The sequence below is a fragment of the Oxalicibacterium faecigallinarum genome, assembly GCF_014635705.1.
Lineage (GTDB): Bacteria > Pseudomonadota > Gammaproteobacteria > Burkholderiales > Burkholderiaceae_D > Oxalicibacterium > Oxalicibacterium faecigallinarum.
The window spans coordinates 1,254,577-1,312,247 of record NZ_BMDI01000001.1 but is presented as its reverse complement, the minus strand read 5'-3'; the positions used below and the strand labels follow the sequence as shown (position 1 = coordinate 1,312,247).

The 57,671-nt window shown below is 54.4% G+C and carries 44 protein-coding genes, 2 tRNA genes, 1 other RNA gene and 2 riboswitches (2 of these 49 only partly in view); of the genes, 40 read left to right on the top strand and 7 right to left on the bottom strand.

All coding sequences use genetic code 11. From position 1 onward, the window contains the following. Positions 1-263, top strand: the final stretch of a protein-coding gene (locus IEV29_RS06300; protein ID WP_188380366.1) for a histidine phosphatase family protein. The gene continues 292 nt to the left of window position 1, outside the view; the window shows 263 of its 555 coding nt (coding positions 293-555); its start codon lies off the left edge, out of view; the stop codon is at positions 261-263. 31 nt (positions 264-294) lie between these two features. Here the strand turns inward: IEV29_RS06300 and IEV29_RS06295 are convergent, their stop codons facing one another. Further along, a complete protein-coding gene (locus tag IEV29_RS06295) occupies positions 295-1,092 on the bottom strand; it encodes a BUD32 family EKC/KEOPS complex subunit (protein ID WP_188380365.1) in 798 nt (265 codons plus the stop codon). A 153-nt stretch (positions 1,093-1,245) separates the two neighbouring features. Continuing rightward, a riboswitch (cobalamin riboswitch) is annotated at positions 1,246-1,463 on the top strand. A gap of 122 nt (positions 1,464-1,585) precedes the next feature. Here IEV29_RS06295 and IEV29_RS06290 point away from each other — a divergent pair. The 12 genes from IEV29_RS06290 to IEV29_RS06235 all read left to right on the top strand — a co-directional run bounded on the left by IEV29_RS06290 (position 1,586) and on the right by IEV29_RS06235 (position 15,506). After that, on the top strand, positions 1,586-3,604 hold the full coding sequence (locus IEV29_RS06290; protein WP_188380364.1) for a TonB-dependent receptor: 2,019 nt from the start codon (positions 1,586-1,588) through the stop codon (positions 3,602-3,604). A 128-nt stretch (positions 3,605-3,732) separates the two neighbouring features. Beyond that, positions 3,733-3,948, top strand: a riboswitch (cobalamin riboswitch). A 146-nt stretch (positions 3,949-4,094) separates the two neighbouring features. Beyond that, positions 4,095-6,011, top strand: a complete 1,917-nt coding sequence (locus IEV29_RS06285) for a TonB-dependent receptor plug domain-containing protein (RefSeq protein ID WP_188380363.1) — start codon at positions 4,095-4,097, stop codon at positions 6,009-6,011. A 109-nt stretch (positions 6,012-6,120) separates the two neighbouring features. Beyond that, positions 6,121-7,170 carry a FecCD family ABC transporter permease gene (locus IEV29_RS06280; protein ID WP_188380362.1) on the top strand — a complete coding sequence of 350 codons (1,050 nt, stop codon included), beginning with the start codon at positions 6,121-6,123 and terminating at the stop codon, positions 7,168-7,170. Next, entirely contained in the window at positions 7,167-7,934 is a 768-nt protein-coding gene (locus IEV29_RS06275; RefSeq protein WP_188380361.1) for an ABC transporter ATP-binding protein, read from the top strand. Before IEV29_RS06280 ends, IEV29_RS06275 begins: the two co-directional genes overlap by 4 nt. Then, positions 7,931-8,563 carry a cob(I)yrinic acid a,c-diamide adenosyltransferase gene (gene cobO, locus IEV29_RS06270; RefSeq protein WP_188380360.1) on the top strand — a complete coding sequence of 211 codons (633 nt, stop codon included), beginning with the start codon at positions 7,931-7,933 and terminating at the stop codon, positions 8,561-8,563. Before IEV29_RS06275 ends, cobO begins: the two co-directional genes overlap by 4 nt. Before the next feature lie 25 nt (positions 8,564-8,588). After that, positions 8,589-9,908, top strand: a complete 1,320-nt coding sequence (locus IEV29_RS06265) for a cobyrinic acid a,c-diamide synthase CobB (protein ID WP_188380359.1) — start codon at positions 8,589-8,591, stop codon at positions 9,906-9,908. Next, positions 9,905-10,456 carry a bifunctional adenosylcobinamide kinase/adenosylcobinamide-phosphate guanylyltransferase gene (gene cobU, locus IEV29_RS06260; RefSeq protein ID WP_188381100.1) on the top strand — a complete coding sequence of 184 codons (552 nt, stop codon included), beginning with the start codon at positions 9,905-9,907 and terminating at the stop codon, positions 10,454-10,456. Before IEV29_RS06265 ends, cobU begins: the two co-directional genes overlap by 4 nt. Further along, on the top strand, positions 10,457-11,398 hold the full coding sequence (cbiB, locus tag IEV29_RS06255) for an adenosylcobinamide-phosphate synthase CbiB (protein ID WP_188380358.1): 942 nt from the start codon (positions 10,457-10,459) through the stop codon (positions 11,396-11,398). Beyond that, positions 11,391-12,401, top strand: a complete 1,011-nt coding sequence (cobD, locus tag IEV29_RS06250; protein ID WP_188380357.1) for a threonine-phosphate decarboxylase CobD — start codon at positions 11,391-11,393, stop codon at positions 12,399-12,401. The genes cbiB and cobD overlap by 8 nt, the downstream gene beginning before the upstream one ends. A 2-nt stretch (positions 12,402-12,403) precedes the next feature. Then, positions 12,404-13,303, top strand: a complete 900-nt coding sequence (locus tag IEV29_RS06245; protein ID WP_188380356.1) for a cobalamin-binding protein — start codon at positions 12,404-12,406, stop codon at positions 13,301-13,303. Next, on the top strand, positions 13,300-14,745 hold the full coding sequence (locus tag IEV29_RS06240; protein WP_188380355.1) for a cobyric acid synthase: 1,446 nt from the start codon (positions 13,300-13,302) through the stop codon (positions 14,743-14,745). Before IEV29_RS06245 ends, IEV29_RS06240 begins: the two co-directional genes overlap by 4 nt. Positions 14,746-14,885: 140 nt before the next feature. After that, positions 14,886-15,506, top strand: coding sequence for a nucleotide-binding protein (locus IEV29_RS06235; RefSeq protein WP_188380354.1), 621 nt, complete (start codon positions 14,886-14,888; stop codon positions 15,504-15,506). Between the two features lie 88 nt (positions 15,507-15,594). Here IEV29_RS06235 and panC read toward each other — a convergent pair whose 3' ends face one another. Genes panC through IEV29_RS06220 form a run of 3 tightly spaced genes read right to left on the bottom strand, consistent with a single transcriptional unit; the run spans position 15,595 to position 17,588 of the window. After that, a complete protein-coding gene (gene panC / locus IEV29_RS06230; protein WP_188380353.1) occupies positions 15,595-16,434 on the bottom strand; it encodes a pantoate--beta-alanine ligase in 840 nt (279 codons plus the stop codon). Positions 16,435-16,494: 60 nt separating this feature from the next. Next, positions 16,495-17,340 carry a segregation and condensation protein A gene (locus tag IEV29_RS06225; protein WP_188381099.1) on the bottom strand — a complete coding sequence of 282 codons (846 nt, stop codon included), beginning with the start codon at positions 17,338-17,340 and terminating at the stop codon, positions 16,495-16,497. A gap of 35 nt (positions 17,341-17,375) precedes the next feature. Beyond that, positions 17,376-17,588: a DUF3460 family protein gene (locus IEV29_RS06220; RefSeq protein WP_188380352.1), complete on the bottom strand. Its 213-nt coding sequence runs from the start codon at positions 17,586-17,588 to the stop codon at positions 17,376-17,378. A gap of 114 nt (positions 17,589-17,702) precedes the next feature. Between IEV29_RS06220 and IEV29_RS06215 the strand changes: the two genes are divergently transcribed. Then, on the top strand, positions 17,703-18,209 hold the full coding sequence (locus IEV29_RS06215; RefSeq protein ID WP_188380351.1) for an outer membrane protein assembly factor BamE: 507 nt from the start codon (positions 17,703-17,705) through the stop codon (positions 18,207-18,209). Between the two features lie 82 nt (positions 18,210-18,291). Here the strand turns inward: IEV29_RS06215 and metG are convergent, their stop codons facing one another. Beyond that, positions 18,292-20,424: a methionine--tRNA ligase gene (metG, locus tag IEV29_RS06210; protein ID WP_188380350.1), complete on the bottom strand. Its 2,133-nt coding sequence runs from the start codon at positions 20,422-20,424 to the stop codon at positions 18,292-18,294. A gap of 219 nt (positions 20,425-20,643) precedes the next feature. Here metG and gltX point away from each other — a divergent pair, with 219 nt between their 5' ends. From gltX to IEV29_RS06145, 13 genes are all read left to right on the top strand, one after another. After that, positions 20,644-22,047 (top strand): glutamate--tRNA ligase, encoded by a 1,404-nt coding sequence (gene gltX, locus IEV29_RS06205; RefSeq protein ID WP_188380349.1) that lies wholly within the window; start codon positions 20,644-20,646, stop codon positions 22,045-22,047. 65 nt (positions 22,048-22,112) lie between these two features. Continuing rightward, positions 22,113-22,188, top strand: a tRNA-Ala gene (locus IEV29_RS06200). Between the two features lie 55 nt (positions 22,189-22,243). Then, positions 22,244-22,319: transfer RNA gene (locus tag IEV29_RS06195), tRNA-Glu, on the top strand. 196 nt (positions 22,320-22,515) lie between these two features. After that, the gene (locus tag IEV29_RS06190) at positions 22,516-23,232 is read left to right on the top strand and encodes a zinc ribbon domain-containing protein (RefSeq protein ID WP_188380348.1); all 717 of its coding nucleotides are present in this window, start codon (positions 22,516-22,518) and stop codon (positions 23,230-23,232) included. A 205-nt stretch (positions 23,233-23,437) separates the two neighbouring features. Then, the gene (gene pilV, locus IEV29_RS06185; protein WP_188380347.1) at positions 23,438-23,962 is read left to right on the top strand and encodes a type IV pilus modification protein PilV; all 525 of its coding nucleotides are present in this window, start codon (positions 23,438-23,440) and stop codon (positions 23,960-23,962) included. After that, positions 23,959-24,879: a PilW family protein gene (locus tag IEV29_RS06180; RefSeq protein WP_229726258.1), complete on the top strand. Its 921-nt coding sequence runs from the start codon at positions 23,959-23,961 to the stop codon at positions 24,877-24,879. The genes pilV and IEV29_RS06180 overlap by 4 nt, the downstream gene beginning before the upstream one ends. Then, complete coding sequence (locus IEV29_RS06175; RefSeq protein WP_188380346.1) at positions 24,876-25,511, top strand: pilus assembly PilX family protein; 636 nt, start codon at positions 24,876-24,878, stop codon at positions 25,509-25,511. Before IEV29_RS06180 ends, IEV29_RS06175 begins: the two co-directional genes overlap by 4 nt. Before the next feature lie 152 nt (positions 25,512-25,663). Next, positions 25,664-27,568, top strand: a complete 1,905-nt coding sequence (locus IEV29_RS06170) for a pilus assembly protein (RefSeq protein ID WP_188380345.1) — start codon at positions 25,664-25,666, stop codon at positions 27,566-27,568. Continuing rightward, positions 27,565-28,041 (top strand): type IV pilin protein, encoded by a 477-nt coding sequence (locus IEV29_RS06165; RefSeq protein ID WP_229726257.1) that lies wholly within the window; start codon positions 27,565-27,567, stop codon positions 28,039-28,041. The genes IEV29_RS06170 and IEV29_RS06165 overlap by 4 nt, the downstream gene beginning before the upstream one ends. Positions 28,042-28,058: 17 nt before the next feature. Next, positions 28,059-28,586, top strand: a complete 528-nt coding sequence (locus tag IEV29_RS06160; RefSeq protein WP_229726256.1) for a GspH/FimT family pseudopilin — start codon at positions 28,059-28,061, stop codon at positions 28,584-28,586. 26 nt (positions 28,587-28,612) lie between these two features. Then, positions 28,613-29,704: a bifunctional diaminohydroxyphosphoribosylaminopyrimidine deaminase/5-amino-6-(5-phosphoribosylamino)uracil reductase RibD gene (ribD, locus tag IEV29_RS06155; protein ID WP_229726255.1), complete on the top strand. Its 1,092-nt coding sequence runs from the start codon at positions 28,613-28,615 to the stop codon at positions 29,702-29,704. A gap of 17 nt (positions 29,705-29,721) precedes the next feature. Next, positions 29,722-30,348 (top strand): riboflavin synthase, encoded by a 627-nt coding sequence (locus tag IEV29_RS06150; RefSeq protein ID WP_188380344.1) that lies wholly within the window; start codon positions 29,722-29,724, stop codon positions 30,346-30,348. Between the two features lie 260 nt (positions 30,349-30,608). Further along, entirely contained in the window at positions 30,609-32,624 is a 2,016-nt protein-coding gene (locus IEV29_RS06145; protein ID WP_229726254.1) for a TonB-dependent receptor family protein, read from the top strand. Here the strand turns inward: IEV29_RS06145 and IEV29_RS06140 are convergent, their stop codons facing one another. After that, complete coding sequence (locus IEV29_RS06140; RefSeq protein ID WP_188380342.1) at positions 32,625-32,921, bottom strand: hypothetical protein; 297 nt, start codon at positions 32,919-32,921, stop codon at positions 32,625-32,627. It lies immediately after the preceding gene. 274 nt (positions 32,922-33,195) lie between these two features. On the opposite strand from IEV29_RS06140, the gene IEV29_RS06135 reads away from it, so the two are divergent. The 9 genes from IEV29_RS06135 (at position 33,196) to IEV29_RS06095 (ending at position 51,407) form a co-directional block, all read left to right on the top strand. Continuing rightward, positions 33,196-40,323: an SdrD B-like domain-containing protein gene (locus tag IEV29_RS06135; RefSeq protein WP_188380341.1), complete on the top strand. Its 7,128-nt coding sequence runs from the start codon at positions 33,196-33,198 to the stop codon at positions 40,321-40,323. Positions 40,324-40,348: 25 nt separating this feature from the next. Further along, positions 40,349-43,828, top strand: a complete 3,480-nt coding sequence (locus IEV29_RS06130) for an Ig-like domain-containing protein (RefSeq protein WP_188380340.1) — start codon at positions 40,349-40,351, stop codon at positions 43,826-43,828. Between the two features lie 23 nt (positions 43,829-43,851). After that, positions 43,852-44,883 (top strand): OmpA family protein, encoded by a 1,032-nt coding sequence (locus IEV29_RS06125; RefSeq protein WP_188380339.1) that lies wholly within the window; start codon positions 43,852-43,854, stop codon positions 44,881-44,883. 123 nt (positions 44,884-45,006) lie between these two features. After that, entirely contained in the window at positions 45,007-45,666 is a 660-nt protein-coding gene (locus tag IEV29_RS06120) for a response regulator transcription factor (protein ID WP_188380338.1), read from the top strand. Positions 45,667-45,751: 85 nt separating this feature from the next. After that, positions 45,752-47,767: a sensor histidine kinase gene (locus IEV29_RS06115; RefSeq protein WP_188380337.1), complete on the top strand. Its 2,016-nt coding sequence runs from the start codon at positions 45,752-45,754 to the stop codon at positions 47,765-47,767. Positions 47,768-47,877: 110 nt separating this feature from the next. Then, on the top strand, positions 47,878-48,990 hold the full coding sequence (gene ribBA, locus IEV29_RS06110; protein WP_188380336.1) for a bifunctional 3,4-dihydroxy-2-butanone-4-phosphate synthase/GTP cyclohydrolase II: 1,113 nt from the start codon (positions 47,878-47,880) through the stop codon (positions 48,988-48,990). A 97-nt stretch (positions 48,991-49,087) separates the two neighbouring features. Beyond that, entirely contained in the window at positions 49,088-49,582 is a 495-nt protein-coding gene (gene ribH / locus IEV29_RS06105) for a 6,7-dimethyl-8-ribityllumazine synthase (protein WP_188380335.1), read from the top strand. Positions 49,583-49,654: 72 nt separating this feature from the next. Next, a complete protein-coding gene (gene nusB / locus IEV29_RS06100; RefSeq protein ID WP_188380334.1) occupies positions 49,655-50,125 on the top strand; it encodes a transcription antitermination factor NusB in 471 nt (156 codons plus the stop codon). 109 nt (positions 50,126-50,234) lie between these two features. Continuing rightward, entirely contained in the window at positions 50,235-51,407 is a 1,173-nt protein-coding gene (locus IEV29_RS06095) for a pyridoxal phosphate-dependent aminotransferase (RefSeq protein WP_188380333.1), read from the top strand. 66 nt (positions 51,408-51,473) lie between these two features. Here IEV29_RS06095 and IEV29_RS06090 read toward each other — a convergent pair whose 3' ends face one another. Continuing rightward, complete coding sequence (locus tag IEV29_RS06090) at positions 51,474-52,448, bottom strand: transglycosylase SLT domain-containing protein (RefSeq protein ID WP_188380332.1); 975 nt, start codon at positions 52,446-52,448, stop codon at positions 51,474-51,476. A 469-nt stretch (positions 52,449-52,917) separates the two neighbouring features. Here IEV29_RS06090 and ubiD point away from each other — a divergent pair, with 469 nt between their 5' ends. The 4 genes from ubiD to IEV29_RS06070 form a co-directional block, all read left to right on the top strand. Then, entirely contained in the window at positions 52,918-54,402 is a 1,485-nt protein-coding gene (gene ubiD / locus IEV29_RS06085) for a 4-hydroxy-3-polyprenylbenzoate decarboxylase (RefSeq protein ID WP_188380331.1), read from the top strand. 109 nt (positions 54,403-54,511) lie between these two features. Further along, positions 54,512-54,610: signal recognition particle sRNA small type (gene ffs / locus IEV29_RS06080), an RNA gene on the top strand. Positions 54,611-54,841: 231 nt separating this feature from the next. Continuing rightward, complete coding sequence (locus IEV29_RS06075) at positions 54,842-55,984, top strand: efflux RND transporter periplasmic adaptor subunit (protein ID WP_188380330.1); 1,143 nt, start codon at positions 54,842-54,844, stop codon at positions 55,982-55,984. Between the two features lie 21 nt (positions 55,985-56,005). Then, on the top strand, positions 56,006-57,671 hold the 5' portion of the coding sequence (locus IEV29_RS06070; RefSeq protein WP_188380329.1) for an efflux RND transporter permease subunit. It continues 1,427 nt past the right edge of the window; 1,666 of the gene's 3,093 nt are visible here — the first part of the coding sequence; its start codon is at positions 56,006-56,008; its stop codon lies off the right edge, out of view.

The following is a 57,671-nucleotide window of genomic DNA, read 5'->3' as shown; positions in this document are numbered from 1 at the left end:
ATATTGACGCCTGGACCAGCGATATGACTGGCTACCGGCCAGGTGGTGGCGAGAGCGTACTGGAAGTCGCGCAACGCGTTCGGGATTTTCGTGATGACTTATCCGGCATGGAGATCGAGCATGCCATCGTGATTTGCCATGCCGGCACGATTCGTCTGCTGGCAGCATGTGAGCACGGACTATCTGTGCCAGAGATGGCTTTGTATGCGGCACAGAAGCCGCACCAAATACGATATGGTGAATTACTGATTGTCGATTGCTGACAGTCTTCGTTGATCCCGTGATCAGCAACAATCAGAACATTGCGCGTTCGCGCTTGTCTTCCTCAACGATCAGGTGCAGGACATTGGCCGCCGCTTGCGCCGCCACTACGTCGCGTCCCCAAGGCTTGCGTTTGTGGGGCAAGATACGCAACCAGCCAAAAGTGCGCGCAGCACGCAAGACCTGATGCTGCACACTCAGGTCATCCTTGCGCAGATAACGCAGCAGAACCGACGCTATGTGCTCATGCGGCATATTCAGGATGAAAGCAGTCGAATGCAGAAAGAGTACCCAGTCGCGTGCCTGTGCCGATGCCAGCGGCATGCTTTTGGTCGGATCATCCTCAAAATCGATGAAGCTTACCTTGCCGTCATGCCAGATCATGTTGCGGGCAAAGCACTGGCTGGCGGTTTGTCCCAGACGGTGCAGCGCAAGGATCGCGTTCAGACCGTTTTCCCAATAGCGTTGACCGACATCCGCATGCTCGCGCAGCATGTGGTCCAGCGAATGCGCGCCGAGAAAAGACATGGCAAACCAGTCCGGCGTGACATGTAAAACATCGGGAACGGAAACGCCTGCCGTCTTCAGATTCTGCAGGCGCATGACTTCGATTTTCTGCGCATCGGTGCCTCCCGGCGCAGGTACGGCACGCAACATGGGTTGTCGTAATACTGCTGCCAATGTGTCGAGTACCGGATAACCCCAGTGTTTCAATGCAGGTTCGAGTTGCTTGATGATGACGGGTATGCCGTCGATGTCCAGCTTTTGCGTACGGCTGGCGTGACCGGCTAACTTTGCTTCGACAATTCGCTGCTGTTCGGGAGTAAACATGGGGACATTGATGGCAGGCAAGCACGAATTATAGAACAGAGGCGTCTGCTGGACGTGGCAATGTCGCTATTCCATTAGCCGGCACGATGTCGCTCAATGAGAACAAAACAGCAGCGGTTGCGATAAATCATTGCCGATGATTTGGCCGCGCACGTAAAATGGCGCCGTTCTGGTGCCCGCGACCTGTTCATGGTCGCAGTTAAACGGGAAACACGATACCGCAAGGCCAACGTGTGCTGCCCCCGCAACGGTAAGCAAGCGTCGCATCCATTGCGACAAATCATCTTCTCAAGCCACTGTGCAGTCTTGCATGGGAAGGCAGGGTGATTATGCTTGTCAGCCCGGATACCGGCCAGAAAGGTGGAAGCAATGCGACGGGGATGCGCAACGTTTTGAGCTTGCTGTGCTCATCGTTTGCCATTTCCGTTTGCAGTCTTCCGTTGACACGACCCGCGGGGAGGCAGGTCGCGTACTCCTTTTTGAAGACATCAACATGACATCCGTACTATCCCATCGCAGCATCGCTGCGTTCAAACCGCTCGCACTGGTTTCTGCACTCGCAACCGTGAGCTTTCCTGTTGCAGCACAGGTTGAAACAGGGCAGCAACTTATACCTGTGACGGTTTCCGGTTCAAGATTTGAAAGCAGTATTGCTCCAATTGGTGCGATTGTAATTACTGCTGAGCAGATCCGAGAATCAGGTTCTAGCAATGTGAATGAAGCGATACGAAAAATTGCCGGTGTTTTTGGTCGACAAAATTTAAGTGGGACTTCGGATTCCTCGTTGGACTTGCGAGGTTTCGGTGCAAATAGTGATCAGAATGTCGCAGTGTTTGTCGACGGGATTCGCATATCGGAAAACGAATTGCAGCCAGCAATGATGTCCGCAATTGCAATTGAAACAGTGGAACGAATTGAGATTGTACGTGGTGGAAGCAGCGTGTTGTACGGAGAAGGTTCAACTGGTGGGACGATCCAAATTATCACGAAACGTGGATTAGCTAATACTACAAGCGGTTCTGTCGTTGCTGAGGTTGGAAATTTTGGATATCAAGATATGCGGGCATCTTTGTCGAAAGGATGGGACAGCTTTGCTCTTAATGCAAATCTAGGAAGCTTGCGTACCGATAATTACAGAAAAAATAGCGAGTTGAAACAAGACAATTTTAGTGGCGGCTTGCAATGGGCCTCAAAAATAAGTCGAATCGGCCTCAGAGTTGACTCATTACGTCAAGATGCTCGTTTCCCAGGTTCATTGACAGAGGCTCAATATCTTCAAAATCCAAGACAAACAATGAATCCGTTTGATTATGGCTCAACGGATTCAGATCGGTACACTTTGTTTGGAGAGATAAATTTAAAAGATATTCAATTGGCGGCGGAGTTATCACGCCGAGATAAGAAAGGAAACTCTTTTGGCATTGACTCTTTTGATGGGAAAACTCTGTCGGATTTCAAAAGCAATGTGACTCAGTTTTCACCAAGGGTAAGATACATATCTAAGTCTGCTCAGTACAGCAACGAGTTTGTCGTAGGGGTGGATTTTGCTGAATCCAAAAATATGAGGGATGGCGTTTATCAGTCCAATGGCTTTGGTGACTTTCCTTCTGCTTCTGAAACTTCACAACAATCAAAAGCTATCTATGCACGTAATGATTTGAGGTTTGAAAAAACTCAAATCTCGTTTGGTTTTCGACATGAGAAATTTGATCAAGATTTTAGAAACAAGATAGATGCTACGAAAAATTATGATGAGTCATTTTCGCTAAATGCGTTTGACTTGCAAGGTTCTTACCAAATATCTAATTTGATTAAAGTATTTTCGAAGATCGGTAGAAGTTATCGCGTTGCAAATGCGGATGAAAACTCATACTCCTTCAACAACGAACGTCTTCGTCCTCAACGTTCTAACGATTTTGAATTCGGCTCGTCAATAGAACTGAATAAAACAAAGTTGGTAGCTAAAGTATTTCGTCATAATCTAAAGGACGAAATTTTCTTTAATCCGACTTTGCCGGGATCTCTTGGTACAGGTGTTAACGTAAATTTGGATAAAACTCGTCGTCAAGGTGTAGAGATTGATGCTACTACTGGTCTAAGTGAGACGTTTTCTTTATCAGCGTTCTTGCAACATGTCTCGGCGAAGTTGGTTTCTGGCCCAAACGATGGGAATGACATGGTTCTCGTGCCAAAAAATACTGCTACGTTGCGATTAAATTGGTTGCCAGGAAATGGTCAAACAGCGTATGTCGGTGCTCAATGGGTTGATTCTCAACTTTATGGTGGGGATTTTACGAATACCTGTGGTGTCCGCATACCAGCGTATGCGACGTTGGATGCTCGTTATTCCATAAAGTTGGGTACTTGGGAATTTGCGTTATCGGGCTCCAATTTGACTGACAAAAATTATTTTGGTCAGGCGTTTGGAGATACCAATGGCGGTAGCTGCAAAGATGGAATTTATCCAAATGCTGGTCGGGCTTTAAAGTTTACTGCTCGCATAAATTTTTGAGTGAATGTAATTTAAAAAGGGGCTTGTTAGCCCCTTTTTAAATATTAAAAAACTGGTTGAGTTGTTGTGTTGATGAAACAAGGTTGATACAGAAATGTAGAGTGATTGCTACCGATAGATATGGTCATTAGAATTACGCTAGTTTTGGTGCCCGCAGCCTGTTCATGGCTGCAGTTAAACGGGAAACACGTAGCTTGACAGCGAGCGTGTGCTGCCCCCGCAACGGTCAACAAGTGTCATCGGTCGATGACAAATCATCTTTTCAAGCCACTGTGCATTTTGTATGGGAAGGCAAGGTGATCTGCTTGTTCAGCCCGGATACCGGCCAGAACAGGTGGAGATGCTGCGAACGGGGATGTTCGTGACGCGATTCTTGCACGTTCTGGTTTGGCCATTGCTGCTGTTTGCGTTCGTTTGATCTGTTTGCGCATCTCTTTTAAATTCAGCCTGCGGGGAAGTGGGCTGAAGATGCGTTATTCAGAAAATTATCATGTCTTTTTCCGTTTCACGGCCCGCCGGTTCGGCGTTGGCGCCGCTCGCCATTGCATTGGCAGTTTCTTCCGTTTTTTCTTCATCCTCTTTTGCCCAAACGATGCAATCAGAGTCTCTTGATGCAGTGGTGGTTACTGCCTCTCGCTCGGCACAAAAGGCGGGCGATGTTCTTGCGGATCACCTCGTGATCACAGAAGAAGAGATTCAAGAGTCGGGGCAAACTTCCTTGGCCGATCTTATGCAAACCAAGCGCAGCATCGAAATCAAACGTAACGGTGGCGCTGGAAACGATACCGAGGTCTATATCCGTGGCGGCAATGGAAAGCAGACGCTGCTTCTGATTGACGGTGTACGTAGTGTGTCATCTACGTCGGGAACGGCTATGTGGTCGGCGATTCCTCTGTCTCAGATCGAGCGAGTTGAAATCGTGATGGGGCCACTGAGTAGCTTATATGGTGCTGATGCAGTGGGTGGTGTGATTCAGATTTTTACCAAAAAAGGAAGCGGCGAACCACGTTTGACTTTCTCTGCAGGGGCAGGTACTGATCGGGAGCGAGTTTACACCGCTGGCATTTCTGGTTCGATCGAAGGTGAGCATCGTATTCGTTACGCATTAAATGCATCACAAGAAGAGTCGGAGGGTTTTTCGGCTCGTCCTGCCCGTGCTCGTAATCCTTCAACCGGTACCGTAAGTAACTACGATCCTGACAAGGATGGCTATTCCAAGCGAAGCCTAAGTGGACAGTTCTCTTGGGAGATCGCGAAGGGACATGAGCTTGGCGCCACTTTTATGAATAGTTACAACAATGCAGATACGGATGAAGGTTCTGGTGTGCAGGTCTTTAAACCGTATATTGTTAGTGAAGTGGATGTCTACTCCGTGCATAGCCGTAATCAGATTACGACTAATTGGAGCAGCTTGTTGCAGGTGTCACGTTCTTACACGAGACAGCAAAATTTCCGCTCCCTTACGCCATCCGTCAATAATTCGACGCAAGACCAGCTTAGCTGGCAAAACGACATTGTGATTGGGCGTGATCTATTGCAGGTATTGCTGGAAAGACGTGAGGAAAGCGTCTTCAACACTGCTCAGACATTACAGAATCGCAGTCGCGACAACAATTCATTTGCGCTCGCTTATCAGGCTAACCGTGGTGACCATCAAATCAGTAGTAGCGTACGTAATGATGATAGCTCTGTTTATGGGTCGAATTTGACTGGTGGTTTGGGATATGGCTATCGACTGACCAAAGAATGGCGTGTGAACGGTAGTGTAGCAACCAGTTTCAGGGCGCCAACATACAACGATCTTTACTACGCTTATGCAGGTAACCCAACTTATGGGAATCCTGATGCGAAGCCAGAAAAGGGCAAAAATGCCGAGATCGGTGTTCATTATGATGATGGCCGATCAAACTTCAGCGCTGTTTATTATCACAACGAAATAACGGACATGTTGAGTGCAAAGCCTTGTACGGGCGGCGCTCCAGGTAGTTGTACTTATAACGTCGATAAAGCGTTGTTGACAGGCGTTTCGATGGAGGCAGGCAGCAAATTCGGCAACTATCGGTTATATGGATCTCTCGATCTTCAGGACCCTCGTGACAAGACGACGAATACGCTTATTCAGCGACGTGCAAAGTATCACGGCACAATCGGCCTAAAACACACTGCCGGCGCATTGAAATCAGGTTTCGATGTGGTGTTTTCTGGGTATCGTTATGACGAACCGGAGCATGTCAACCGTTTGGGAGGGTATGCTTTGCTGAACCTGCATGCATCTTATGATCTGAATAGTGATTGGCAAATATTTGGACGATGGAATAATGCTTTGGATAAGCAATATGAGTTTGCCCGTGCATTCCAGACACAAGGTTCTAATGTGTTCGTCGGTGTTCGTTATGGTTTTAAATGAAGCCGTAAAAATTTAGAATAGTGCTTGTTGTATTAGCGCGCATGCATTGTGAAGACCAAGGTCGACAATCCATGCGCGATTTTTCTTGAATAAATCTTTTACCTGATTCATGCCCGCTGACATCTACGCTATCCAATCTGCGCCAGCACGACATGCCAACCGCGCTGGCTTGGTGTTGTGTGCGTTGTCGGTGGCGGCCGTGATGAGCATGGTGATCACCTGTATGTTCGGCTCGGTGACGTTGTCCCTGTCCGAAATTGCAGATGCCTTGAGTGAGTTGATACAGGGCTCGTCGTCAACGATGGCGTCGACGCTGGTTGAATTGCGTTTTAGTCGCGGTCTTTCGGCTTTTGTCACTGGTGCCACGCTGGCACTGGCTGGCGTGATGATGCAGGCATTGCTGCGTAATCCGCTGGCCGATCCTTATGTACTGGGCGTCTCTGGCGGTGCGGCGGTAGGTGCGCTGGGCGCGATGTTGCTGTTCTCTTTGTCTTGGATGATCGATGTGGCGGCCTTTTGCGGCGCCATGGCGATTTCTTTTTTATTGTATGCACTCGCAAGACGCGATTTACGGGGTGCCGTACAGGCGGAAGGCAGTGCGCCGCTATTGTTGCTGACGGGTGTCATTCTGGCGGCAGGATGTAGCGCCGTGGTGAGCCTGATCTTGTCAATTGCGCCGGATAACCGTTTGCGTGGCATGGTGTTCTGGCTCATCGGTGATCTGTCCGGGACGCAATTCCGCTGGTTGCCCTGGATTGTATTGATTGCTGCGCTTCTTTTCTCTACGCGTGCCGCGCGTGCGATTAACGTCATTGCCATGCACGCAGAAGCCGCTGTGACACTGGGTATCGATGTTGCGCGGTTTCGTCTCGGATTGTTTGTGTTTGCAGCGTTGTTGACCGCCAGCGCGGTGAGCAATGCCGGCAGCATCAGCTTTGTTGGTCTGATCATTCCGCATGCCTGCCGTTTCATGCTTGGCCCGGATCACAGGCTGTTGTTACCGGCTGTGACCTTGGTGGGCGGTTCGTTCCTTGTTCTGGCAGACACACTGGCACGCACGGTCGTCGCGCCGCTGCAATTGCCCGTTGGCGTGATTACCGCAATGATTGGCGTACCGGTCTTTCTGTTGCAGTTGCATCAAATCAGGAGGCGTGGATGAAGACGAGCGCCTTGCAGATTCGGATCGGCGAGCGCTTGTTGATCGATGCGCTTGATTGGGAAGTTGGTGCTGGTGAATGCTGGTGTGTCATTGGTCGCAATGGCGCTGGCAAAAGCACTTTGTTGCGTACACTGGTTGGCTTGCGCCCGGTTGATGCCGGTAACGTTTTTCTGCAGGAAAAGACACTGGCCGATTGGCCTTTGCAGGCCCTTGCACGTGAACGCGCCTTTTTGCCTCAAGGGCGTAACGATGCATTTGGTTATCGCGTGATCGAAACGGTGCTGACTGCACGTCATCCTTATCACAATGCCTATTGGGAATCCGAGGACGATCATGCTGCTGCATATAGGGCATTGGAGACACTGGATGTCGCCGCGTTTGCCGAGCGTGATATCCGCAGTCTGTCCGGTGGGGAACGCCAACGCGTGGCGATTGCCGCTGCCGTGGCCCAGGATACGCCGCTGCTTTTTCTGGACGAGCCGACTAGCGCGCTGGACATGGCACATCAGGTCAGTGTGATGAAGTTGCTGGCGCGATTGTGCAAGGAAAGGAGCAAGAGCATCGTCATGGTAAGTCATGACCTGAATCTGGCACATGGTGTTGCCACGCATGCCTTGTTGCTGATGGGGGATGGTCGCTGGCATGCGGGAAAAATGGAGGATGTCATGCAGGCTCCGCTGTTAAGTGAATGCCTTGGTCACCCGATCGAGATCGTGCGACATGGCAGTCGTGCCATTTATATGGCTGTTGAGGAAGAAAAATGACGCATGAAGTAAAGAGCGCCAAAGACGATGCGGGTGTGACAGCGCGTCACAACGCACGTATGGCACGCAAGAAGGAAGTCGTCGATCAAAAGATCGCAGCCGCCAAGCGGGATGCGGGTGTCTTGGTGATTACCTGCGGTAACGGCAAAGGCAAGAGTTCCAGTGCCTTTGGCATGGTTGCCCGTGCGCTCGGACATGGCATGAAGGTTGGCATTGTGCAATTCATCAAGGGAGCGATTCCTACTGGTGAAGAAAAATTCTTTCGCCGCTTTCCCAGCGAAGTCAGCTTCCATGTCATGGGCGAAGGCTACACATGGGAAACCCAGAACCGTGAGCGTGATGTAGAAAAAGCACAGATCGCCTGGGAGCGGGCAAAAGAACTGCTGACAGATGCATCCATCAAGATGGTCGTGCTGGATGAGCTCAATATTGCGTTGAAATACAAGTATCTGGATGTTCAGAAGGTCATTGCCGATCTGCAGGCAAGACCTGCCATGCAGCACGTGATTGTGACGGGACGCGGCGCGCCGCCGGAATTGATCGACGTTGCCGATACCGTGACCGAGATGCAACTGACCAAACATGCATTTGCTGCGGGTATCGCCGCGCAACCGGGTGTGGAATGGTAAAGCCGCAACGGATTCGGGAGAGCGAATGAGTCATCGCGAAAGGGAAACTTCGACTGCACGCATCGTTCTGCTGGCAGGGATCGCTTCAGGGCAGGGCAAGACCACCGTGACGGCAGCAATTGCACGCAAGTTACAGCAGCAGGGAAAACGTGTGCGTGTCTTCAAGACTGGCCCCGATTATCTGGATCCGATGATTCTGCAGCGCGCATGCGGCAGTGAGGTCTACGCGCTGGATCTGTGGATGGTTGGTCTGGATGCCTGCAAACGTCTGTTGGCAGAAGCTGCGGCCGAAGCCGACGTCGTGCTGATCGAAGGCGTCATGGGTTTGTACGATGGCGATCCATCCTCGGCCGATCTGGCGCAGGCATTTGGTGTGCCGGTCATTGCCGTGCTGGATGCCGGCAAGATGGCACGTACCGCAGGCGCAATTGTCATGGGCTTGCAGCAGTATGGGCCGGTCAATCTGGCTGGCGTCGTCCTCAACCGGATCGCCAGCGACAATCACAAGAATCAGATCGTGCAAGGTTTGCGTGACGTACCGGTACTGGCGACCTTGCCAAAATTAAGTACCTCATTGCCGGAGCGGCATCTCGGCCTGGTTCAACCAGACGAGATCGCGCAAGTGGATGCCTTGCTTGATCAACTGGCCGAATCGATTGTGCTGGATGAGGTTGCATGGGAAGCGATGCAACCCGTTGAACTCCCGCTGGATGGATCAATGACGCAAGTGCAGCCGCTGCTGGCGGGCCGCAAGATTGCGGTGGCGCGCGATGCCGCATTCGCATTTGCTTATCACGCCAATCTCGCCTGTTTGCGTGCACTGGGCGCAGAGCTGGCTTTCTTTGCGCCACTACAGGATGAGCCCATTCCTGCCGATGCAGATGGTGTCTACATTCCCGGTGGCTATCCGGAACTCCATTGTGCGACGCTATCGTCTGCCCAGCGCTGGCAAACATCGTTACGCGAAGCGCATGCGCGTCATGTGCCGATTCTGGCGGAATGCGGCGGCATGATGGCTGTGACCGAATCGATTACCGATGCAGAGGGCAAGGTCTGGCCAATGGCAGGTCTGTTACCCGGTCAGGTTGCCATGCAGCCCAGGATCGCGGGGTTGGGCATGCAGTCGCTGGCGACGGCGCAAGGCGAGTTGCGTGGGCATGCATTTCACTACTCGACTTTGGAAACGCCATTGGCATCCGTTGGCGAAACGATTCGTCGCTCCAATGGTGCTGTTGGTGAATATGTCTATCGGCACGGTTCGCTGACAGCGACCTATTTCCATGCCTACTTTGCTTCATGCCCTGCAGCGACGGCGCGTCTGTTTTCGTATGGAGAGCAATCCTGATGCGCACGATGGTGATTGGCGGTACGCGATCGGGAAAAAGCACGTATGCGGAAAGCTTGGCCAAGGCATCCGGCAAGCAGTTGATATATGTCGCAACATCGGAAGCTGGCGATGATGAAATGATGCATCGTATTGTGCATCATCGCGCACGTCGTGATGCAGCGTGGGTGACATTGGAAGAGCCGATCGCACTGGCTGCCATCATCGAGCAGCACAGTACGCCTGACAGCGTGTTGCTGATCGATTGCCTGACGGTTTGGCTGTCCAATCTGCTGTTTTCGGAGGCGATGGCTTTCCCGGAAATTGGCATCATTGAGCCGCCAGCTATCTTTCACACGCAGTCAAATGCTTTTTTCCAGGCGCTGGCCAGTGCGCGGGGCGACATCGTGTTGGTAACCAACGAGGTCGGGCAAGGCGTTGTGCCGACAGGCGCCATCTCGCGCTGGTTTGTCGACGAGTCCGGCCGAATGAATCAGGCAGTCGCCGCGCTGTGCGACCGTGTCGTGCTGGTGACAGCCGGATTGCCGCTGACTCTGAAAGGCGGATAAATGCTGCTGGGCTTGTCGTGGATGGTGATGGCATGTCTGATCATGTCGGGCATCGTGCTCGACTGTCTGTTCGGCGAAGTACGACGCTGGCATCCCTTGTCGGGCTTTGGCAATCTTGCTGGCTGCGCAGAGAAGCGCCTGAATCGCAATCATGTGGGCCGTGTACGTGGCATCGCAGCATGGCTGCTCGTTGTGCTGCCTATTGTTGCCGTGAGCTGGCTGGTGACCGCCTGGCTGGCTCAGTTGCATATTCTGCTGGCGCTGATGACGCACGTCATCCTGCTCTATTTTTGTGTGGGTCTGCGCAGCCTGCGTGATCATCTTTTGCCGATTGCACAGGCTTTGCAGGAAGGCGATTTGCCGTTGGCGCGCCACTTGACGGGGCGTATTGTCAGTCGCGATACCACGTCACTTTCGGAAATGGAGATTGCCAAGGCAGGAGTCGAATCACTGCTGGAAAATGGCAACGATGCCGTGTTTGGCACCTTGTTCTGGTTTCTCGTTGCCGGTGGTCCGGGCGCCGTGCTGTTTCGTCTTGCCAATACGCTCGATGCCATGTGGGGCTACCGCAATCAACGATTTCTGCATTTCGGATGGGCTGCGGCGCGTATCGATGATGGTTTGAATCTGATACCGGCCCGCCTGACCGCCTTTTCTTATGCGGTGTTAGGCAATACGCGTCTGGCCGGCCGTTGCTGGCATCAGCAGGCACGGCACTGGTCGAGTCCGAATGCCGGACCGGTGATGGCAGCTGGTGCAGGCGCTTTGAATATTTCGCTTGGTGGTGATGCAATCTATGACGGCGAGATTGAACATCGTCCTGCACTTGGCAGCGGGCCGCTTGCAGTCGGAACGGATATCGCACGCGCATGGAAACTGGTTTCGCGTACGACGGCTTTATGGATGCTGGTGATTGCCTTGATCGGAATGACGCATGCTTGATCATGGCGGCAATCTGCACAGCGCGATCGAGCGGTTTGGCATACCCAAGCAGCAGTGGATCGATCTGTCCACCGGGATCAATCCGCATCCTTATCCTGTTTCTGCCTTGTTGCCCGATGTCTGGCATCGCTTGCCTGAGCCGGATAAAGACTTGATACAGGCTGCGCATGCCTACTACGGCGTTGCCCGGAGCGCCGCGTCTGCAGTATTGCCCGTAGCCGGTTCGCAAGCAGCGATTCAGGGGTTGCCGCAGTTGCGTGTTCGTCAGCATGGCACTTCTCGCGTGGTGGTAGCGAACACAACCTATGCCGAGCATGCGTATCAATGGCAGCGCGCTGGTCATATGATTACTGCCGTGCCCTATGGGGATCTGCCTGCCGCCATTGATGCATGCGATGTGATGGTGGTTTGCAATCCGAACAACCCGACCGGCGAAAGTACGTCGCCGGATCAATTGCTGCAATGGGCAGAAAGGCTCGCGCAGCGTGGTGGCTGGCTGATTGTGGACGAGGCGTTTGGTGACGTATTGCCCAAATTGAGCGTGGCGGGATATGTCGGCGCACCGGGCCTCATTGTCCTAAGATCGATTGGAAAATTTTTTGGTCTGGCGGGTTTGCGTCTTGGTTTTGTATTGGGACAAACTGCAATGATCGACGCCTTGGCGGAAGAGATCGGGCCATGGAGTGTGAGTGGTCCGGCGCAGCAGATTGGTACGCAGGTGTTGACGGATCGAACATGGCAGCGTGCCATGCAGGTGACCTTGCAAGATGAAGGCCAGCGCTTGACGCAACTGCTTGCGCAGCATGGTTTTCCGTCGCAGGGTTGTGCCTTGTTCCGTTACTGGCCGGAACCGCAAGCGGCAGTGCTGGCAGATTTTCTTGCACGTCAGGGCATCTGGATCAGGCTGTTTTCCCACGGAGTAAGGCTGGGCTTGCCGTCAGATGAAAAAGGCTGGCAGCGCCTGGAATCGGCATTGGCCTCATGGAAAAAAGAACAGAGATGAAAATGAACCGTTTGTTGATTGTGCTGGGATGCCTGGTCGCCATACAGGCACATGCTGTGGTGACCTTGCAGGATGATGCAGGCAATACCGTTACCTTGCAGAAGCCGGCAGAGCGCATCGTTTCGCTGGCTCCCCATGCGACCGAGATGTTGTTTGCAGCAGGTGCAGGCGATCGCATTGTCGGGACGGTGGAATACAGCGATTATCCTGCGGCCGCTTTGCAGATTCCGCGTGTGGGCAATCACCAGCAAATCGATGTCGAACGCGTGATTGCGGCACGCCCCGATGTGCTTGTCGTGTGGCTGCATGGCAGTTCGGAAAGACAGATTGAGCATTTGCGCAAGCTTGGTATTCCATTCTTCTATAGTGAGCCGAAGAGGCTGTCCGATATTCCGGAAGGCATTGCACGCATGGCGAAGCTGGCAGGCACCGAAAAGGCTGCAGCACCAGAAATCATGCGCCAGCGTGAGTTGCTGGGCAATCTGACGGCACGTTACGCACAACGTCCGCCCGTGCGTACGTTTTATCAGGTCTGGGGCAAGCCGATCTATACCCTGAACGGCAAGCACATCATGAGTGATGTACTGCGCGTGTGTGGCGGGCAAAACATCTTTGCCGAACTGAATACGACAGCGCCCACCGTTTCTACGGAGGCCGTCCTGCTGGCGGATCCGGAGGCGATGATTGTGGGTGCGCGCAAGGAAAAGAAAACCTCCGAGCTGGAAATATGGGAACCCTACAAGAATCTGACAGCGGTGCGTCGGGGCAATCTGTTTGCCATCGACGGCGATTTGCTCAATCGTGCCGGCCCGCGTCTGATTCAGGGCACGCAGGCAATCTGCGAAAAGCTGGAACTGGCACGTAGTCGCCGTCCGGTAAGCGATTTGCCATCTGTAAAATGACCTTTCCCTTTTCAACCCTGATGGTGCAGGGCACGACGTCTGATGCCGGCAAGACCACGCTGGTTGCAGCCTTATGCCGTCTGTTGATGCGTGAGCAGCATCGTGTGGTGCCATTCAAGCCGCAGAATATGGCGCTCAACAGTGCGGTGACGTCGGATGGTGGTGAGATCGGGCGTGCGCAGGCGTTGCAGGCAGTCGCTGCAGGTATTTCTCCCCATACCGACATGAATCCGATTCTGCTCAAGCCATCGAGCGATACCGGCGCGCAAGTCATTATTCACGGCAAGGTGCGTAGCGATATGAACGCTCGCGACTACCATGCATATAAACCGCTGGCGATGCAGGCCGTGCTGGAGTCGTATCGTCGTCTGTCGGCACAGTACGACGTGGTGCTGGTGGAAGGCGCGGGCAGTCCCGCCGAAGTCAATCTGCGTGATCGCGACATTGCGAACATGGGATTTGCAGAAGCCGTCGATTGTCCGGTTATTCTGGTGGCCGACATCGATCGTGGTGGCGTGTTTGCACATCTGATCGGAACGCTGGCATGTCTTTCCGAGAGTGAGCGGAATCGTATCGTTGGCTTTGTCATCAATCGCTTCCGTGGTGACATCCGTTTGCTGGAGCCGGGATTGCGCTGGCTGGAGGAACAGACGGGCAAACCGGTGCTGGCCGTTTTGCCTTATCTGCACGGCCTGTTTCTGGATGCGGAAGATGCCGTGGCATCGGTGCAGAGCGAGCGTGGTGCCTTTAAGGTCATAGTGCCCGTGCCACCGCGTATCAGTAATCACACGGATTTCGATGCTCTACGTGCGCATCCGGATATCGATCTGCAATTGATCGGACCGGGTCAACCAATTCCTTCGGCGGACCTGATTATTCTTCCCGGTAGCAAAAATACGCGCGCCGATCTGGAGTGGTTGATTGCCAATGGCTGGCGTGATGCGCTGATACGCCATGCGCGTTATGGCGGCAAAATCATCGGCATCTGCGGTGGTTATCAGATGCTGGGAAAAACGATCGCCGATCCGGATGGCATCGAGGGCGCAGGTGGTACTTCCGTGGGGCTTGGTCTGCTGGAGATCGATACCGAACTGACGTCGGAAAAGCGGCTGAAGCAGGTGGCGGGCAATTGCCTGTTTGATGAAGGGACGGTTGTCGGTTACGAGATTCACATGGGTGTGTCGGAGGGGGCGGCGCGTCAGCGACCGGTTTTCTCGATCGATGGACGTCCCGAGGGAGCACGTTCGCAAGACGATCAGATCATGGGCACGTATTTGCACGGCCTGTTCGATGCGCCATCGGCGTGTACCGCGTTACTGCGCTGGGCCGGTTTAAACAGTGCGCATGTAGTGGACACCAATCTGTTACGCGAGCAAAGTCTGGATCGTCTGGCCGATGCGGCACAGCCGTTACTGCATGCCTTGCGCACATTGAGGAACTGATCTGGCAACCTGATTCTTAGCCAGTCTTTTCCCTGCAGCTCAGGGCATGGTGACGGGTTGTCTGCCATGTTATTCTTGCCAGAAAGTTACATTTCCGTTTCTGATCTTCGATCCGATCACTGCATACGAAGGGGAAAATCATGCCTGTAATCGTCGTTGCCAATCCGAAAGGCGGTGTTGGCAAGAGTACCTTGGCGACCAATATCGCCGGTTACTTTGCCGCGCAAGGACACAAGGTCATGCTGGGCGATATCGATGTGCAGCAATCGTCACGTGCCTGGCTGGCGTTGCGCCCCGGATCGCTGCCCGAGATCAAACCCTGGGAAATCGAAGATGGCCACGTTGCCAAGCCACCCAAAGGCACGACCCATATCGTCCTCGACACGCCCGCTGGCTTCAGCGGCAAGCGTTTTGACAAGGTCATGCAGATCGCGACCAGGATTGTTGTACCGCTACAGCCTTCCATGTTCGATATTCTCGCCACGCAGGAATTTCTGGAAAAGCTGGCCGAACGCCAAAAGAAGGAGCAGGTCGAGGTTGGTGTGCTGGGTATGCGCGTCAATGTGCGTACACGTGCTGCCGACCAGTTGCAAAAGTATGTGGAAAGTTTGGGTTTGCCGGTGCTGGGTTTCTTGCGCGATACACAGAACTATGTGCAGCTTGCCGCCAATGGCGCGACCTTGTGGGATGTTGCCGCTTCACGGGTCGAGAAGGATCTTGCGCAGTGGGAGGATCTCGTGAAATGGCTGGAGCAGAAGTAAGTGGCAAAAGTCTGTCTGAATTGTTTGCCCGTGCAGACGAAAAAAATGCCGCAAGGAGGAATGCGGCATTTTTTTATGAGGTCCTTGATCAGATTTCCAGATTGTCGATCAGCCGTGTGGTGCCGAGTTTGGCTGCAGCGAGTACCACGAGCTTTTCGCCTGTCGCCATGTCGCCAGCAGACGGCGGTTGCAGATTGCTCTGCTTGCGGATAGAGATGTAATCAGGCTTCCAGCCACGCTTGCTTAAATCAGACATGGCCTGCCGTTCGAGTTCAAACACATCCAGATGACCACCGCGGACCTCATCCGCGACAGCATTCAGGCTGCGATACAGCGCCGGTGCTTCGGCTCGTTCTTCAGCCGACAGATACATATTGCGTGACGACAGCGCCAAGCCATCCTCAGCACGATAAGTTTCTGCCGCGATGATCTCGGTCGGCAGTGCAAACTGCTTGGCCATATTGCGCACGATCATGAGTTGCTGATAATCCTTCTTGCCGAACACCGCCACACGCGGCTGCACACAGGAAAACAGTTTAAGCACAACGGTGGTCACGCCGGTGAAGAAGCCGGGACGGAATTCGCCTTCCAGTGTATTGCCCAGATCATCCGGTGGGCGCACGCGATATTCCTGTGGCTCCGGATACAGATCCTTCTCGGTTGGTGCAAACAGGATGTAGACACCTTCCTTCTCGAGTTTTTCAACATCGGCCTGAAAGGTGCGCGGATATTTGTCGAAATCTTCGTTGGGACCAAATTGCAGACGATTGACGAAAATCGATGCCACGACCGGATCGCCGTGCTTGCGCGCCAGCCGCATCAGTGACAGGTGACCATCGTGCAGATTGCCCATGGTCGGAACGAAGGCAGTGCGCAGCTGGCCTTGCAAATGGTCGCGCAGTTCTTCGATGCAGGAAATGATTTTCATGAATACAGCCTTGGGTGGTCGGTGCGGCGCAAAGGCCGTTGGCAATGCCGGATCGGACGATCAGCTTGGCGCGTAAGCCAGCCTGACGTAGATCGGTGCAAACGGTTCGGCCTGCGTGATCTCGATCAGGGTTTCCTTGCCGAGTTCGAGCAGCGCGACAAAGTTGACGACGATGACGGGCACACCGCGTGACGGATCGAACAGATCGGTAAATTCGACAAACTTGCTGCTTTGCAGACGACGCAAAATAGCGGTCATGTGCTCGCGTACAGACAATTCTTCGCGACTGATGGTGTGATGCGCCGTCAGCTTGGCGCGACGCAGCAGATCGGCCCATGCTGATTGCAGATCGGCGACGTTGACGTCCGGCCAGTGCACGACGGTGTTTTGTTCGATATAGACCTGCGTCCGCACATAGTCGCGACCTAGTTGCGGCAACTCGTCAATCTGGCGTGACGCCAGTTTCATCTGCTCATACTCCAGCAGACGACGAACCAGTTCCGCACGTGGATCAGCCGCTTCTTCCCCGGTATCGGCCTTGCGCACCGGCAGCAGCATGCGTGACTTGATTTCGATCAGCATGGCCGCCATCAGCAGATACTCGGCAGCCAGTTCCAGATTGTGGACGCGGATCTGGTCGACATACTGCAGATACTGTTGCGTCACCTGCGCCATCGGAATATCGAGGATATTGAAGTTCTGCTTGCGGATCAGATACAGCAACAGATCCAGCGGACCTTCAAATGCTTCGAGAAAAATCTCCAGTGCATCCGGCGGGATGTAGAGATCGTTGGGCAGACGGAAAAGCGGTTCCCCGTACAGGCGTGCGAATGCAACGCCATCAATGACATCCGGCGTCGAATCTGGTCGGCCTTCGACGACAAGATCCGGCGCGCTGGATGGCATTTGCGCCAGCATCGGGTTGGAACCGCTCATGCGTGTCAGCGGACTTTGTTCTGGTAGACGTAGGCTTGTTGCTTGACGCGCGATTCCTTGGTGCGCTCGAGCTGGTCCAGATCGATAGGCGATTTGTCCCATAGCAAGGCGCGGCCTTGAATCTGGCCTGCATCGATATGCGGATTCTTGGCTTTCAGTTCTTCGATGAACTTGGTCGCTTCCGACTGGTAGTGATAATGGTTTTTGCTGAATACCATGGTCTGTCTGATAATGAGGTGAAAACAGGCATTATTCTACCTTGTCTTTTGCAACACTCCTGACTGTCTTGTACAAATGTGACAGTCCACGCGTTTTCTTCTGAAAATACTGATATGAAACGTTTTCTTGCAGGTTTATCCGGCTTTTTATGCAGCTTGCTCATGTTCGGTTGCAATCAGCATGGCCGTCCCATCGAGGATTTCGGTATCGAGAAGCTGACAAAAGGTGTGTCGACCGAGGCCGATGTCCGTCAGGCGATGGGCGAGCCGGAGATGGTATGGAACGAGCCGAGCGGTGCACGCACGTTTGAATATCCGAAAGGGCCCGAAGGGCATCGTACGTGGATGGTTGAACTGGATGTCAGCGGCATCATGCGCGACTATCGCCAGACGCTGACAGATGAGAATTTCGCCCGGGTGCAAGCCGGCATGACCCGCGATGACGTACGGCGCCTGCTCGGCAAGCCAGGCAGTACCGCAACGTTTCCATTGAAAAATGAGGAAGTCTGGGATTGGCGATATTTTTCAGGCCCGGTAACCGAACGTTTCTTTCATGTGCATTTCGATCGCGACAGCGGCAAGGTTGTTCGCATGTCGAGCAGTGATCCGGTGAAAGGGTAGCCAGGCATCGGATTCATCATTGACAAAAAAAAGCCGCCTGAACATTGCTTGTACAGGCGGCTTTTTTTGATAAGGGGCGTATCTATCGCACACGCATGCCCGGCTCGGCACCAGGCCAGGGATTGAGGATGTAGATGCCCGGATTGGCCTTTTCATCCGCTGCCGAAGCGGCCAATACCATGCCTTCCGACATGCCGAACTTCATCTTGCGTGGCGCGAGATTCGCCACCATCACGGTCAGCTTGCCGATCAGGTCTTCCGGTTTGTAGGCTGACTTGATACCCGAGAACACATTGCGTGTACGACCTTCGCCAACATCCAGAGTCAGACGCAGCAATTTGTCGGAACCTTCGACGTGTTCGCAATTGACGATCTTGGCGATGCGCAGATCGATCCTGGCAAAGTCGTCGATCTTGATCTCTGGTGCAAGTGCTTCGATATTGCTGTCTTCTACCGAAGTTTCGCCCGAAGATGGATTGGTCGGCGCAGACACAGTTGCATCAACGGTTGGCACCATTTCGAACAAGGATTCCAGCATTTTCGGATCGACGCGCTGCATCAAATGCGCATACGCATTGACCTGGTGCTGATCCGGCAATGGGCGCGTCACATCGGCCCATTGCAGCGGCGCGATGTTGAGCTGTGCTTCAACCTGTTGCGCGACGTGCGGCAAGACCGGTTTCAGGTAAATGGTCAGGATGCGGAAGGCTTCCAGCAGGCGACTGCAGACTTCCTGCAAACGTGCATCGTTGGCTGCATCCTTTGCCAGTTCCCAAGGCTTGTTGGCGTCAACGTAAGCATTGATGATGTCGGCTTGCTCCATGATCGCGCGCAGCGCTTTGCCATATTCGCGCTGGTCGTAGAACGACTGGATTTCCGGTGCGACAGCACGCAAGCCGGACAGGAAGCTATCGCTATCGGTAGCCCATGCCGTCGTTACGCGACCGTCGAAACGCTTGGTAATGAAGCCGGCAGCGCGGCTGGCGATATTGACGTACTTGCCGATCAGATCGCTGTTGACGCGCGCGAGGAAGTCTTCGCGATTGAAATCGATGTCTTCGTTGCGCGCATTGAGTTTGTTGGCCAGATAGTAGCGCAGCCATTCCGGATTCATGCCGAGTTTCAGATACTTGAGTGGATCAAGGCCGGTGCCGCGACTCTTGCTCATCTTCTCGCCGTTGTTCACCGTCAGGAAGCCGTGTACGAATACCTTGTTCGGCGTCTTGCGGCCGCTGAAATGCAGCATGGCCGGCCAGAACAGTGTGTGGAAATTGACGATGTCTTTGCCGATAAAGTGAATCTGCTCCAGCTTGTCGTCAGCAATATAAGCGTCGAAATTCTCGCCACGTTTGTCGAGCAAGTTCTTGAGTGATGCCAGGTAACCGACTGGCGCATCCAGCCAGACATAAAAGTACTTGCCCGGCATGTCAGGGATTTCGATGCCGAAGTAGGGCGCGTCGCGCGAGATGTCCCAGTCGCTTAGGCCTTCGCTTTTGGTGCCATCCGGATTATCGCGGACGGAGAACCATTCCTTGACCTTGTTGGCGACTTCCGGCTGCAGATGCGGTTTGCCATCGACATCGTTACCGCCGATCCATTCCTCAAGGAAGGTAACACTGCGTGGATCGGACAAGGCAAAGAACAGATGTTCGGAATTCTTCAGTACCGGCGTCGCACCGGTCAGTGCGGAATACGGATTGACCAGATCGGTGGGCGCATAGACGGCGCTACAGACTTCGCAGTTGTCGCCATACTGATCCTGCGCACCGCATTTCGGACATTGGCCCTTGATGTAGCGGTCCGGCAAGAACATGTTCTTCTCCGGATCGAAAAACTGCTCGATCGTGCGCGCTTTGATCAGGCCGGCTTTTTTCAGATCCAGATAGATCTGTTGTGCCATTTCATGGTTCTCCGGCGCATCAGTCGAATGCCAGTTATCGAAAACGATATGAAAGCCATCCAGATATTGTTTGCGGCCTGCCGCAATGTTGGCGACGAATTGCTGCGGCGACAGACCAGCTTTTTCAGCCGCAATCATGATCGGTGCGCCGTGCGCATCGTCTGCGCCGACAAAATTGACGTCATTGCCCTGCATGCGCTGAAAGCGCACCCAGATATCAGCCTGGATGTATTCCATGATGTGGCCGATATGGAAGGCGCCATTGGCGTAGGGGAGAGCAGTGGTGACGAACAGTTTGCGCGGCGTGGTAGTCATGAAGTAATGCTTGGCGGGAAATAAACCAGTATTTTAGCAGTGCAAGGGAGGTCGATGATGGTGGCAAGGCGATTCCCTATGTGCCTTTGCACGCACTTTTCAGATGCTTGAGATGGATTTTCCAAACTTATGCATGGAAAATCTAGCGAAACGCTAAAATAGCGACCTTCCAATGTATTCAATCACGGCTTTGGTGACCAAGGCCGTTTTTAATTTGCCATGACCGTTCCTACCCAGATTCGTACCCGCTTCGCTCCAAGCCCCACCGGCTATCTCCATGTTGGTGGTGCACGTACCGCCTTGTTCTCGTGGGCCTATGCCCGCCATTTTGGTGGCACCTTTGTCTTGCGTATTGAGGATACCGACCTGGAGCGCTCCACACCGGAAGCGGTGCAGGCCATCATTGAAGGGATGCAGTGGCTGGGTTTGCATCACGATGAAGGTCCGTTCTATCAGATGCAGCGCATGGACCGCTATCGCGAAGTGATCGGCAAGATGCTGGCCGATGGCTCGGCCTACCATTGCTATTCGTCGCCGGAAGAAGTGGAAGCGATGCGCGAGCGTCAACGCGCTGCTGGTGAAAAGCCACGCTACGACGGTACCTGGCGTCCGGAGGCTGGCAAAACCTTGCCGGCCATTCCAGAAGGCCGCAAGCCGGTCGTGCGCTTCCGTAATCCTACTGAAGGCGAGGTGACGTGGAATGATGTGGTCAAGGGTTCGATCACGATTTCGAATCGCGAACTCGATGATCTGGTCATCGCGCGTCCGGATGGCACGCCGACGTATAACTTCTGCGTGGCGGTCGATGACTGGGATATGAAGATTACGCACGTCATCCGTGGTGATGATCACGTCAACAACACACCGCGGCAGATCAACATTCTGCATGCGTTGGGGGCAGAGCTGCCGCTGTATGGCCACTTGCCGATGATTCTCGGTTCCGATGGTGAAAAACTGTCCAAGCGCCACGGTGCAGTCAGCGTGATGGACTATCCGGCACAAGGTTATCTGCCTGAAGCCATGCTCAATTATCTGGCGCGCTTGGGCTGGAGCCACGGCGATGATGAAGTGTTTTCGATGGAGCAGTTCACGCAGTGGTTCGATCTTGATCACCTGACCAAATCACCAGCGCAGTTTAATCACGAAAAGCTCGACTGGATCAACAACCACTACATCAAGCAGGCAGACAATGCACGTCTGGCTGAATTGGTACGTCCGCAAATGATCAAGAATGGCGCGCAGTTTGATGGCGCTCCGGATTTGCAGAATGTGATCGCGCTGATGAAGGATCGTATCAATACGCTAAATGAATTGTCGGTTGCCGCGATGCTGTTCTACCGCCAGCCCGCGCCGGATGCTGCCTTGCTGGAGCAGCACCTGACGGATGCGATCAAACCTGTGCTCGCGCAATTTGCCGAACAGCTTTCAAGCGTTGAGTGGAAAAAGGAAACGGTTTCGGCAGCGCTGAAAGAAATACTGGCTGCGCACAAGCTGAAGATGCCGCAATTGGCCATGCCTTTGCGCTTGTTGATTACCGGTCAATTGCAGACGCCATCGATTGATGCCGTGATTGTTTTATTTGATCGTGCAGTGGTTTTGGATCGCCTGAAAAAATATCTTTAAGAAAAATGCAGAAAGGTATTTACACAGCGAAAAAGACGTTGCTATAATCTTGCTTCTGCACTCGAGGGGGTATAGCTCAGCTGGGAGAGCGCTTGCATGGCATGCAAGAGGTCAGCGGTTCGATCCCGCTTATCTCCACCATTCAAAGTGTGGAGTGGCAGTAAAGTAGTAAGGCCAGTATCACGGGCAGATTTCTGTCCCCATCGTCTAGAGGCCTAGGACATCACCCTTTCACGGTGAGTACAGGGGTTCGAATCCCCTTGGGGACGCCAAGTTAAAAAAACCACGCAATTGCGTGGTTTTTTTTCGTCCGTAACGTCGATGTATCTGGAAATGTAGGCAAACAAGCTTGTATGGCGGAACGCATCGAGAAAGTTCCAGTCCAAATCCATTCTACGGTTTGTCTTCATTTCACATTGCGTCAAAATAGAGCGCAAGGATGCGCAAGTGATGATCAGGGGAGTTGGGATGAAATGTGCTGAATGCGGTGCTGACAATCGCAACGGTGCCAGATTTTGTGAGCAATGCGGAACACGAATTGCGCTTGCTTCCAGTTCTGTTGCGGCCGCGACGACAGGCACGACAATCTCTCCTGCCATTTCTCCCGATCCGGTACATGAATCCCTTCTTGATGATGTTGTGGAATCCATGGCGAAAGAGCCGGGAACAAGCAAAGGTCCAGGTTTTAAACTCGCTTTAATCATTCTTTTATTGATCCTGATGGCCGGGGTACTGTGGTCAGTGATTGGCAATCGGACAACCGCACCGGATGACAAGGATGTTCCTGCCGCAGCCGATTCGATACAAACAGGGCCGCTAAAAGCACCTTCACTTGCCGAGCAGATGGGGACGTCGGTGACTCCCGTTCCACCTGCGGTTTCGGATAATCCGCTGGAACCTGCTCCTGCAGTGAATACATCCAACGAGGTCAAGCGCACGAATGACGCAAAAGTGAAAGCGAAAGCCGCTCGTGATAGCGAACAACGCAAGAAAAATGAAGAAGCCAGATTGGCCCAGGAAGAGCGCGAGAATGCGGCAAGAAAGGCTGCGATGCCTGTACGCGGTTTGACGACAGCGCAGGAGGTCGCGCAATGCGAAAAAATGTCGGTATTTGCTCGCCAGCCTTGCTTGTGGCGTGCTTGTAACGGCAAATGGGGTAAGGACGGTTGTCCTTCTTATGACTAGATAAAACCGACATGTCACTGATGAAAGCCACGCAAATGCGTGGCTTTTTTGTTTTGAACGCTTGAAAAATCAAGGTTATTGCCATTTCTACCATGTTGATGGGATTTGGCAGGTGAGACCTTCTTGCAATAATCGCCCTCGTAAAAATGTTGTTGATGCTTTGCGTAAGTGGATCCGGATTCAACTGTGCTGGGGAAGTCGCTACATGATCACATTGTCGAGCAAAGGTTTTTCACTCATTGAAGTATTGGTCTCCGTGTTTGTCTTGATGCTTGGCGTCATGACCTCCATGAGCCTCCATCTCACGGCTTTGCATAGTACGCAGCAATCCTCGATGCAAACAAAAGCCATGCATCTGGCTGTCGAGCTGGCCGAGAGCATGCGTGCCAATCTGATTACGATCAGCGAACAAGCCACCACCGCACAGAACAATGAGGATTGCGAGCGCGTCACAACGCCTTGTGTCGAACAAAGGTTGTCATCGGATGAGATGAGTCATTGGTTGCAGCGCGTGTCACTGGAATTGCCAGAAGGCCAGGCACGCATCTGTCAAGATGCCGCGCCATGGGATGCCGGCAGCGGGCAACTGAGCTGGGAGTGCGCCCCAGCGGAAAGCACCACGCAAGGCCCATGGGTCATCAAAATCGGATGGCATGACAAGATGGACAAGCATGCCAGTGCTCATGCAACCCCAAAGCTGGCACTCACGGTTCAGCCGTCGCAACCATGAAGTACTGCAGACAGGCCGGACTGACGCTGATCGAGCTCATGCTGGGCATGATGCTCAGTCTGATCGTGTTACTGAGCCTCACATTTTTTCTGTTGGGCAGTAAGGCAAATTACCGTTTGCAGGACCAAAGTGCACAAATTCAGGAAACCGGGCGTTACGCCATCGATGTGCTTTCCAAATCCATACGGCAAGCCGGTTATGTGAACTGGAATGAGTGGCATGCGCCGGTCGTGCTTGCCGATGATGCTGAGCCGTCTATCCTCGGCATGGACGCCAGAACCTTGCGAAAGACGACGCCAGCGCTGGAAGCTGTCAGTGCAGGCGTCGTCAACGGTAGTGATGTTCTGGCTCTAAGATTTTTCGGAACAAATGCTCAACCCGATGGTGCCATGCTGAATTGCGCCGGTTTTGCCGCTGCCGCTCCGGTAGCAGGTAACGAGGCAGATCAACGCAGCTGGAGTATTTTCTTCGTTGCCCGTGATGCGTCCGGCGAACCGGAATTGCGGTGCAAATACCGTACACAGAATGGCTGGAATGCGGATGCCATTGCGCGCGGTATCGAGTCCTTTCAGGTGTTGTACGGGCTGGATATAAAGGGCACCGGTACGAATCAGTTCATGAATGCCGACGTGATCAATCAACTGGATGCCGGGAGTCAAGGGCAGGCCAGCCATTGGAAAAAAGTGCGCGTGGTGCGTGTCAGCCTGTTGGTGAGTGGTGCACAAAAAATGCGTGAGGATGCGCTGATACAACAGCATGATTTGTTTGGTGCGGCCTATTCGGACCAGCATGGTGCCCATGATCCCGGCGTACGCATTGTCGATAGTGGCTTGCCTGCCGCATCGCGCAATCGGGTGCGGATCGTATTTACGCAAACCATTCAACTGCGCAATGCATCAGCATGGTCTGCAATATGAGTTTGACTGCTTGCTTTCCGAGCGCAAGGCCGGCGCAACAGGCTGGTACCACGCTCATCACGACCTTGCTGATGCTGACGGTCATTCTGCTGCTCGGTACGGCTTCCGCACAACTCGCCTTGCAAGGTGAGAAATCATCCCGTAATGATCGGGATCATCAGATCGCCTTTCAGGCAGCAGAAGCGGCACTGATCGATGCCGAGATGGATATTCAGCAGTCTCCCGATCCATTGCGCTCACGCAGCCATTTGTTTGTTGCAGAGATTCTGCAGGACGAAGCCGTACTGGCGGAAGGTGAGTGTGGAGCGGGAATGCAGAACGCCTGGCTTGGTGTATGTCGCCAACTCCGCATGGAGAGTGAGGCAGCCTGGAAACGCATTGATTTTCTTGCCGCAGGCAATGCCACGACGGCGATACCGTACGGACATTTCACAGGTCGTTCGTTTCAAACCGGGATCGGTACGCTTCCTGCCGCTTTGCCACGGTACATCATTGAATACATGCCTTATCGCGGGCCTGGGCAATCTGCAGAACAGGTTGAATATCTTTACCGTATCACCGCAGTGGGTTTTGGCGTGCGCGAAACGACGAGAGTGGCGCTGCAATCGTTTTACAGAAAGATGCCGTTATGAACAGGGCGCATCTTCATTTCTGTTTTCTCTTGTGGTCGTTAGGTGCGGGTATTTGCATCGCGCATGGCGCGCGGGCATCAATAGACATTCCGTTTGAAGAAGACGTTCTCCACTTGGCAGGTTGCCCTGCGCCGCCCGCATCTGTTCGCGAAATGAGCACTGTCGCCTCGCATGATCTGGCCTCTGCCATCTATCAGGGGAGCGTGTATCGCGCCAGTTTGAGTGGCAGTCTGATCAAGCGGGAATCTGCAGGAGCAGGGGCGGCCACCGTATGGGATGCGGGAACGTTGCTGTCCCAAAGAGTAGAGCCTCGGCAGATATTTACCGCAAATGCACAGGGAAACCTGGTGCCTTTCTTGTGGAGCGATCTCGACGCGATGCAACGCGCCTTACTGGATCGCTCGTCATCGACTTTACCGCCGGATGGACTGGGGGAGCGACGCGTACATTATCTGCACGGTGCGCGGGTTGACGAATCAGGACAGCCTGGCGGCATCTTTCCGCGACGCGACAGCATCATGGGTGCCGTCATCCATGGCCTCGCGCTACGCGTTGGTCCACCCACGGGTGGGGTACAGACCGAAGCATATCGGTCGTTTTCTCAAGTGCATCGTGATCGTCGCGCCGTTGTGTATGTCGGTACCGCAGGTGGCATGTTGCATGCGTTTGATGATGCATCCGGTAAGGAGCTGTTTGCCTACATTCCGCATGCCGTGGTGGATAGCTTGCCCGCCCTGACGCAGGGGCCACGTTTTGGTGTCGTCGCCGTGGATGGTGGGATGGCTGCTGCGGATGTTGTGGCAAACGGCGAATGGCGAACTGTTCTGGTGGCTGGATTGGGGCGTAGTGCACGAGGCGCGGCAGTATTGGATATCACGGATCCGGTACAGTTTGGCAACCCATTCAAGCTGTTATGGGAATTCACTGATCGTGACGATCCGGATATGGGGCATATGATCGGCATGCCGGTTATCGCACGATTTCGTACAGGTAGTGACAGGGGCGTGACGCAGTACGCCTACTTTGCGATGTTGGCAAGCGGCGTGAATAATAAACGTGGCAGCGGTTCGAATGCCTTGTTTCTCCTTTCGCTGGACAAAAAGCCATCGGAGGCGTGGAAGGGTGGCGTCAATTATTTCAAGTTCGTGACACCTGCCGGGGAACAATCACGTGCCAACGGCATGCTTGAACTGACGAGTGTTGCAGGTGCAGATGGGGCAGTGGAGTATGCATACGCAGGTGACCTGCAAGGCAATCTCTGGCGATTCGATTTTTCTGCCGGCCTTCCCTGGGGCAAGGCGAAGGGCGAGACCCCTGATTTGCTGCTTGTGGCGCAGGATGCGTTAGGGCAGCGTCAGCCGATTATGCAAAAGCCGGCGATTGCCTTCGCACCGGGAGGCGGCATGATTGTGCTGTTTGGCACGGGGCGTTATCTGTCCCGGCAGGATCTGGATCTAGCCAGTTTTTCCACACAATCGTTTTATGCCGTGCTTGATCGTGCGGGCGCGTCTACGGTGCAACGTGACGCGCTTGTTCCGCGCAAGCTCATCAAGAAAAACGCAGGTAACAGCTTTGCGCTTGAGGGAGACGGATTCGTTTACGGGACGTCGGGGAGTGGGAAAAGAGGCTGGTATTTTGATTTTCCTCAGTCCGCAACGACCGGAGAACGTGTCCTCTCTGCATCGATACTCAGTGGTGCCGATCTTGTTTTCCATTCTATGACGCCCGCACCGAAGCAATGTGATGCGCCGATCGCTACGCTTTATGTGTTGAATACATTCAGTGGATTAGCCGCGGATGTTCGGCCTTCTAACGCATCGCTTTCAGGCGGCATGTCAGGCAGCATTCTGTTGCGGTCTGCCGGTTATCACAAAACAAGTACATCCGATATCCCGGGGCGACAAAGCGTCAAAAGTCGTGTTCAGATCTTGACGGGCGACCAGCCCGTGCTTGAGCTGGAATTGCCAGGTAACGTGGCACCGACCTTTGGACGTTTGAGCTGGCGCGAGCTGGTCAACTGGGGTGACTTGCAACACTCAGGATCAGGGCAACCATGACAATGAAAAGACAAAGACGTCGCCGTTTCTATCCTGTACAGCAGTGGGGGTTTACACTACTGGAATTGATGGTGGCCGTTATCATTGTCGGCATTCTCGCGATGGTTGCCTTTCCTGCCTACACCGAGTCTGTATTGAAAACCAAGCGTGCAGAAGGCAAGGCTGCGCTGATGCAGGGTATGCAACAGCAGGAACGCCATTACACTTTGCATGCAAGCTATATCGCTTTCAATGCGGAGTCGCCTGCCGATACGTTGTCCAGATTTAAATGGTTTTCCGGTAACACGCCGGCTTCCAGCGCTTACGAGATTCATGCGCAGGCATGCGATGGCCGTTCGATTCGCGATTGTGTTCAACTGGTTGCCAGACCGGGAACGGAAAAGGTAGACCGCCGTTACCGTGATCCCCGTTGTGATAATCTGATCCTGACCAGCGAGGGCAGTCGACGTGCGGCGATGGAGTCTTGCTGGTGAACTGCGATCAGTTTGACGTGAGAAACCCTCATGGCTTCTCCGTGATCGAAATGATGATCGTCTTGTCCGTTCTGAGTGTCTTGCTGGTCGTTGCTGCACCATCGTTCCATCAACTGGTTGCCAATTCACGGCTGACAACGGCGGCGAACGCCTTGTTCATGGCAAGCAATCTGGCACGTTCGGAAGCGATTCACCGTGGTACGCGTGTTGATCTGGTCCCGGACGGCGATGGCAAATCGTGGAACGCCGGCTGGATCGTTTTTGTCGACGAGAATAATAATCAGCGTCCGGATGAGGGGGAAACCGTGATTTATCGCCATGCGGCCGTCCATCAGAATCTGCAGATCACCGCGCGCTTCACCGATTCAAAAGTACAATATCTCGCATTCAACGGCAGTGGACGTTCCCGCACCAATGCCAGCAATCAGACTGCACAGTCAGGAAGCTGGCTACTTGAGTATGGAACGCAGTCGCGTAAAGTGATCATCAATTTTCTGGGGCGGCCACGTGTCTGTAATCCGGTAACGGATGTTTCCTCCTGCTGACCTTTTATTCTTGAGTGACAACAATTTTGGAAATACATAGCGACCAGCAAGGCATGCGTCTGGCACTGGAAATGGCAGCCAAAGGAATGTACACGACGGCACCGAATCCTCGTGTTGGCTGCGTCATCGTCAAAGATAATCGCATCATCGGCATGGGGCATACCCAACCTGTCGGCCATGCACATGCCGAAGTGCAGGCATTGAACGATGCTGCGGACAAGGGTTTTGAGGTTGAAGGTGCAACGGTTTATGTGACGCTCGAACCCTGCAGTCATCATGGCCGTACGCCACCTTGTGCCGACGCATTGATCAAGGCGCGGGTGGGGCGCGTGGTTGCTGCGATTGGTGATCCCAACCCGCTGGTGGCAGGACAAGGAATGGCGCGACTGGAAGCTGCTGGTATTCAGGTTGCGCGAGGTGTGCTGGAAGAAGAAGCGCGAGAAATGAACATCGGTTTTCTCCAGCGCATGCAGCATGGCAGGCCGTGGGTCCGCATGAAGGCTGCTGCCACGCTGGATGGCAAGACGGCGCTGCACAATGGCATTAGTCAATGGATTACAGGCGATGAGGCACGTGCCGATGGCCATGCGTGGCGTGCACGCGCGTGTGCAATCCTGACCGGTATCGGTACCGTGATGGAAGACGATCCACAACTGACGGTGCGTGCCATTGATACGCCACGCCAGCCGTTGCGTATCGTCATCGATAGTCGGTTGCAGATCAGTCCGCATGCGCGTGTACTCGAAGGCGGTGGCACGCTGATCGTGGCGGCGCAGGCCAATCCAGAGAAAGAGGCAGTCCTGCGCGATTCAGGGAACGAAGTGATCGTGCTGGCAAACGCGCAAGGCAAGGTGGCGCTGCCAGCACTGATGGAGGAGCTTGGCCGCCGCCAGATCAACGAATTGCATGTGGAGGCTGGCTTCAAGCTCAACGGTTCGCTGATCCGTGAAGGTTGCGTTGATGAGCTGCTGGTCTATCTGGCGCCATCGTTACTTGGTGATGCCCAGGGCATGTTCGATTTGCCACCTCTTGAAGATCTGGAGCAACGTCACCAACTGTCATTCCATGACATCAAGCGCATTGGCGCAGATTTGCGTATCCTTGCTCGTTTCAGCTAACTCTTTTCTTCCTCATCATGTTTACCGGAATTGTTGCAGCCGTTGGCAAAATTACTTCCATTTCTCCCCTTGGTGATCAGCAGGCAGGGCATCGCTTGGCGATCGATGCTGGCGGCTTGCCGCTGGCTGATGTTGCATTGGGTGACTCAATCACAGTCAACGGTGCCTGCATGACGGTGATCGAGAAGACGGACAGCAGTTTCAAGGTTGATGTCTCGCGCGAGAGTTTGAATTGCACGGCCGGTCTTGATCAGATTGGTGAGGTCAACCTGGAAAAAGCCGTGACCTTGTCGGAACGTCTCGGTGGCCATCTTGTTTCAGGGCACGTGGATGGGCTGGGTGAGGTTGTACGATTCGAGCCGGTCGGCGAATCCTGGTTGCTGACAGTAGCTGCGCCCAAGGATCTTGCGCGCTATCTGGCATTCAAAGGATCGATCGTGATCAATGGTGTGTCCTTGACCGTGAATGCCGTGGTTGATACGCCGACGACTTGCGAGTTTTCGGTCAATCTGATTCCGCATACCGTGCAGGTCACGACACTCAAACATTTGAAGCCGGGTAGCAAGGTCAATCTGGAAGTGGATTTGATTGCGCGCTATTGCGAGCGGATTCTCAGTTACCAGGCGGCACACCACACTTCTTGAACATTCGGCAAGTTCTCTTGCCACGCAGATAAAGCCGGTGCAGTGCATCGGCTTTTTTGTTGTAATCAGGTTGAAGGTTGGTTGTCAGCAACTATTCACTCACGCACAATTCGGGCTTCGCTGCTTTTTAGCACATTTCACTGAAAACTCGTTTTATGTCACAGTGCTTTCTTCCCTTCGATGCTCGTCTTTTTCTGGCTAGCCTTCTCTCCCTGACTGCTTTGCCCGTCGTTGCTCAAACTCCTACTGCAACGCAGACTTTGTCGCCAATTGACGTGAAGGGTGAAACCGCAGAACGTGCGGCAGCACGTGAATATGCGCGTAGCATTCTAGGCAATGTTTCGATACGTTTTACTGAAGATGTGAAGGAGCACGCAGCGATCGGATTGGCTGATGCGTTAGCCAGTTTGCCAGGCGTGTATGTCCAACGGCCGTCGGGACAAGAGGCTGCACGCGTTTCCATGCGCGGTTCAGGCATTGCCAGTACTGGTATCCGTGGCATACGTTTGTTGCGGGACGGCTTGCCCCTTGGTCGTCTTGATGACATGAACGAAGCAATTTATGCGGACATCATGTCGGCGCATCGTATTGATGTGTATCGCGGAGCAAGTTCCTTGCAATACGGGGCATCCACGCTGGGCGGTGCGCTCAATCTGATTTCGCCAACAGCTTATAACGATCCTGGTGCAACTGCTCGTATGGAAGCCGGTTCGGATGGTTTTCGTCGTATTCAACTGAAAGGTGGCAAAGTATTCGAAAGTGGATTGGATGTCTATGTCTCTGCATCGCATTACGAGACGGATAGTTTCAGGGAGAATGCAGCGGAGCGTTCATCCCGCCTCTACGCCAATATCGGTTATGCCTTCAGTGCGACCTCGCGAGGTCGACTGCACATCACGGAGGAGCGTTACACAGGGCAATTGCCGGGCACGCTTACTCTGGAACAGATTCGAAACACACCATGGATGGCGCATCCACAAAATCGGGCTGCCGGTGCCTATATTCATACTTCTCCTCGTTGGCATCTCGCTTATCAGCAAGAATGGGATATCGGTGAAGATCGATTGACTGCCGGTGTTTTCCATACCGGGACTAAGTTCGATTCACCCACGCAAGTAGCACGTGCTCGATACGACGCAACGGATTACGGCCTCTCTTTGCGCCATGAAATCAATCGTTTGTTAAATGGGCATGCCAATCGATTCGTGTGGGGCGTGAATGCAGGGCGTGGCGATGGTGACAACAGTCTGGTCGTTCCGGCGATGCCGGGGGTGACCGCAGGTGGACCAGGAACTATCCGCGACCGTCGCAGCAACATTGAAGTCTTTGCGCAAAATACGTATCAACTGAACGATCGTTTATCTTTCATCGGCGGAGCGCAATTTGCGCAAGCGAGACGTTCGACAGATAACAGCCTGGCCGCCACGCTTCGCCCCATCATTACGCAATATCCGGATGGCTCTGCATCGCGAACATATACGAGCCTTAACCCATCGATTGGTGCCATCTATGATTTGGGAATGGAGGCGCAGGTATATGCCAATCTCACGCGCAGTCACGAAGCGCCTGCCAGCCTTGCTTTCTTCAATGGCTATCCCGTCGCTGGATTTCCACCTTCGGTAAGAACGGCTACCCTTGAACAACAGCGTGCAACAACCTTTGAGATTGGCGTAAGAGGTGGTGATCGTCAGTTCGGTTGGGATATAGCCGTTTACCGCAGTCGCGTCAATAACGAGTTGCTAGCCATTGCAAATACACTGGCGCCGACGCTACCGACGATTAATGTCAATTCGTCGTCGGATACGGAACACAGCGGTCTCGAACTCGGTTTGCATGGTACGAAGAGCTTGCCTTTACTTTCCGCCAGCATGGATTGGAATTTTGCTTATACATGGAATCATTTTCGATTCGATGGGCATCCCAACTATGGCAATAACAGGTTGCCCGGTATTCCGGATCACGTTCTGCAAGCTGGTTTCACCTACCGCCATACAAACGGCTTCTACATTGGACCACGCATCGAACTTGGTTCGAGCTGGTATGCAGATCAGGCTAATTCGCTGAAGGCACCCGGTTATGGCGTTTTGCATCTGCAAACTGGCTATGTCGCGCGTGGCGGTTATCGCTTCTTCATCGATGCACGTAACCTGGGCGACAAACACTACGCCGTGACTGCAGACCATATGGTCGATGCACGTGTCGCCGGTACGTCATCAGCGGTGTTTCGTCCGGGCCAAGTGAAAGCCATATTTGCCGGCATTGAAAAACGCTGGTAATCAGTTTTTCTTCAAGCGCCCTTGCTCTAAGGGCGTGTACGTAGTCATTCTCTCATTCGAGCACATCGCATTTTCGCCATTCTTTTCTTCTGTTTTTTCAATACAGTCGGCCTGAGTTTTTTGCTCATTTTTATCAGTTAACAATTGTTTGCGCCGCTCGGTTTGAGATTTAGAGCGCCAAATAAGATTGTGCTGGATAACCTTGCCGTGCCTGATCGCCATATTTGATGCAGGTTTCCGCGTTTTCTTGAGAAAAATGAATCTACGTTTTTCTCCTCTTTCATTCCAATTTGACATCACCACCTTGTCAGAACTTGTCAGAAACGCTCCGAGCTTTTCTCTCAGAATCTCGCCTGAAAAATTTCTCTGAAATAAAACGCACTGCCTAATTGTTAAGCAGTGACGTCAGGTGTCAATGCTGACTCGTTGTTAGCAAATATTTTCATTTGCTGACAAACGTTGACTTCGTGATTCAGCAGGCATCGCATATCTTCTCGCCGATTCATTCTCATTGTTTTGAGGCAATGAGGTGCATAAATTTTAGGCAATTACTTTGGGCTGGACAGACCGTATGAACGTGATCTCTTTCTCCCGCAGGCTGCATGCACTGCGCCATCATTTCCTGTTTCGTCGTCAACATGTCTGTTCGACGGCGGCACTTCTACTCGCAATCGTAACCGCATCTTCTGTGCAGGCGCAGGTGGTGGCGAATCAGGTAACGGCAGCACCCGACGTGGGACGCGGTGAAATCGTCGATGTCGTCGTTGCGTGGGAAAGAACGGCAACTGCAACGGGCGACAAGATCACGGTCGTGATTCCACCGCAACTGGCGGTCAATCCGCCGGCGCCGCCGGTCGGCTGCGTATATACCGCGCCGAATATGGTTTGCGACGTGCCCGATGGGAGCACGGGTGCTACCGGTACCGTTACCTTTCCGGTGCAGGGTGCTGTGCTGGGCGGCTTCAACCTGACCGCGACCGGCACGTCGGGACAGTCTGCCGCGTTCTCCGGCACGGTGCGCAGCACCGGTGACATGATCGTCGGCAAAGCCAAGTCCTCGCCGGTAGGCAGCCCCGTAGCTGGCGGCACCGTGGTATTTACGCTGACGCCGCAGATCACGAATGGCGACGACGTCCCGCCTGAGGGCTCTATTGTGGTCACCGACAGCCTTCCTGGTACAGCGACAGACTTCAATTTGTCCAATGTGGCGTTTGCTGGCAGAACACCGACTTGCAACACCACCGTCAACGCCAATTCCATGCGCACGCTGACGTGCACTTACAACGGTCCTTTTACGCGTGCAGAGCTGAATGCCAGCACGATAACGCTGACCGGCACCGCGGGCAACAATGGATCGTTTACCAATACGGCTTCGATTGCATCCGGTAGCGTCGGTTATTTCGATTCCGATCCGGCCAACAACACAGCCACTGTCAACTACACGGTGGATCCTGGAACGGATACAGAAGCGTTCGGCAACTTTCCGCCTTCCGCGCAGATCGTCAACACCACGCAAACGTTGGTCCTGACCCACAGAAACAACGGACCGCTTGCCAATCCGGCCGGAGGCCTGGTGCAGACGGTCGTGCCAGCTGGTTTCACGCTCGGTATGTTGCCCTCAGGCTGCACCGCTGCGCCGGGTGCGGTGACCGTCGGCAGTACCAGTTACAGCGGTACGCTGGTTAGTTGCAATGTCGGCGCTTTGACGGTCAATGGAGAACAGAGTTTCAACCTGCCACTGACGCTGCCGGCAACACCGACGGATGGCAGTTTCCCGGTAGTGGTCACGCCGCCACCGGGACGAGGCGATGCCAATACCAGCAACAACAGCAGGCTGTTGCCGTACCAGATCGTCAATCCATATGCCGACTTAAGGGCCGCGAAGAGCAAGAACGTGAACGGCCCACAGGCGCCGGGTACTGCCGTCACCACCACGCTCACCATTCGCAACGATCCCGCCAGCCCGAGTGCCGCGACCTACGATGCATTGCATCCGCTACGCATCGTCGACTATGCGCGTCCGGAAGAAGTTGACGGCGGCTTGGTGACCCTGTCGGCAGCTTCGATCACTGCTGGCTGGACCTGTGACGTCTCTACTGGCGTCACGCCACCTGGATTTGTAGGCGATGCCACCAAGACGACCCGTATTGCCTGCTCGAATCCGGGGCCAGGTACGCTGGCGCCGAACGCGACGGTGGCAGTGAGCTTCACCTCCGTTATCGCCAACGTCGCTGAACCCGTCACGTTGACTGATCGTGCTTGTACCGGTTCACAGGCATTGGCAGGTCTTGGAATTGGCGAGGCTGATGGTCCGCAACCGCCTGATGGTGGCCGCACCGGTAATGACTGTGCGGACGCTGGCAGCGGTCTGGTGGCGACGCCGGTCGTTTCCGGCAACGCCCAGGTCAGCATGAGCAAGGAGTCGTCGGTCGACAATGCGACTTTCTATGACCCGGTTGCGTCTGCGCCCACTCTTGTTGCGGACGGCAACACATTGTACTGGCGCATGACGATCACGACCCCTGCCAGGGGCGCTGGCGCCGGACAGAATCCGAACCAGGATACGATCCCGACGCTGAGATTGACCGACACGCTTCCGGGCATCATGAATGTCACTAGCACTGGGTCTCCGGCACCGGATTTCAGTACACCGGCAATCACCGTTACCACCACGCCGAGTACTTGGGGCACTTGCCCGAACATCACAAGCGGCAACAATGCGCTGACTTGTAGCTTTACGGACGTCCCAGCTGGTTCGACGATTACCGTTCTGGTGCCGGTGCAGCGGCCGCTGACCTCGGGCACATTGACTAATACCGCAACGTTGACATCCCCCAATGCCATTCTGACCGCGGCGGTAGGTGGGCAGTTGCAGGATCAGGCAGCGGTGGTAGTGACACCACGTACTGATGTTGCATTGACTACCAAGACGGTGACGCCGGCTACACCATTGGTTGGCCAGATCGTGCAGTTCGCGATCACCGCGCAGAATCTGGGTGAAGACAATGTTGCAGCCGGCAACTTCACTATCACCGACACACTCTTTACTGGCACGCCGACCCTCTCTACGCCGGCATATGAAGTGATTGATGTCACGCCTGCCAATGCCGGGCAGATGAACTGCTCTGCAAGTAATTTGGCAACCGGAGCGATCTCTTGTACCAACAGCGTCACCATCAATCGCTACAACACGCAGACCATCACCATCCGCGCGCGGATCAAGAAGCCGACGGGAATCAGCGGAGCCGCCGACAGTACGCTGTACTCCAGTGTGACGAATACGGCGTACGTGACGCTGGGCGGCGGCATGTGTGAATTCAAGACCGAGACCTCGACCAATAATTCGGTATCGGCAAGCTGTAATGACGCGGCTGCCACCTCCAACAACCAGAAGACCGCTACCTTTAACGTCAAGGTGCCCTCGATCGACCTGCAACAGGGCAAGGTCCCGGTCTATCCGAACGGGCAGACGCGATTCCTGATCGGCGATCAGCTTCGCTACCGCTTTAGCGTGCGCAACTTCGGTCCGTCACGTGCTGAAAACATTGTCATGAATGACATCCTGGCAGTGGCACCCGGCTTCGATGTTGCAATGGTTACCGGCATGCCGGCAAACATCAATGGCGTGCCAGCCAGCGCCGGTTACACGCTTGTGCCCAAGACCGTGTCCTGCAACCAGAGTGCTCCCGATGCCAACGTGGTCTGCAGCATCGACCATTTGGATGCTGGCCAGGAAGTCAACTTCGAGATCGCGATGGAAATGACCGGTACTGCCAGCGGTCCGGTTGCGTTCGGCAACCGTGTGTATGTGTGCGCCGACGAGACCAACGTCTACGAAAGCTCGGGCAAGTGCTCGGACGATGCCAGCATCGCCGGTAACAATCTGGCTGCGGTCAACAATGTCGTATTCCCGAGGGCGGACCTGGAAGTGGTCAGCAAGACGGCTGTGACACCGTCGCCCGTGGATATCGCGCAGCCGGTCGAGTACGACATCGTGCTGCGTAACAATGGTAATTCGTCCACCACGAAGATGCGTCTGGTGGATACCCTGCCGACCGGCTTTGAATGGATTAGCAGTGGTGCCTACGCACCGCGTGTGGCAGTCAATGGCGGCAGCGCTGCAACGGTGACGGCTGCAGGTGGTGCGTTGGCCGTGTCCGGCAGTGTGCCGAGCAATGGTACGGAGAACGTCTGCTTCGTCTCCAATGGTGTTGCCGCTGTGACGACACTGGCTCAGCAGCAAGCGATAACCTGTGATATCAGCGGCTTTTTTCCAGCGGGTGCGGGCAACACCATCACGCTGAAGTTGTATGCGCGTGCCAAGTCAGGCCTGTACGATGGTTCTGCTGCTACTCCCTACCTGGCGGATCGCACCAATCTTGCGCGCATCTATCCTGGCCTGGACAGCAATGGTGAAGAAGTCTCGGTGGACGACAACCCGAACAACAATCAGCAGTCCACCACGGTGCAGGTGCACAACACACGCATCGGTGGTCGCGTCTTTGTCGATTTGAACAACAACGGTGACCAAGATGGCGAGATCGCGTCAGCCGACCAAGGTATCGGTGGTGTAACACTGACACTGACGGGTGTCGACAAATACGGCAACTCGGTCAGTCGTACCGTAACGACTAGTAATGTCGCTGCCGGCACCGGTTCGGTCCGAGGTGACTACCTGTTTGACAATCTGCCACCCTCCGATGCAACTGGCTACACCATCACGCAGACTCAGCCATCGGGATTCGGTAATGGCGTACCCCAGCCAAACACGATTCGTTCCGTACGTAGCGTGGACAGCACGGGTGTGGTCAGCAAAGGTACGGCCAACAACCCGGATGCAAACTCCAGCGTGATCAGCGGTATCGTCATCAATGGTGGTGGCAACGGCGTGCAATTCGACTTCCCGGAACTGACGACATCTACGTCGACCAATTTGAAGGTATCGGGTCACGTTTATTTGGATAGCAATAACAATGGTCTTTTTGAGGGCGGTGAAACCCCGATACCTGGCGTAACCGTCACGCTGATCGGCTGTTCCGCCGGCCCTGATAATGTGATTGATACGCCGTCGGTCGGTACGGCTCAGCCTGCAATCTGTCAAGGCGATGACGTGCCGGTTTCCTTTACGACTGTCACAGACGGCAGCGGTTTCTACAACTTCCCGTTAGAAAAGCCGGGGCGTTACACGGTGATCCAGCAGACGGCACAGCCAGTGGTTGGCGGTGTCGAAACGCTGCGTGGCAGAACTACATCCGGTTCGGTTGACAAGACGGGCAGCGCAGCGGGCGTCAACGATGGTGGTACGCCGGGAACGGCAACGACCGTACCGAACGAAATCAGTGGCTCCGTACCCAGCACGATCAGCAACATTCTGATCAGCGACAGCACCGCACAATCGGTCAACAACAATTTCGGCGAGGTACTGCCTGCCAGCATCAGCGGGTTTGTCTATACCGAAAAAGGTACGGCAGGTTCCAATTACCAACCCGGTACGGATTGGCCATTCTCGGGTGTCACTGTGACACTGACAGGCAACGATGATCTGGGTAACCCAGTCAATGTAACGGTTACCACGCAAACGGACGGCAGCTACCATTTCGATAATCTTCGTCCGAGCGGGCCGGGCGGTTATACCGTCACCAAGACGAATCCATCGCGTCCTGGCGATCCGGTCATCAACGAGCCGAACGGCGCTTTTCCTGGAATTGACGAAACCAGCGCCACGCGTGGTACTCGTTCCGGCGCTGAAGTGGTCAATACCATCATTCTGACTTCTGGGCGTCATGTAACCCAGACCAACTTTGCTGTGACCAACGGCACCCGTGTTGAACTCGCCTTGGCCAAACGTCATATCGGTGACGTGATTGTCGGCCAGCAGGCGACCTATGAACTGACCATAACGAACAGGGGTGATTCACCGACTTTTGGGGTGTTGCGACTGGCCGATACGCTGCCGCCGGGTATGAGCCTGATTGCGACCAATCCAATCACCAGTACGATGGGGGCGGTCAGCAATGTGGTGGTCAGCGGCCAGACGGTGCGCTTTGATTTCTTGCCGACGACGCCGATTCCTATCACCAACGGCACAGTTGTGGTGCTGGTACACGTGGATGTGGCTGCGTTGGCTCAGGGCAGTGCAGTGATCAACTACGCAACGGTAACGGGCGGCGGCGATCCCTATGTACCGCCAAGTACGCCTGGTCCCGGCTGCACCGATCAGCATTGCGCTCAGGACCAGGTCAGGGTTTATGGCCCACCGCTGTTGTCGCTGGCTAAGACTGGCCCAGCTACACTGGTTCTTGGCAGCGCCGATGCTGAATACACGCTCACTATCACCAACAGTGGTGAGGCGGCGACCATTGGTACGCTGAGCTTGATCGAGCACTTGCCTCCGGGGTTGGACATCGATCCGGCGAGGCCGTTGCGTAGCGACCAAGGCACCGTCTCCAACGTCGTACGCACGGGTGACATCGTCAGCGGTGTGATCGTGAACTTTGACTTCAATCCGACTGCGCCACTGCCAGCAACGAACGGCACGGCTGCGATCACGGTGCCTGTGACGGTCAGCGTGGATACGCCGACAGGTGTCTCGACCAACTATGCGTCGGTCGGCGGCGGTGGCGATACGGATGGTGGACCGCCGACACCAGGCAGTGGTTGTACAGAGAGACGTTGCGCCAACGTGCCGGCGAACGTGGAAGGTGCAGGCCTGTTGTCGATTACCAAGACCGCCAACAAGCGTGATGCGGAACTGGGCGACATGGTGACGTACACGCTCGAGATTAACAATCTCTCGCAAGCCAACGTGGTACAGCCGCGCATCGTCGATCGTCTGCCGCAAGGCTTCCGTTTGATCGAAAACACCTCGCGCGTTACGGGTGCGACGCTGCTGAGCATGCAGGGTGCACCGGGGCCGGTGATTACCTATGCGTTGGATCTGATTCCGCCGGGTGCCAAGGTCATCATTACCTATCGTGTCAGGGTGGGTGTGGGCTCGATGCAGGGCGATGGTGTCAATCGTGCCAGTGCCGAATGTCCGCTCAATCCGAATACCAAGTGTTCGAACGAAGCGCGCTATCGCGTCAAGGTCACGGGTGGCGTGTTCACGAATGATGCCTGCATCGTCGGCATGGTCTATGTCGATTGCAACGGCAATCAGATCAAGGATCACGAAGAACTTGGCATTCCGGGTGTACGCCTGTATGCGCAGAATGGCTTGTTCCTGATCAGCGATAGCGAAGGCAAGTACAGCTATTGCGGCTTCTCGCCACAGACACATGTGCTGAAAGTCGATCAGACCACGTTGCCACGCGGCAGCCGTCTGGTCAGCAGCAGCAACCGCAATGTGGGCGACGCCAACAGCCTGTTCCTCGATCTGAAGAATGGCGAAATGCAACGCGCGGACTTCATTGAAGGGTCGTGTTCCAACACGGTGCTGGAGCAGGTGAAGGCGCGCCGCACGCAGGGCGAGGTATCCGCACCGCATGTCGAGAAAAAGCGCGGTGTCGGCTTTACCTTCGAAGGCAGGGCGCCGAATTACCCGCAGCAGGGAACGGACAGTGCCAATAAGACGATCGTCAAGCCGCGTATGCATGATCGCGAGTCCGTCGAAAAAGCGGTACCGCGTGAAACGCTGAGCGAACGCGACACTCCTGTCCGTCAGCTGGAAATCAATCAGGGAGGCCGCGATGCACGCTAAGTCTTCCACCTTCAAGAGTCTTGTCATGCATTCAGTATTTCATGCAACTGCAGGTGATCGCGCACGTCGTTCATCGGCAAATGGTGTACGGGTCATGCGTCAGACCGCGGTCGCACTCGCCGTCGCCGGTACGATGCCGGTATGGGCACAAGGTGTGCTGAACGAAGGACGCACCAGCTTCGATACGCAACCTGTCGCATTTGAAAACAGTCTGGGCGTACATGGCAACGGCCTCGATTTGCAACCGCTCAACGCAAACAACAGCAACTTGCCGCCGACTGGATCGCGCGTGCTGAATGCGCAGATCGGTGACAGCAACTATGCCGAGAATGCGAAGGTCGGTCTGATTCGTGTCACGGTTGCACAGAACAGCCTGCCTGCTGACGGGCAAACGCCGGCAAGATTGTCGATCCAGTTACTCGATTTCAATGGGCAGCCGGTGAAGGGGACAGCGTTTGTAACGATGGAGGCGACGGCAGGTCGATTCCTGATTTCTGGCGCACCAACCGATGAAACCGGCCCCGGCAGTGGAGATGCGGACCGGATCTCGCGTGGCACGCAAGTCAAGGTTGTGGATGGTCAGGCTGACGTATTACTGCTGGCACCGTTCCAGCCGCAGGACGTGACAGTGCGCATGACTGCGGGACGCGCACAGGCACAAGGCGTGATCAGCTTCGTCCCGGAGCTGCGCGAGATGCTGGCAGTCGGTCTGGTGGAAGGCATCATCAAGTTCGATAGCAAATCGCCATTGCAACTGACCGATGCGCGTCGCGACGATGGTTTTGAACGCGAGATCCGCAGCTTTTCCAGCAGCAGTAACGGTGGTCGTCGTTACAGCGCCATGCGTACTGCCTTCTTCCTCAAGGGCAAGATCAAGGGCGATGCCTTGCTGACCATGGCTTATGACTCGGACAAGGCTGTGTACGACCGTCTGTTCCGTTCGATTCGTCCGGATGATTACTACGCGGTCTATGGCGATTCGTCGATACGTGGTTTCGAGGCGCAATCGACTTCCAAACTGTATGTGCGTATCGACAAGGATCGTTCGTATCTGCTGTTTGGTGACTTCAATACCGGCACCGGTTTCAGCCAGGTAACGGGCGGCGGCAATGTGGCCTCGGTGCGCAAGCGTGATCTGGGTAACTACAGCCGCACGATGAACGGCATGCGCGGCCATTACGATGAAAATGGTGTGCTGCTCAATGGCTTTGTGACCAAGGATAGTCTGCTGCAACTGGTCGAAGAATTTGCGGGTCAGGGGATCTCGGGACCGTTTGCAGTTTCCAAGCGTAATGCGGTGGCCGGTACGGAAAAGGTCGAGATCATCACGCGCGACCGTTATCAGCCTGCGGTCATTCTTTCTGTCGAGACCTTGCAGCGCGGTGGCGATTACAGCTTCGAACCATTTTCGGGTCGCATCCTGTTGAACCAGCCTCTGCCATCCGTTGATTCCAATGGCAATCCGAAATCGCTGCGTGTCACCTACGAAGTCGAGTCCGATGGCGAGAAATTCTGGGTCTACGGCATGGACGGCCAGGTCAGACTCGGCGAGCGTAGTGAAGTGGGCGGTAGTTATGTCAAGGACAAGAATCCGTATGCACCGTACACCCTGACCAGCGCCAATGTCAGTTTCAACCCGACGGACAAGACCACGATCGTGGCAGAAGTCGCGCGCAGTCAAAGCGTGTTGGGTAACGGGCTGGGCACGTCACTGCAAGGCAATCCGTACAGCCTGCAACCGCAGTTCGGTCCGGCACCGGCAGCAGGCGCGTTGGACGAAATCAACGGTACCGCATGGCGCGTCGAGGCATTGCACAACGACGACACCGTGCAGGCCCGCTTCTTCTATGGCCGCAGTGACCCTTACTTCAACAATCCATCGGCATCGCTGGCGCAGGGGCGTGAGGAGGGGGCGTTACGCGTCACCAAACGTCTCGGCGATCAGTGGGCTGTGTATGCGGAGGCAACACATAGCGCGCATCAAACGGCAGGAGCCTCGCGTGACGCGTTGGCATTGGGTGCCTCGCATGATGTGACCGATCGACTGAATGTCGATGTCGCACTGACGCATACGGATGAAAAACCAGGCCAGTATGCCAATGCCCTGATCAGTGCCGGCTCCGGGCTGGTCGTCAATCCATCGCCGAGCGTCGGGTTTGGTTATGGATCGAGCATGCTCAATGCGCAAACCGGTTACGGCTATAACGGCACGAACTACGGCTTGGCAGGCGTGGCTTATAACTCCACGGGTGTGCGCATTCGCAGCAACTATCGTGTCACCGACAAGATCGATCTGTTTGGCGAGTACGAGCACAGCATCGATGGCGACAGCTATCAGCGTGCTGCGCTGGGTGCGGCATACCGCTTCAGCGAAGTGGGCCGCTTGTACGGCAAGTATGAATGGATGAGCGGCTTGTCCTCGCCGCAGGCTGCCAATGGCATCTATGACAGCAACGCATTCGTGTTCGGTGCCGATACGCAATATCTGCCGAACCAGCGCGTGTTCTCTGAATATCGCTTGCGTGATTCCGTCGGCGGTCAGCAATTGCAGTCTGCCAGCGGATTGCGTAATGGCTGGAATATCAGCGAAACCGTGAAGATTGCGACGTCTGCCGAATATCTGCGCGTCTATCGTGGTCAGGCGCAGGATGCGTATGCGCTGACCGGTGCGATCGAATGGCGTCCGAATGATTTATGGCTGTTGTCGAATCGTTTGGAGTGGCGTCGTCTGAAGGACAGGCCGGGCGAAGGTTCTGCGGCACCGGCGCTGGCGGGTAACGATACCTGGCTGTCCATCATCAGCGTTGCACGCAAGATCAATCGTGACTGGACGTTCCTCGGCCGTAACTACCTGCTGCTGACGGATAACCGTGGTCATGCCGGCAACCTGCATGAAGACAAGTTGCAGCTTGGTGTGGCTTATCGCGATACGGATACCAATCGTCTGAATGTACTGGCGCGTTACGAATACTGGACGCAGCGAGATCGAAGCGGTCTCAACACCTATTTGCCGACCTATGGCAGCGATGGTCCGGCGTACTACCCGGGCGATCCGTACAGCAGCAATAACGAAGGCTTCGACAAGCACATTGTCTCTCTGCATGCCGAGTATCACCCATCGCGTCCCTGGTGGTTCGGTGGTCGTGCCGCGGCCAAATCGCAACGCGATTATTTCGATGGTCGTAGCGATGCCTATCGTGCTTATCTGCTTGGCGGTCGTGTGACTTACGACATTACCAAGCGCTGGGATATCAGCGGTCTGGCATCGGTGCACTACAGCCCGCAAGGTCACGCCACACAACATGCGCTTGGTTTTGAAGCCGGTTACCAGGTGCAGGACAACCTGTGGGTTTCCGCTGGTTACAACTGGCGTGGCTTCCGCGATCGCGATCTGACCGGTTCCGATTACACGAACCAGGGTTTCTACGTTCGCGTGCGCTTCAAGTTTGATGAAAACCTGTTTGCCGGTAACGACAAGCTTCGCAATCCGACGCTTGATCGCTGATGAAAGAACAAAAGGAAGATGACATGAAAAAGAGTCCGAACAAAAAACCTTCGCTCTATCCGTCGCGTACGGGATGGAGTCTGATCCTGATTGCAGCAGCAGGTCTGTCGCTGGTTTCTGCGGTGGCGGTGGCACAATCGACGAACAACCCCGTGCTGACACCGCAGCAGGATCGCATTACCGATCGTGCAATCCATCGTGATTACGGCATCTATCGCGAGACGCAGCAACGTATCAAGACACTCAACGATGGCGGGCGCCGCGTAGCCGACTACCACTTGTCGAAGGCGCAATGCTGGCTCGACGTGTCTTTTCACGAATACAGTCGAAATGATCGTGGCGGTTTCCCGCAAGCGGCACTCGAAGAAAGTCAGCGCATTCTGACCGCACTGGAACAGAAGCAGGATGCCGGCTGGGAAACGCCGCTGGTCAACGATGCCGAGAAGCTGCGGCCTGATCTGTGGGCACGTTATGACGCGCTCAAGCAGCACAGCGGCTTTCAGTGCGCGACACAGCAGACCGCTTGTGCGGAAGTGGAGCTGGTCCATGCCGGCAACGAGATCCGCGATGCGGGCTGGCGCCATGCCAAGCCCTATGTGCAGATCGCCGAAGATTTGACCGGCCGGGCCGAGCAGGCGGCGGAAGCGTGCGCGCGTCCTGCACCGCCGGCGCCGATCAAACTGACCTTGTCGGCCGATGCGTTGTTCCGTTTTGATAAATCGACGCAGGGCGATTTGCTGATCAAGGGGCGCGAAGAGCTCGATGAGATGGCAGACAAACTGCGGAATGGTTACGCGCACGTCAAGAGCCTGACCGTGATCGGCCACACGGATCGCCTGGGCAACAATGACTACAACCAGAAGCTCAGCGAATCACGTGCCAGTACGGTCAAGGCTTATCTGCAGCAGCGCGGTGTACAGATTCCGATCAAGGCAGAAGGACGTGGCCTGACCGAACAGATTGTTGCTTGTGAAGGCGTGACTCCAAGAAAGGCACTGATCGATTGCCTGCAACCCAATCGTCGGGTCGAGGTGCTCGTACATGAGGATCGATAAAGTATTTGCTGATCTCAACGATGGCGTTGCTGGTTGCACAATAAAACAGTGTACAAATTGATGCCATGTTCATCTCACCCTACAATGGCGCGATGACACGCAGGAAAAGCAAGGAGCAGTTGCATGACGACCATCTTGCTGTTGGAAGATGAAGCTGACTTAAGGGAGGAGGTTGCCGACTTTCTTGTAAGTCAGGGATATGATGTGCATGAGGCAGGTAGTGTTGTCCAATTTGAACCGCTCATTGATGCATTCGATATCGCGATCATTGATGTCGGCCTCCCAGACGGTGATGGACTTCAGGTTGCTGCGAAATTACGTGCGGCTCGGCCACAATGCGGGATTGTGATGCTGACGGCGCAGGGAGGCCTTCGAAATAAGATTGCCAGCTTGCGCGAAAGCGCGGATTTCTATCTTGTTAAGCCAGTGAGTTTTGATGAACTGTCTGCGCATCTGGTTGCATTGGAGCGACGACTTGGATCGAACTGGCAACTGCGCATTCTCCAGAGAAAATTGATTTCTCCCAGTGGGTATTCTGGTTCGCTCAGCGAAAATGAATTGATCCTGCTTAAGTTGATTGCCGCGCATCCTGGAACAGTTGTTTCAAGAAAGATGATTGCGGCAGCATTTGGGGTGGACTGGTTGCAGTTTGACGAGCGCCGGCTAGATCAGATCGTAAGCAGGTTACGTCGCCGCTGGTTGAGAGAAAGTGGGAAACCATTGCCCTTCAGGACGGAGCACGGTAAGGGTTTTGTCTTTCTTGCCACGATTGACGTAAGTTGACTCTCTAGTTCAGAGTCGTATTGCAAAGCTCGGCTATTCATTTACAGATAACGACTTTATTTTCTTTTTTCAAGCGCCAAGTCAGATGTCATCTATTTTTTCGCGCTTGTTTTTTCTTCTTATTTCCTGCCTGCTTGTCACCGTACTACCCGTACATGCCAATGCTGTACTGTCGCTTGACCAGTCCCGCAACGAATTGGAAGGTCACCTGTACGCTTTGGTCGATGACGCCAAGGCTTTAACGTTTGAGCAAGTGCTCTCGCAAGATGTGTATCGCGATTTTGTCCCGCTTTCCGGAAACCCCAAACGTGAAAAACTCGATGCCGCAGTCTGGCTCAAGTTTTCGGTCACCAATCCCAATGAGGCGCAGACGGAATGGTGGCTCGAGGTGCAGCCAGCCGTTTTGGAAAAGGTTGATTTATATGTACCAGAAGGCCCGGACAACCACATGTTGTATCAAGACGGTTCCAGCAGATTCTTTTCCGAGCGTGCGGTTGGCTACCGACATCCGGTATTCAAACTGAACATTCCGGCAGGAACACAGCAAACCTATTATCTGCGCATCGATAGCGGAATCTGGCGAACCGCGCGTTTGACACTGTGGCAACCGACGACCTTTATTGCAGCAATTGGTAAAGAACAATTGCTTTTTGGTGTTTATATTGGTTTGTATGCATTGCTGGTTTTGGCTGGCTTATGGTTCGAACGCGCGATGCGTGATCGTGTTTACCTTTGCTTTTCCTTATATGTAGCAAGCTGTATTTTCACGACACTGACTTCTACGGGACTGTGGCAGCAATACGTGATGCCATCTCATCCGCAATGGTTCAATGGATTTTATAGCCTTTCGGTCACGCTGATGATCGGATGCTGTGTGCAATTTTTCGTCGTCTTCGTACAATTGCATCGACAACGTCCGAAGTTGACCAGATATTTTCTTGGAAGCGTCTGGGCGTTCTGCGCGTTGATGTGTGCTATTTCGATTGCCGGTAACGTGCGGTACGCAATGTTTGCGTTTTGGTTACTCGTCTTTGTGGTAATTGTTCCAGCATCGGTAATCGTTTTGTGGCGGCCGGCTTTACGTAGTACCAGCGAAATTCGGTGGACCTTTGTTTTCGGTGGCCTGCTTCTTCTCGGTTGTTACCTGTATTCGTCGTTAGTACGCTATCAGTGGTTACCGGCAACGTGGTTTGCAGAGAATGCCATGTACCTGAGTTCGCTGCTCTTTTTCTTGATCGTGTTTTATGCGATCAGCCGACATTATTACGAAATGCGGCGGCAGGCTGAGCGAGCTCAACGGGAGGTGATGCGCATGACGCAACGTTCGGGGCAGGAGTTGGAAAGGCTGGTGCATGCGCGTACGGATGAGTTACTGCAGACTCAAAGAAGTCTGGAAACTGCTTTGCTACATGCCCAGGCTATTCAACAGGAGCAACGACAGTTTATTGCCACCGTTTCTCACGAAGTCCGTACGCCCCTCGCTGTCATTGATGCGACTGCACAAAACCTGAATCGGGAAACCCCTGCTGATGCCGTACGAAGTAAGGCGCGCGTGGAAAAGATTAGTCAGGCGACCAAACGGCTTGCGTTGCTCTTCGATGATTACCTGAATGATGAGCGTTTTGAACTGTTCTCTCAGGGAGTAACGCCGCAGGAAACTGCCATTCGGCCGTTATTGGCAGATGCGGTGGAAGCAACGCAATCTTTGTCAGACCAGCATGGTTTTGAGATTGATTGTGACCCAGCCGCCCTCGTATGGGCTGACCCTTATGGGTTGCGGCTGATTTTGCGTACGCTGGTGGATAACGCGGTCAAATACAGTCAGTCTGGCAGTCGTATTGTTCTCCGGGTGATCAACGATAACGACAGAAACTGGCAGATTGATGTTTGTGACAATGGTGCGAGCATTCCTGAAGAAGAGCGTGCACGGGTGTTTGAGCGGTATTTTCGGGGGAGAGGCAGTGCAAATCGGGTAGGAACCGGTATTGGATTAACGCTGGCTCGACGGTTTGTTGAACAGCATGGTGGCGAATTGCAACTGATTTGCCCGCCGGAAGGGGGGAATATTTTCCGTATTCGCCTGCCGCAGAAACCGTACTGAACGCAGGAACGCTCTACAACGCAAATGTTCTCGGATCGCCTTTTAGACAGATTCACATTCTGGTGAGGGCGCAAATCCTTTAAAATAGCGGCCTGTTCCGAGAATATCCCATGTCCATTTCAACTACCCAGGAAATCGTCGAAGAACTCCGTGCCGGGCGCATGGTGATTCTGGTCGATGAAGAAGATCGTGAAAACGAAGGCGATCTGGTGCTGGCGGCCGATTATGTTACGCCGGAAGCAATCAACTTCATGGCCAGGTTTGGCCGCGGGCTGATTTGTCTGACACTGACCGAAGAACGTTGTGATCAGTTGGCGCTGACCATGATGACGGCGCGTAACGGCACGTCCTACGGCACGGCATTTACTGTTTCGATCGAGGCAGCGGAAGGTGTCACAACGGGCATTTCGGCGGCGGATCGTGCACGTACCGTGCAGGCTGCCGTGGCAAAAGATGCCAAACCGACCGATATCGTGCAGCCTGGTCATATTTTTCCGCTGAAAGCCCAAAAGGGCGGCGTGCTGATGCGCGCAGGCCATACCGAGGCGGGCTGCGATCTGGCCGAGCTGGCTGGTCTGACGCCGGCATCGGTGATCTGCGAGATCATGAAAGACGATGGCACCATGGCGCGTCTGCCGGATCTGATTGAATTCGGCAAGGAACATGGCTTGAAAATCGGCACGATTGCCGATCTGATTCATTACCGCAGTCAGCATGAATGTTTTGTCGATCGCGTTGGCGAACGGACGATGGAAACCGTACATGGCAGTTTTCAGGCTGTGCTGTATCGCGATAAACCGAGTGGCGGCGCGCATCTGGCGCTGGTTCATGGCGATATCGTGCCGGATCAGGAAACACTGGTGCGTGTGCATCAGCCGGTATCCGTGCTTGATCTGCTGGAAACCAAGGCAACCACCCACTCATGGAACATGGCGTCTGCGATGCAGGCAATCAAGCAGTCGGATCGCGGCGTGATGGTTTTGCTCAACTGCGAAGAATCGGCTGACGAACTGTTCAGCGAATTCGATGCATTGAACAATCCGGAAAAAAATCCGCAGCCGCGCGCCTCGCGCATGGATTTGCGTACCTACGGCATTGGCGCGCAGATTCTGCGCGATCTGTCGGTGGGGCGTATGAAGCTGCTGTCCAAGCCACGCAAGATGCCGTCGATGACCGGCTTCAATCTGGAAGTGACGGGTTATCAGGCAACGCCGGAAAATTGAGCGTTCATTCAATTCATTGAAAAATATATGTTGAATTATTGACTTGCGATTCGACTGTTGAAACGAGTAAGGCGCCTAAGCGCATAAAGGAAGCATCATGACCGTTGGTACTTATGACATCAATCTGGCTGGCGAAGGCCTGCGCATTGGCATCGTTCAGGCGCGCTTTAATCAGGACGTCTGTCATGGCCTGCTGGCATCCTGTCTGGCTGAACTGAAGCATCTGGGCGTAGAGGACGAAGACATTCTGCTGGTGACGGTACCGGGCGCGCTGGAAATTCCGCTGGCATTGCGCAAGATGGCAGAAACCATGCAGTTTGATGCACTGGTAGCGATTGGCGCGGTCATCCGTGGCGAAACCTATCATTTCGAACTGGTTTCCAACGAGTCCGGTGCGGGGATTACGCGTGTTGGTCTGGATTTCGGTATTCCGGTTGCCAATGCCGTGCTGACGACCGATACGGATGAGCAGGCAGAGGCACGTATGGAAGAAAAGGGCGCGGATGCTGCCCGTGTTGCCGTCGAAATGGCCAATCTGACGATCGCACTCGAAGATTTGGCGGATGCCACTGAAGAAGACGAGGATGACTAAGCTGCCGCTGGTCGTCCAACTTTAATTACCTGTCACCATGCGCCTTCTATATAGAAGGTGTGGATGCAAGCCATGAACCAGAAATCAGAACACGCCAATCCCAACAAGAACCGTACGCCGCGCCATCGCGCGCGTGAATTTGCCCTGCAGGGTCTGTATCAGTGGCTGCTGAATAACGAAGAGGTGCGCGCCATCGAAGCTCACATTCGTCAGGCACATGGTTTCGATAAGGCCGATGCCGAGCATTTCGACGTACTGTTGTACGGCACCGTCAAGCAGGCACCGGAGCTGCGCGCCGGGCTGGCGCCGTTGATCGATCGTGATATTGCCGCCTTGTCGCCGGTGGAGCACGCCGCATTGCTGATCGGTGCGTTTGAGCTCAAGAATCATATCGAGATCCCTTACAAGGTCGTCATCAATGAGGCGGTCGAACTGACCAAATCGTTTGGCGGTATCGACGGACACAAGTACGTCAATGGCGTCCTCGACAAGTTTGCGGCGACGGTCCGCGAAGTGGAAATCAACGCCGGTCGCAAGGCTTGAATTGTTGCAAGCGCGGCAGAGAAACATGGCCGCGACGCTAAAGAATCATCATGATCGCCATCTGCGTGGAGTCTCCGCCAGATGGCGTTTTCACTAAGGAATCGACATCGTGTCCGCAGATTTGTTGAAACTGGCTGCCCGGCTGGAACATATCGCGCCGTTTCACGTGATGGAGCTGGCAAAGCATGCAGCCGCGCTGGAGCGCCAGGGCCGTCACATCATCCATATGGGAATCGGCGAGCCGGATTTTACGGCGCCGCAACCAGTGATCGATGCCGCCGCCCGTGCGATGCAGGATGGTCGCCTGCAATATACGGCGGCAACTGGTCTGCCCGAATTACGCGAGGCGATTGCCGGACATTATCGACATGTCTACGGTATCGAGGTCGCGCCTTCGCGCATCGTTGTCACCGCCGGTGCGTCGGCTGCATTGTTGCTGGCTTGCGCCGCGTTGGTGGAAAAAAATACGGAAGTGTTGATGTCGGATCCATCGTATCCGTGCAACCGCCATTTCGTTGCCGCTTTTGACGGACAGGCGCGCATGATCGCCTGTGATGCGGCGCAGCGGTTCCAGTTGTCGGCGCAGCAAGTCGATGCACACTGGTCGGCAAAAACCCGGGGCGTGTTGCTGGCTTCGCCATCGAATCCGACAGGAACCTCTGTCGCCCCGACAGAACTGGCGTCGATTGCTGACGTCGTGCGCAAGCGAAACGGGTTTGTGATCGTTGATGAAATCTACAATGATCTGCGCTACGACGGCACGCCATTCTCTGCGGTTTCCCTGGGGGAGGATGTGATTGTCATCAACAGCTTTTCCAAGTACTTCAATATGACCGGCTGGCGGCTGGGCTGGCTGGTCGTACCGGACAGTCTGGGACCCGCCATCGAAAAGCTGGCGCAAAACCTTTTCATTTGCGCTTCGAGTATTGCGCAGCACGCCGGACTGGCCTGTTTTACGCCAGAGTCTCGTGCTATCTATGAAGACCGTAAGGCGGAGCTGCGTCGTCGTCGGGACTACATCGTTCCGGCGCTGGAGTCGCTGGGTTTTCATGTGCCTGTAATGCCGGATGGCGCTTTTTACGTGTATGCGGATTGTTCGGCACTCAGCGATGATGCCGATCAATTGAGTCGCGCCATGCTGGAGGAGGCGGGCGTAGTCATGGTGCCGGGGCTGGACTTTGGCGTGGCGGCGCCACGCCGCTATTTGCGGATTTCCTACGCGACGTCGATGGAGAATCTGGAGGAAGCCATCAGGCGGCTGCGCGGGTTCTTCGCGCGTTGACAGACGCATGTTCTAAAAGCAAAAAAGGAGCCGGAGGCTCCTTTTTTTGAAATCAATCTGGGCAGATCAAAGTGAGGTCAGATTCTCCGACAGCTTTTCTTTTTTGCCGATGTCTTCGACGTTGCCACCCGTGCTGACCATGTCAGGCTGCTGTTGGGACTGAGCCGACGCAGGGATGGATTGCGCTTTTGGCGTCGCACGGCTTGCCATCGCGGCATAAACTGAAATGCGCTTGCCGCTGGCGACGGCTTTCAGGCGGTCATACTCGCCCAAAACCTTGGCACCGTAACCGGCATCGTCAGCCATGGCTGCTGCGCCGACATAGCGTTTCAGGCCGGCTTCAACCGAACCGCCACGTGCAACGTATTCTTTCAGAATCAGCGAACCGACACGGATGTTGGCAACCGGATTCAGGGCTGCATGCGTACCGCCCATTTCTGCGAATTTGTCGTGATGCACCTTGGACATGACCTGCATCAGGCCTTGCGCACCCACCGGACTTTCCGCAAAGGGATTGAAGCGCGATTCAATCGCCATCACCGCCAGAATCAGCAGCGGATCAAGGTTGATTTCAGCTGCCGTCAGATAAGCCGCGGAAACCAGCATATTGGTAGCATCGTTGGCAACGCGGTAACGCTTGGAGATCCATTCGGTCACACGCTTTTGCTGCATCTCGCTGCCGATCAACGGGCTTGGTGCGATATTGGCGGCGGTCAGCGTTTTGACGTTGTCGTTGTCTTCCAATTCGGCTGCTACTGGTGCATCACCCATCAGATTTGCCATTGGCGGCATGTCTTGAGGAGGATTTGACGCAACGGCTTCGCTGAATGGGGAAATCGCCTGCAGTTTATCAGCGACTTCCGGTTTGAAAAACATCATGGTCAGGATGGCAATTGCCATCAGACCTAGCACCATGACAGCGTGGCGAAGCGTGCTGAGCATATTGCCGGTGGAGGCGCGCACGGTTGTCGAGCGCGCGATCACCTGTCGAGCTGATTGGTTGGCGACTTGACGCATCGCCTTGTTCATACGATCTAACATTCTGGCTCCAGGATTAACGCGGCAGGTGAAGGGCTCCACCAAATTCCTGATGTAGAACCCTGAACATGCCGTGAATCAGAGAAATCGTTTGTTTCGTTACGTCGTAACACACAACAAACGTCGGAGTTGACTGCTTTGTGGGATGTCGCTCTTGCGGTCCATCCGGTGCAAACAACTTGTTCGGGAAGGTCTAACGCCTTGCAAAACTTGAGAACATGCTGGAGGCCCGATCCCCCGGTGAAGAGAAGAGAGTTTCTTTTCTATCCGTTTTGATGTTCAAATACGGGGTCTGCTCTTCGAGTTGCGCGAATTGTAGGAGCCCGTTTATATCAAGTCAATACTATAAAAACGTGTTTCTATAACTTTTAAATCTTATTTTTCTTATGAGTTTTTATAAAACTCATAGAAATCAATCACTTAGACTTTTCAATTCATTTGTCAGGTCTAGTGTCAAAAAACGCAAAAAAACATGAAATATTCCGACTTGCGCGACTTCATTTCTCAATTGCAACAAATGGGCGAACTTAAACGCATAAACGTACCTGTTTCGCCGCATTTGGAGATGACAGAGATATGCGACCGAACTTTGCGAGCACAAGGCCCGGCGCTGCTATTCGAGCAACCGACCGGTCAAAAGATTCCCGTGCTGGGCAATCTTTTTGGCACGCCCAAGCGCGTTGCCCTTGGGATGGGCGCCGACGATATCAGCGAACTGCGCAAGATCGGTCACGTGCTGGCGAGTCTGAAAGAGCCGGAGCCGCCCAAGGGGTTCAAGGATGTGCTGGGCATGACTTCGATGGTCAAGGCGCTGTGGGATATGGCACCGAAAGAGTCGCGCAGTGCGCCGTGTCAGGAGATTGTCTGGGAAGGTAATGACGTCGATTTGTCGCGTCTGCCGATTCAGCACTGCTGGCCGGGCGATATTGCGCCGCTGATTACATGGGGCCTGGTGATCACCAAGGGGCCACACAAGAAGCGCCAGAATCTGGGGATTTATCGCCAGCAGGTCATCGGCCGCAACAAGGTCATCATGCGTTGGCTGGCCCATCGCGGCGGCGCGCTGGATTTCCGTGAACACACCATCGTCAATCGCGGCCAGCCGTACCCGGTGTCGGTTGCGCTGGGTGCCGATCCCGCTACTATATTAGGTGCCGTCACGCCGGTACCGGATAGTCTGTCCGAATACCAGTTTGCGGGTTTGCTGCGTGGCAGCCGTACCGAGCTGGTCAAGTCGATCGGTAGTGAACTGCGGGTGCCGGCTTCGGCCGAAATTGTGCTGGAAGGACATATCTATCCGGACGACTCGCATCCTTCCGGTTATGAGCATGCGGTGGAAGGGCCTTACGGCGATCACACCGGTTATTACAACGAGCAGGATTCTTTCCCCGTCTTTACCATCGATCGCATCACGATGCGGCGCGATCCGATTTATCACTCTACATATACAGGTAAGCCGCCGGATGAGCCGGCTGTGCTCGGCGTGGCGCTGAACGAGGTTTTCATTCCGTTGCTGCAAAAGCAGTTTTCGGAAATCACCGATTTTTACCTTCCGCCGGAAGGGTGCAGTTACCGCATGGCGGTGGTGCAGATGAAAAAATCCTATGCCGGTCACGCCAAGCGCGTGATGTTCGGCGTCTGGAGCTTCCTGCGCCAGTTTATGTATACCAAGTTCATCGTGGTGGTTGACGAGGACGTGAATATTCGCGACTGGAAGGAAGTCATCTGGGCGATTACCACCCGTGTCGATCCGACACGTGACACGACCCTGGTCGACAACACACCAATCGATTATCTGGATTTTGCTTCGCCAGTCAGTGGGCTGGGTTCCAAGATGGGCATTGATGCGACGAACAAGTGGCCGGGTGAAACCAGTCGCGAATGGGGAACGCCGATTGTGATGGATGAAGCGGTCAAGAAGCGTGTGGATCAAATCTGGCAGGAACTGGGAATCTAAGTCGGGCTCAAACCGGCTTGTCGCAAAATGGCAAGCAGGTTTCTGCCACAGGATGATTTTCATGCCACGCATGTCGCACAGCGCATGCATTGCTGTTAAAATTGCGACTGGCGGGCCCCTGCGCATTGTGGCATGGTCAACCTGGTCAGGTCGGGAACGAAGCAGCCACAGCCATTTACTGCAAGTGCCGTAGACAAGGCTCGCCTCTTATCTGTTTTTCTTTGCTTGTTTCTCTGGCGGAATGCATTTTTCCTTCTTCCGCATCATTTCTTCTCCGTATCCTCCTTTTTAAACGCGTTGCATGCGGATTTTTCCGGCACGTGTTGCAGTCCATCATCGTGACCATGCTAAGCTTCGCCGCTAGGATTGATCATGGTTTTCGAGAAGCGATGACCTTGTTTCGGTCGTCCTTTTTCTGCAATGCATTTCATTCGGCATCATGCAACGAACAAGCAAACACATTCTTATTGGCATCGGCGTCCTTGCGATTGGCGCGATTTTGTATTTTCAGTTCTTTCACAAGTCTGATGCCCCGCGTCGTGCGGACAATGTGCAGACCATTCATTCTGCCGTGGCCGAGAAGAAAAGCATTCCGCTGACCGTACAGGCGAACGGCTATGTGTCATCGATCACCTTGGTGGAAGTGCGTCCAAAGGTACAAAACATTGTGCGCACGGTACACGTGAAAGAGGGGCAGTTCGTCAAGGCAGGGCAGCTTCTGTTCACACTGGATGAGCGCAACGATCAGTCCAATGTGGCGCGCACACGTGCCGAGCTGGCGGCATCGCAATCCGATCTGGCCGATGCCGAGCTGACACTCAAACGCAATCAGGATCTGGCGCAGCAGAATTTTGTCTCGCAAGCGGTTGTCGATACCTCGCGCGCGCGCGTGGAATCCTTGCGCAACGCGATCAAGGCGAACCAGGCCGCGGCCCAGTCCAGCGAAATTGTGTTGGGGGACAACCAGATCAAGGCCAGCATCGACGGTCGGCTGGGTATTATCAATGTGTTTCCGGGCACGTTGGCACAGCCTTCCGGCGATCCGATGGTAACGATTACCCAACTTGATCCGATTGCCGTCACGTTTGCGCTGCCAGAGCGCGAATTGCTCAACGTCGTCAATACTTACCCGAATGCGGATGCGCCGGTGACGGTGCAATTGCCGGGCCAGCCGCCGATCCAGGGAAAATTGTTCTTCATCGACAATATGTCGGATAGTCAGAGTGGCACGATTCGCATGAAGGCGCGCTTCGACAACAAGGCGCAAAAACTATGGCCGGGCGGGTTTGTGAATGTCAGCATGGTGACGCGTCAGGTTGACGATGCTGTCACGGTGCCTGCGCAGGCGGTGGTGACGGGACCGACGGACAAGTTTGTTTATGTGATTCAGGAGGATGCGACCGTCAAGGACGTCAAGGTGACCGTGCTGGCGATCGAAAACGGACAGGCCGTTGTGACGGGTATCTCGGGGGGCGTACGTGTCGTGGTGGAAGGGGCGCAGAACCTGCGTCCGGGCAGCAAGGTCAAGGAGTCTACTGCCAAGCCGGCACCTGCGAGCGCAATGCCTGAAGATAACACCTGATCCTGCCTACGGAATCCGTTTGTGAATATTTCGGAACTCTGTATACGCCGGCCGGTGATGACCGTGCTGTTGTCGATCGCGATTGTCGTGATCGGCGCGTTCTCCTATGTGAAGCTGCCGATTGCAGCACTGCCGAGCTATGACACACCTGTCATTAATGTAACCGGGGTGCTGCCGGGTGCCAGTCCTGAGGTGATGGCGTCATCGGTCGCCTTGCCGCTTGAAAAGCAGTTTTCCACCATCGCCGGTTTGTCGACCATCAGTTCGACCAGCACGCTCGGCAACACGTCTATCACGCTTGAGTTTGAGCAGGATCGCGATATCGACGCAGCGGCTGTCGATGTGCAGGCAGCCTTGTTGCGCGCGCAGCGCAGTCTACCGATCGAGATGACGGCGCTGCCGGCGTATCGCAAAGTCAATCCGGCCGATCAGGCAATTCTGCTGCTGGCGCTGACGTCGCCTTCAATGCCATTGTCCGAGCTGAATGACTACGGCGAAAACCTGATTTCGCCTTCGCTGTCGACCATTAACGGTGTGGCGCAGGTACAGGTGTTCGGCCAGCGTCGTTATGCCGTGCGTGTGCGGGTGAAGGCGGATGAGCTGGCGGCGCGCAATATGACCATGGATGAACTGGCGCAGGCGATTCGTGGTGCCAACGTTAATTCGCCGGTCGGCGTGCTGGACGGTGAGCGACAGACCTTGACCATTCAGGCCAACAAGCAATTGCAGAATGCAGCGGCGTTCGCCAACATTGTCATCGCCAGTCGTAACGGGCAAACCACGCGCTTGTCTGATGTGGCAGATGTGACCGACAGTGTGGAATCGACCAAAAGCGGGAGCTGGGCCAATGGCAAACCGTCCATCGTGCTGGCGGTGCAGCGCCAACCCAATGCCAATACGGTGGCAGTCGTCGATGCGGTGAAAGCGCAATTACCTTTGTTCCGCGAGCAGATGCCGGCATCGATCGATGTGCAGGTATTGAATGATCGTTCGGTATCCATCCGTGAGGCGATTCACGATGTGCATTTCACGCTGGCACTGACGATTGCGCTGGTAGTGATGGTGATTTTCCTGTTTCTGAAGCGTTTTACGGCGACATTGATTCCGGTACTGTCCTTGCCGATCTCGCTTATCGGTTGTGCGGCATTGATGTACTGGGCCGGTTTCAGTCTGGACAATGTTTCGTTACTGGGTATTACGATTGCGGTCGGGCTGGTGGTCGATGATGCGATCGTGATGCTGGAAAACATTGTGCGGCATATCGAAAACGGGATGGAGCCGCTGGCGGCTGCACTCAAGGGATCGCGCGAAGTCAGTTTCACGATTATTTCGATTTCGATTTCGCTGGTTGCCGTGTTCATCCCGATTTTCTTCATGCCGGGTGTGATCGGCTTGCTGTTCTATGAGTTTGCCGCGGTGGTTTCGCTGGCCGTACTGGTGTCGGCACTCATGTCGCTGACACTGGTACCGATGATGTGCAGTCGTTATCTGAAAGCGGAAAAAGACGAGCAGCATGAACGCAAGGAGCTGTGGATCAGTCGCCAGTTCGAGCGTGGATTTGATCGTGTGCTGACCGGTTACACGCGGGGACTGGACTGGTCACTCTCGCATCGCAAGACGATTCTGCTACTGGCTGCCGCCACATTCGCACTGACGGCATATCTGTTCATCACGATTCCCAAGGGAT

Excerpts from the sequence above, each read along its gene's own strand:
- IEV29_RS06295 (WP_188380365.1), bottom strand. The coding sequence starts at position 1,092 with ATGTTTACTCCCGAACAGCAGCGAATTGTCGAAGCAAAGTTAGCCGGT.
- IEV29_RS06290 (WP_188380364.1), top strand. The coding sequence starts at position 1,586 with ATGACATCCGTACTATCCCATCGCAGCATCGCTGCGTTCAAACCGCTC.
- IEV29_RS06285 (WP_188380363.1), top strand. The coding sequence starts at position 4,095 with ATGTCTTTTTCCGTTTCACGGCCCGCCGGTTCGGCGTTGGCGCCGCTC.
- IEV29_RS06280 (WP_188380362.1), top strand. The coding sequence starts at position 6,121 with ATGCCCGCTGACATCTACGCTATCCAATCTGCGCCAGCACGACATGCC.
- IEV29_RS06275 (WP_188380361.1), top strand. The coding sequence starts at position 7,167 with ATGAAGACGAGCGCCTTGCAGATTCGGATCGGCGAGCGCTTGTTGATC.
- cobO (WP_188380360.1), top strand. The coding sequence starts at position 7,931 with ATGACGCATGAAGTAAAGAGCGCCAAAGACGATGCGGGTGTGACAGCG.
- IEV29_RS06265 (WP_188380359.1), top strand. The coding sequence starts at position 8,589 with ATGAGTCATCGCGAAAGGGAAACTTCGACTGCACGCATCGTTCTGCTG.
- cbiB (WP_188380358.1), top strand. The coding sequence starts at position 10,457 with ATGCTGCTGGGCTTGTCGTGGATGGTGATGGCATGTCTGATCATGTCG.
- cobD (WP_188380357.1), top strand. The coding sequence starts at position 11,391 with ATGCTTGATCATGGCGGCAATCTGCACAGCGCGATCGAGCGGTTTGGC.
- IEV29_RS06245 (WP_188380356.1), top strand. The coding sequence starts at position 12,404 with ATGAACCGTTTGTTGATTGTGCTGGGATGCCTGGTCGCCATACAGGCA.
- IEV29_RS06240 (WP_188380355.1), top strand. The coding sequence starts at position 13,300 with ATGACCTTTCCCTTTTCAACCCTGATGGTGCAGGGCACGACGTCTGAT.
- IEV29_RS06235 (WP_188380354.1), top strand. The coding sequence starts at position 14,886 with ATGCCTGTAATCGTCGTTGCCAATCCGAAAGGCGGTGTTGGCAAGAGT.
- panC (WP_188380353.1), bottom strand. The coding sequence starts at position 16,434 with ATGAAAATCATTTCCTGCATCGAAGAACTGCGCGACCATTTGCAAGGC.
- IEV29_RS06225 (WP_188381099.1), bottom strand. The coding sequence starts at position 17,340 with ATGCCATCCAGCGCGCCGGATCTTGTCGTCGAAGGCCGACCAGATTCG.
- IEV29_RS06220 (WP_188380352.1), bottom strand. The coding sequence starts at position 17,588 with ATGGTATTCAGCAAAAACCATTATCACTACCAGTCGGAAGCGACCAAG.
- IEV29_RS06215 (WP_188380351.1), top strand. The coding sequence starts at position 17,703 with ATGAAACGTTTTCTTGCAGGTTTATCCGGCTTTTTATGCAGCTTGCTC.
- metG (WP_188380350.1), bottom strand. The coding sequence starts at position 20,424 with ATGACTACCACGCCGCGCAAACTGTTCGTCACCACTGCTCTCCCCTAC.
- gltX (WP_188380349.1), top strand. The coding sequence starts at position 20,644 with ATGACCGTTCCTACCCAGATTCGTACCCGCTTCGCTCCAAGCCCCACC.
- IEV29_RS06190 (WP_188380348.1), top strand. The coding sequence starts at position 22,516 with ATGAAATGTGCTGAATGCGGTGCTGACAATCGCAACGGTGCCAGATTT.
- pilV (WP_188380347.1), top strand. The coding sequence starts at position 23,438 with ATGATCACATTGTCGAGCAAAGGTTTTTCACTCATTGAAGTATTGGTC.
- IEV29_RS06180 (WP_229726258.1), top strand. The coding sequence starts at position 23,959 with ATGAAGTACTGCAGACAGGCCGGACTGACGCTGATCGAGCTCATGCTG.
- IEV29_RS06175 (WP_188380346.1), top strand. The coding sequence starts at position 24,876 with ATGAGTTTGACTGCTTGCTTTCCGAGCGCAAGGCCGGCGCAACAGGCT.
- IEV29_RS06170 (WP_188380345.1), top strand. The coding sequence starts at position 25,664 with ATGAGCACTGTCGCCTCGCATGATCTGGCCTCTGCCATCTATCAGGGG.
- IEV29_RS06165 (WP_229726257.1), top strand. The coding sequence starts at position 27,565 with ATGACAATGAAAAGACAAAGACGTCGCCGTTTCTATCCTGTACAGCAG.
- IEV29_RS06150 (WP_188380344.1), top strand. The coding sequence starts at position 29,722 with ATGTTTACCGGAATTGTTGCAGCCGTTGGCAAAATTACTTCCATTTCT.
- IEV29_RS06140 (WP_188380342.1), bottom strand. The coding sequence starts at position 32,921 with ATGTCAAATTGGAATGAAAGAGGAGAAAAACGTAGATTCATTTTTCTC.
- IEV29_RS06135 (WP_188380341.1), top strand. The coding sequence starts at position 33,196 with ATGAACGTGATCTCTTTCTCCCGCAGGCTGCATGCACTGCGCCATCAT.
- IEV29_RS06130 (WP_188380340.1), top strand. The coding sequence starts at position 40,349 with ATGCATTCAGTATTTCATGCAACTGCAGGTGATCGCGCACGTCGTTCA.
- IEV29_RS06125 (WP_188380339.1), top strand. The coding sequence starts at position 43,852 with ATGAAAAAGAGTCCGAACAAAAAACCTTCGCTCTATCCGTCGCGTACG.
- IEV29_RS06120 (WP_188380338.1), top strand. The coding sequence starts at position 45,007 with ATGACGACCATCTTGCTGTTGGAAGATGAAGCTGACTTAAGGGAGGAG.
- IEV29_RS06115 (WP_188380337.1), top strand. The coding sequence starts at position 45,752 with ATGTCATCTATTTTTTCGCGCTTGTTTTTTCTTCTTATTTCCTGCCTG.
- ribBA (WP_188380336.1), top strand. The coding sequence starts at position 47,878 with ATGTCCATTTCAACTACCCAGGAAATCGTCGAAGAACTCCGTGCCGGG.
- ribH (WP_188380335.1), top strand. The coding sequence starts at position 49,088 with ATGACCGTTGGTACTTATGACATCAATCTGGCTGGCGAAGGCCTGCGC.
- nusB (WP_188380334.1), top strand. The coding sequence starts at position 49,655 with ATGAACCAGAAATCAGAACACGCCAATCCCAACAAGAACCGTACGCCG.
- IEV29_RS06090 (WP_188380332.1), bottom strand. The coding sequence starts at position 52,448 with ATGTTAGATCGTATGAACAAGGCGATGCGTCAAGTCGCCAACCAATCA.
- ubiD (WP_188380331.1), top strand. The coding sequence starts at position 52,918 with ATGAAATATTCCGACTTGCGCGACTTCATTTCTCAATTGCAACAAATG.
- IEV29_RS06075 (WP_188380330.1), top strand. The coding sequence starts at position 54,842 with ATGCAACGAACAAGCAAACACATTCTTATTGGCATCGGCGTCCTTGCG.